The following is a 56,341-nucleotide window of genomic DNA, read 5'->3' as shown; positions in this document are numbered from 1 at the left end:
AGCTTCCTTCTTCAGCCAGCGCAGCAGGCGGTGGTCGGTGGGGGCAGAGGCGACGGCGGGGGTGTCCATACGGGCGCTCCAGTGAGTATGTGGCTGTGACCGGACGGACGGCGGGCAAGTTCCCTGCCCCGCGCTGAAAAAGCTACGCACTGTTTACGCCGGGCCGGCCCGGCCGGCATCGCGGTTTTACGGGGCGCAGCCGCATCGTGGCGACACCGCGCCGAAGAGCGCTTCGAAGAGACGTTCCATGACCATCCTGCTGATCCGGCACACACCGTCGAACGCCGTGCCGGACGCGTCGCCGCTGCCTGCGCGGGTCGCCGGGCACCGCCTGGCCTGCCGCGACTGCGACTCCCTGCCGGCGCTGGTGCGCTGCCTGCAGCGCGCCCAGCGCAGCCGCCCGGCGCTGGTCCTGATCGCCACCGCAGCGGTCGATGCACCGCAATGGGCGCGCTACGGCCAGGCACTGCGCACCGCGCTGGACGACCTGCCGGCGCCGTACATCGAAATGGCCAGCAACGACGACGACGCGCTGGACGAGCACCTGCATCCGCAGCATGCCCCGGCCGCGCGGGTCGTCTGCAGCAGCGGCCGCCAGGATGCCTGTCGCCTGTCGTTGGCGATCGCCGCCCATCGCCTGCAGGCCGTGGAGGGCTGAGCCATGTCGATCTTCATCATCCGTGGGCCGGAAGCGACCGGGCAGCTGATCCGTACCGCGCAGCCGTTGCCGGCACTGGTCCTGAAATCCCTGGTGCACCGCGCGATCGATGCGGGCACCACGGTGGCGATCCGCGCCTGTGGCTCGGAGCAGGAACTGCTGGATGCGCTGCGCGTGGCCGACCACAGCCGCGGCGAAGTCACCCTGCTTGATCCCGGTGCATGCGTGGACAGCGCGCGCCTGCAGCGGCTGCTGCCGCATCTGCACAACGCTTATGTGGAAGTGCACGACGACGATGCGCGCGCCCCGGAGGCGTGCCTGCCGGCGGATGTGGGCCAGCGCATCGGCGTGGCGCGCGGGTACTGCGCGCAGAGTTACATGCACGCGCTGGAGATCGCGCTGGATCACCTGGGGTGCAGTGAGATCGCCGAGGGCGTGCACGTGGGGACGTGATGCGCCGGGTCGGTGGGGCGGGCGCTGGGGTCCTATGCCCTTGGAGGCGAAATAAAGGGGGAGGGGGCGGCCGCAGGCCGACGCCGGAGGACATTCGCCGGAAAGGGCATAGGGGCCCAGCGCCCGCCCCAGCGGAGCAGCAACCCAAAAAAAACGGCAGGGTTTCCCCTGCCGTTTTCGTTTCAGCGTGGACCGGTGGCAGGCGTACCGACCAACGGTCGGTACCTACCGGGATGCCGCGATTACTTCAGCCCACGATTGACCAGCAGCGGTTCCACCGACGGCTCCTTGCCGCGGAACTCGCGGTACAGATCGGCCAGCTCCACGCTGTTGCCGCGCGAGAGGATCTTGTCGCGGAACACCTGACCGTTCTCCGGGGTCAGGCCGCCGTTCTCCTTGAACCACTCGAAGGCGTCATGGTCGAGCACTTCGGCCCAGAAGTAGGCGTAGTAACCGGACGAATACCCGCCACCCCAGATGTGATCGAAGTAGCTGGTGCGGTAGCGCGGCGGCACCTGCGGCAGGTCGACCTTGAACTTCTTCAGCGCGGCCGCTTCAAACGGCGCGACGTCCTGCAGCTTGGCGTCGGCCGGCTGGGTGTGCCAGGCCAGGTCGAGCAGTGCCGCCGAGAGATACTCGGTGGTCGCATAGCCCTGATTGAAGGTGCGGGCCTTGAGGATCTTGTCGACCAGCGCCTGCGGCATCGGCTCGCCGGTCTTGTAGTTCTTGGCGTAGTTGGCGAAGACCTTCGGGTCCAGCGCCCAATGCTCGTTGAACTGCGAGGGGAACTCGACGAAATCGCGCGAGGTGCTGGTGCCGGCGATGGACGGGTACTTCACCTTCGAGAACATGCCGTGCAGCGCATGGCCGAACTCATGGAACATCGTGGTCACGTCATCGAAGCTCAGCAGCGCGGGCTGGCCGGCGGCGGGCTTGGTGAAGTTGCACACGTTGTAGACCACCGGCTTGGCACCGGTCAGGCCGTCCTGTTCGACGAACACGTCCATCCAGGCGCCGCCGGACTTGCTGTCACGCTTGAAGTAGTCGGTGTAGAACAGGGCCAGCGAGGTGCCGTCCTTGTCGAACACTTCGTAGACCTTCATGTCCGGGTGGTAGGTCGGGATGTCGGTACGCGGCTTGAAGGTGATGCCGTACAGCTGCGTGGCGGCGTAGAAGACGCCGTTCTGCAGTACGTTGTCCATCTCGAAATACGGCTTGATCTGCGATTCGTCCAGGTCGTACTGCGCCTTGCGCACCTGTTCGGCGTAGAAGTCCCAATCGGAGGCAGCGAGCTTGAAACCGCCCTTCTGCGCATCGATCACCTTCTGCATTTCGCTGATCTCACCACGCGCCTTGGCGGTGGCGGCCGGCACGGTGTCGGTCAGCAGCTTGAGCGCGGCGGCCGGGGTCTTGGCCATCTGGTCGGCCAGGCTGTAGGCAGCATAGTTCTCGAAGCCGAGCAGCTTGGCCTTCTGCGCGCGCAGCTGGGCCAGGCGCTGGATGGTCTCGCGCGTGTCGTTGGCGTCGCCCTTTTCGGCACGGGTTTCCGACGCCTTCAGCACCGCAGCACGCTGCTCGCGGTCGCTCAGCGAGCCGAGCACCGGCTGCTGGGTGGTGTTCTGCAGCGGCAGCAGGTACTTGCCCTCAAGGTTGCGGGCCTTGGCGTCGGCGGCGGCGGTGTTGATCGCATCCTCGTCCAGGCCGGCCAGCTTGGCCTTGTCATCGACCACCACGGCACCGGCGGCGGTCGCAGCCACCAAGCGAGTGTGGAACTGGGTTGCCAGCGTGGTTTCTTCCACGTTGAGCTTGCGCAGCGAGGCCTTGTCGGCATCGTTCAACTGCGCACCGGCGCGCACGAACTCCTGGTAGTCACGTTCGACCAGGCGCTTCTGCACCGGGTCCAGGCCCAGTGCGTCGCGCTGGTCGTAGATGGTCTTGATGCGGGCGAACAGCTTCGGGTCGAGGTTGATCTCGTCCTGGTGCTCGGCCAGCTTCGGGGCGACGTCTTCCTGGACCTTCTGGCGTGCATCGTTGGTGTCGGCCTGGACCAGACCGAAGAAGATGCGCGACACGCGGGTCAGGGTCTCGCCGCTGCGCTCCAGCGCTTCGATGGTGTTGTCGAAGGTGGCCGGCTCGGGGTTGTCGGCGATCTTGCGGACCTCGGCCAGGTGTTGCTTCATGCCTTCGTTGAAGGCCGGCAGGTAGTCACTGTCCTTGATCTTGTCGAACGGCGGCGCCTGGAACGGCAGCGTGCTGGCGCTCAACAGCGGGTTGGCGGATGCATCGGCCGGCTGCTGGGTCGGGGCGGGCTGGGTATCGGTCACGGGGGTGGACTCCTTGCCGGAACAGGCCGCCAGCGCCAGGCTGATGGCAGCGGCCAAAACTACGGTACGCGACATGAAACGGGCTCCTTGGATGAGGGCGCGGGACGGAAAATCCCGCAGCCGATCACCCTACTCCCAAAGCCCGCAGGCGGCATGTGCCGGTCGTGGCGCGTGGCTGTGCGGGCCGTGGGGGCTGCCCCGTCCGGCCCGCCCGGCGGCGCTCAGACGGTGCCGCGGGTCTTGCCCTGCCAGGGGCGGTAGTACTCACGGATCGCGGCCATGTCGGCCACGTCGTTGCCGGTGGGATGGAACAACGGGCCGATGCCGATGGTCTTTTCCGGGTAGTGGAAGTACGCGGCCAGCACCGGCACATCGGCCATGCGCGCGATCTTGAGGAAGCCGGCCTTCCAGTGCTGCACCGCCTTGCGCGTGCCTTCCGGGGTGATCGCGTACCACAGGCGGTCCGAGCCACGGATCAGGCTGACCGCCTGCTCCACGGTGCCCTGCGGCGAGCTGCGGTCCAGCGGGATGACGCCGAGCTTGCGCAGCAGCGGGCCCAGCGGCCACCAGAACAACGAGGCCTTGCCCAGCACCTTGACCTGCATGCCCAGGGCGATCTTGGCCGCCATGCCCCAGAAGCCGTCCCAGTTGGACGAATGCGGGGCGATGATGAACACCACTTTGGGCACATCGGGCAGGGTGCCGGTCACTTTCCATCCGCCCAGGCGCAGCGTGCAGCGGGCCAGCCAGCGGAGGAAGCGGTTCGGTTTGACCTGCGGCATGTTCGGCGGAACCACCGGCAACAGCGGACTTCGGTTGTTCAAGCAATCACTCCCAATTGCGTGTGGTGCGCCCGCGCTTGATCTGCGCGCGCCCCTTTTTGGCGTCCAGACGACGCAGTTTCGACCCGTAGGTCGGCTTGGTGGCCACGCGTGCCTTGGGCACGCTCAGCCCCGCCTGGATGAAGGCGGCCAGTCGATCGCGCGCGTCCTCGCGGTTACGGTCCTGGGTGCGGAAACGCTGTGCATCGATGACCAGCACGCCTTCGCCGGTCATGCGCCGGTCGCGGCGGGCCAGCAGGCGCGCGCGCAACGGCTCGGGCAACGACGGCGAACCGGCCACATCGAAGCGCAGTTCGACGGCGGTGGAGACCTTGTTGACGTTCTGGCCACCGGCGCCGCTGGCGCGCACGAACCGCTCGACGAGTTCCGTATCCGGAATCGTCAGGTGCGCGCTGATGGTGACTGGCCCGTTGCCCATGGGCCGCATTGTAAGGGGAGGACCGCCGGCTGGGTGACTGCAACGTGCGTGGATGTCGCCGATAACGTCCGCAAATACGGTCTGATGACGCCATCGCGGGTATTCTCCGGACTCCACGCAACGCAGGATGCTTCGCAATGTCCCTGATCCGACCGATGGCCCGCCGCGGCCTGACCCGCCTCACTCTGGCCCTGGCGCTGGGCCTGGCCGCGATCGCGCCGGCCATGGCTGCACCGCCGTCGGATGCCGACATCAACCGGCTGCTGGCCGCGTCGCGGGCGCAGAGCATGCTCGATACGATGCTGCCGCAGATCGAGGCGATGCAGCGCCAGCAGTTCCAGCAGGTAGCGCAGCAGCGTCAGCTGGATGCGACGCAGCAAGCGCAGCTGCAGCGGATCGAGCAGCGGACCAGCCAGACGGTGCGCCAGGCCCTGTCCTGGAAGGAGCTGCGGCCGATGTATGTGGATCTGTACAAGCAGACCTTCAGCAAGGAAGACGTGCTGGCGATGGCGGAGTTCTACGAGAGCTCGGCCGGGCAGAGCCTGTTGGACAAGACGCCGGCGCTGATGCAGAACGTGATGGTGGCGATCCAGGCCAAGATGCAGCCGCTGTTCGTGGATCTGCAGAAGGACCTGGAGGCGATCGTCAATGAGCCGACGCCGGCGGCCGCGCCGGCGAAGAAGTAATCGGTAGAGCCGACCGCTGGTCGGCTATCGCACGTCCCAGCCGAACAGATCCATCGCTTTGCGGAATTCGCCGTCCACCGGTGCGCTGATGTCCATCGGCGTGCCATCCGGATGCGGGAAGCGCAGGCGCTCGGCGTGCAGGAGCATGCGGTGGATGCCCTGCATGCGGAAGCTGCGGTTGTGGCGGCCGTCGCCGTGGCTGGTGTCGCCGATCAGGTGATGCGAGAGGTGCTTGAGGTGCCGGCGGATCTGGCGGAACCGGCCGGTCTGCGGCTGGCAGCGCAGCAGGGCGTAGCGTGAGGTCTCGAACTCGCCCATCGGGATGGCGATCTCGCCCACGGCGACGCGCTGGAAGTGGGTGATCGCCTGCTTCTTGACCGGCTTGCCGGGGCCGCCATCGAGGTCGTGGTCGACGGTGAAGGCCTCTTCGGCCGGCCAGCCGCGGCAGATCGCCAGGTAGTCCTTGGTGACGTCCCCGCCCATCAGCGATTTGCCGAGCACGCTGGCGCTTTCGCGATCGAAGGCGAGCAGCAGGCAGCCACTGGTGGCGCGGTCCAGGCGATGGACCAGGAAGATCGGCTTGCCGAGCTGGTCGCGCAGGCGGTCGGCCAGGAAATCGTCTTCGCCCCGGGCCAGCTTGCTGTCGTGGACCATCAGCCCGGCGGGCTTGTTGACCACCGCGAGCTGGTCATCCAGATGCAGCAGCTGCAGCGGCGGAAGCGCCGCCACTGCCGCGGCCGGCGCAGCGGCGAGCAGATCGATCGCGCTCATCGGCGCCACCAGGCACTGGCCAGCGAGACCACCCCGGCCGCACCGCTCACCCAGCTCCACACCGGCGCATCGCCGAAGTACCAGCCACCGGGCTGCAGGCCATACAGCACCGCGGCGACGATCATCAGGCCGACGCCGGCGATCGCGGCCACCGCGCGCTTCTGCAGCTTCTGCAGGTTCTGGTTCAAGGCAACCAGATCCTGCGAGCGCATCGACAGCTCGTGGCCGCCCTCGACCTGCTGCTTCAGCCAGGCGTGTACCAGGCGCGGCATGTCCGGGGTGTGGGTCATGATTTCCGGCAGGCGCTTGCGCAGTTCCTTGAGCACGCGGCGCGGGCTGTAGCGCTCGCGCAGGATGCGTTCGAGCACGGGCCGCGCGACCGCCCAGATATCCAGCTGCGGATCGAGCTGGCGGCCGACGCCTTCGATGTTGAGCAGGGTCTTCTGCAGCAGGATCAGCTGCGGCTGCAGGGTGAGCTCGTATCGCTGGGCCACGCGGAACAGCTTGATCAGCACCTCGGCCAGCGAGATCTGCGACAGCGGGCGGGTGAAGTAGGGTTCGCACACCGAACGCGCGGCCGCTTCGAGTTCATCGATGCGCACGTTGTTGGGCATCCAGCCGGCTTCGACATGCAGCGCGGCCATGCGCCGGTAGTCCTTGTTGAAGATGGCCATGAAGTTCTCGGCCAGGTAGTACTGATCTTCTTCGGACAACTGGCCCATGATGCCGAAATCCAGCGCGATGAAGCGCGGGTTGTCGCGGCGCGCCGGATCGGTGTCGACCCAGATGTTGCCGGCGTGCGCATCGGCGTGGAAGAAGTTGTCGCGGAACACCTGGGTGTAGAACACCCGCACGCCCTTGGCGGCCAGCGCCTTGCGGTCGATGCCGGCCTTGTCCAGCGCGACGATGTCATCCGACGGAATGCCCCACACGCGCTCCAGGGTCAGCGCGCGCTCGGCGGTATGGCTCCAGATCACTTCCGGTACGTACAGATCGTCCGAGTCGATCCAGTTGCGACGCAGCACGCTGGCATTGGCGCCTTCGCGCTGCAGATCCAATTCGGCGGCCAGGGTGTTCTCGACTTCGGCGACCACTTCGCGCGGGCGGATCTTGTCGGCGCGCGGGTGCGCGCGTTCAATCAGCGCGGCGGCCGATTTGAGCAGCGCGATGTCCGCGTCGATCTGCTTTTCAATGTCCGGGCGCAGCACCTTGACCACCACCTGGCGGCCATCGGCGAGCGTGGCCGCGTGCACCTGCGCGATCGAGGCCGAGGCCAGCGGCTGCAGATCGAAGCTGGCGAAGGCTTCGCTGACCGGGCGGCCGAGCGCACGCTCGACGATGGCCTGCGCGGCGGCGCCGTCGAACGGCTTGACCCGGTCCTGCAGCAGGGTGAGTTCGTTGGCGACGTCGGCCGGGATCAGGTCACGGCGGGTGGAGAGGATCTGACCGAACTTGACGAAGATCGGGCCGAGGTCCTGCAGCGCCAGGCGCAGGCGCGCGCCGCGCGACTGTGCGGCGATGTCGGCCGAGGCACGGGGCACGAACGGCTTGGCCAGGCGCAGCCAGCGTTCGGCCGGGGTGCCCTGGAGCAGATCGTCGAGGCGGTAGCGCAGGATGATGCGGCCGATGCGGCTGGCCCGGAAGATCGCCTTCATGCGCCCACCTGCCGCAGGCGCTGGACGCGCACGGCCATGCGTTCAACGTCGTCGCGCATCACGTCCACATCGTCGTGGAAGGCATCCAGTTCTGCTCGGGGTACCACGTCGCGCGACTCCTCGGTGACAAATTCAGCGGCGCTGTGCGCCAGGTCGGACGCGCCGCGGCGCGCATGCTGCAGTGCCGAGCGCAGGGTGTTGGCGATCTGCACGCCCATCACCTCGCCGAACACGCGCACGAACGGCTGCTGCCAGTCCGGATCGAAACGGGTCGCCAGCTGCTGCAGGCGGCGGGCCAGCTCGGCATCGCCGGAGACCTTGACCCGCCCGGCCGGCGCATCACCGCCACGGCGTGCATTAGCCAGGAAGGGCAGCTGGGCCAGCACCCCGCCCAGCGTGCTGCGCACGGCCAGGTCCGGCTCCTGCTGCGGATCGACCGGGCCGACCGTGAGGCGCTCACCGTCCACCCCGATCCGCATCGCCAACGCAGGCGATTCCAGGGTCAGGGCGATGTGGCGGCCATCCAGCGCGGCCAGCGCGCTGCGGGTGTCCGGGTCCAGCGCCAGCGCGCGGTTGAGCGTGAGCTGCAGCGCATTGCCAGCCAGCGGCTTGAGGGAAGAGAGCAGGGAACGGGCCATCACCGCATTCTACCGTGTGCCCTTGAACGGCGGGCGTGCGCAAGCATCACGCGCCGCCACGCGGGCGGCGTCCGTCCCATCGACACCGCACACGCATTTTCCCGGACGCCGACTCGGTTCATGCTATGGCTTCCCAACACAGCGACAGGAGCGGCAACAGGCATGGGCAAGACCCGGGTAGGCATCATCTGTGGCGGCCGTTCGTCCGAGCACGAGGTCTCGCTGCAATCGGCGAAGAACATCCTCGATGCGCTGGACAAGGACCGCTTCGAGGTCACCCTGATCGGCATCGACAAGCAGGGCCAGTGGCACGTGAGCGACCCGCGCGACTTCCTGCTCAATGCCGGCGACCCGGCACGGATCGCGCTGCACCGCTCGGGCAATGCGGTGGCGGTGCGGCCGGGCCTGGAACGCCAGCAGCTGGTTCCGACCGATCCGGCCACCGCGCTGGAGCAGATCGACGTGGTGTTCCCGATCGTGCACGGCACGCTGGGCGAGGATGGATCGCTGCAGGGCCTGCTGCGCATGGCCAACCTGCCCTTCGTGGGCTCGGGCGTGCTGGGCTCGGCAGTGGCGATGGACAAGGACGTGGCCAAGCGCCTGCTCCGCGATGCCGGGCTCGCAGTGGCCCCGTTCGCCTGCTTCAATCGGGTCACTGCAGCGCGGGCCGATTACACCGCGCTGGTCGCCGCACTGGGCACGCCGCTGTTCGTGAAGCCGGCCAACCAGGGCTCCTCGGTGGGCGTGAGCAAGGTGCGCAACGCGGCGGAATTCCACACCGCCCTCGCGCTGGCGCTGTCGTTCGATCACAAGGCGCTGGTGGAATCGGCGATCGATGGCCGCGAGATCGAGTGCGCGGTGCTCGGCAACGAGCATCCCCAAGCCAGCGTCTGTGGCGAGGTGGTCGTCCACGATGATTTCTATTCCTACGACACCAAGTACATCAGCGAGACCGGTGCGGACATCGTGGTGCCGGCGGCCATTACCGATGCGCAGCAGTCCCGTATCCGGGAGATCGCCGTGCAGGCCTACCAGGCATTGGAGTGTGCGGGCCTGGCACGGGTGGATGTGTTCCTGACCGCGGCTGGCGAGGTCGTGATCAATGAGATCAACACGCTGCCCGGCTTCACCCGCATCAGCATGTACCCGAAGCTGTGGGCGGCCAGTGGGCTGGATTACACCGCGCTGATCACGCGGCTGCTGGAACTGGCGATGGACCGGCACGCGCACGAGCGCGATCTGCGCAGTGCCATCGCAACGACGGCCTGAACATCGTTGCCGATGTCAGGCCGTCATTATTTCCGCAGCGCGTCCCACGCCGGAGAGAGGTGGCGCGGGACGCGCCGGACACTAGGCCCGCTTGCGGAACATCGAAACCACAGCCAGGATCAGGAAAACGACGAACAGGATCCAGGCGACGTTGCTGGCGGCGCCGGCAATGCCCGAGAAACCAAGCACCGCCGCGATGATGGCGATGACAAAAAAGATGACGGCGTAATGCAGCATGTCGACCCTCGCGTTGATGCGTGCCGGAGTTGGCGTGGGGCCATGTTCACCAACCTGCGGTGTTCAGGGAGTGATGGAATCCTGTGCGTTCGATGAAGATGCCAGCCGGGCGAGCCCTTCTTCGATGCTGACCACGGGTACATAACCGAAGTCACGGCGGGCCGGTTCCATGCTGTACCAGTGCGGTGTGCACAGCTGCTCGGCCAGGAAGCGGGTCATCGGCGGCTCGCCGCGCAGGCGCAGCAGCGGCCACAGCCGCTCGCAGACCGCGCCGATCCGGTAGGCCGCCTTGAAGCTGATCGACTTCGTCACCGGTGGGGCATCCACCGCGGCCAGCAGCTTGTTGAGCAGTTCGCGCATTGGCAGCGGCTCGCCGTTGGAAATGAAGTACGCCTTGCCGGCGCAGGCCGCGCCCGGGGCCAGGTGTTCCAGGGCCAGGAAGTGGGCCAGCGCGGCGTTGTCGATGTAGGTGGTGTCCACCTTGTTCTGCCCATCGCCGACGAAGCGCAGGCGGCCGGCGCGGGCGCGCTCGGCCAGGCGCGGCACCAGCTGCTGGTCGCCCGGGCCCCAGATCAAGCGGGGGCGCAGCGCCACCGTGGCCAGCTGCGCATCGTTGGCCGCCAGCACGCGCTGCTCGGCGATGGCCTTGGTGGCCGCGTACGGCGCCTGGAAGTTCTCGCCATACGGCACCTCGTCCGCACCCAGGCCTTCGACGGGATGGGTGGCGCGATGGGTCACGCTGGGCGTGGAGGTGTAGACCAGCCTGCCCACGCCGTGTGCGCGGCAGGCGGCGATCACGTTGTCGGTGCCGACCACGTTGGCCTGATGATAGCTGTCATAGCTGCCCCAAGCGCCGGCCTTGGCCCCGTTGTGGAAGACCGCATCGACCCCGGCCACCGCGTGCAGCACCGCCTGCGCATCGGCCAGGTCGCCGCGGATCTGGCCCACGCCCATCGACTGCAGCGCGGGGTAGTGGCCGCGGTTGAACGCCAGCACCTGATGACCGCGCGCGATCAGCCCCTTGCACAGGGCCTGGCCGAGGAAGCCACCGCCGCCGGTAACGAGGATCTTCATGCGTGCTGCTCCAGTTGCGCGGTGGCCCAGACCGTGAGCTTCTCGCGGCCGATCTTGGCGTTGTGGCGGATGTCGACCGGGAAGCCCGGGTGCGGCAGGAACTGTTCGATGCGCGCGGTGTGCGCATGTGCGGCCGCTTCACGGCGCAGGCGCTCGACCAGGGCGGGCGACTCCACGGTGCCGGGCTGCAGTTCGTAACACAGCACCGGCCGCTGCCGGCCCGGCGCACCCACGCCGACCAGCGCGGTGCGGGCAATGCCGTCCAGCGCGTTGAACACCGGCTCCACCTGCTCGGTATACAGCGGCCCCTGCGCGGTTTCCACGCGCTGGGTCTTGCGCCCACAGAACCACAGCCGGCCCTGCGCATCGAAGTAGCCGACATCGCCCATCCGGTGCACGACCCGGGTGCTGCCATCGGCCAGAGTTTCGGTGATCTTCGCCGCCGCGGTGGCCTGCGGGCGGTTGAAGTAGCTGTCGGTGGCGGTCGGGCCGGCCACGGTGATCTCGCCCACCTCGCCGGTGACCAGCACGCGGGCCTGCGACCAACCTGGCAGCGGCGCGTCATCGATGGCGATGATGCGCACCTCGTTCGGCGCGACCACGCGGCCGACGCAGGTCCCGGCGCCGGCCTCGGTGGCCTGGCGGGTGTTCTCCAGCTCGCGGCCTTCGATCACCGCCACCGGCAGGCACTCGGTGGCGCCGTAGGGGGTCCAGAACTGGGCGTCATCAGGCAGCAGGCGGCGGATCCGCGCGACCACATCCGGCGGCACCGGTGCCCCGGCCGAGGTCACCCGGCGCACGCCGGGCAGCGGCTGGCCGTGATCGGCCAACACCCGCATCAGCGCCGGCGAGCCGAACAGCTGGGTGACGCCGAAGCGGGTGATGGCGTCGTGCAGCTTGCGCGGATCGGCCTGGGCCGGGCGGGTCGGGTCCATGTCCGGGATCACCGAGGTCAGCCCCAGTGCCGGATCGAACAGCGCGAACGGCGGGAAGGTCGGCAGGTCGACCCCGCCCGGTTCCATCCCGAAGGCAGCGCGCAGCAGCTCGACCTGGCCGACGAAATGTCGGTGACGGTAGACCACGCCCTTGGGCACGCCGGTGGAGCCGCTGGTGAACAGGATCGCCGCGACATCCTCGCCATCGGTCGGGGCCAGCGCCGGCGCCGCCGTGGCGCCCTGGGCTTCCAGCCGGGCCAGGGTGGTGCCACCCCAGCCCCAGCGGCGGCCGACGGTCACCAGCAGGCGCGCAGAGCGGCACCAGCGCAGCACCAGGCGCGCCACGTGCGCCAGGCCGATGCCGATGAAGGCCTCCGGCTGGGCCTCGTCCAGGCATTGCTTCAGCGCGCGCTTGTCGATGCCCGGGTCGACCAGCACCGGGACCGCGCCGATCTTGAACAGCGCGAACATCAGCAGGAAGAACTCCGGCGAGGGCCGCACCATCACCACCGCGCGCACGCCGCGGCCGATGCCGTGCGCGGCCAGGCCGGCCGCCATCGCGTCGCTGCGGGCGTTGAGGGTGCGGTAATCCAGGGTGATGTCATAACGCGCCATGCCGCCGGGCCCGGGCTTGCCGGGGCAGCGGATGGCGATCTGGTCGGGGCGTTCACGGGCCAGCTCGGGCAGGCGCGCGGCGATATTGATGGCGCTGTTCATCCGTTCATTGTCGCCGCTGCAGAAAAATCTTGCGCGCCGGCCGGTGGCGTGGAAAATTCGCGCCCTTCCCTCCTGCTTCGCTGCCGCCCAAGGCCGGTGCCCCATGCCCCATCCCTGCCTCACCTGCGGCGCCTGCTGCACCCAATACCGTGTGGCCTTCCATTGGATGGAATCGGACGAGGTCACCCCCGGTGGCGTCCCGCACGAGCTCACCCAGGTGCTGGACCCGCACCGGCTGTGCATGCGCGGGACCCTCTCCAAGCCGGTGTACTGCGTGGCGCTGGATGCGGAGATCGGCGTGTATTCGCGCTGCAGCATCCACCCCAACCGCCCCAGCGTGTGCCGAGAGGTGGATGCCTCGTGGGAGTATGGCAAGGCGAGCCCGCAGTGCGACAAGGCGCGCGTGGCGCACGGCATGCCGGCGTTGACCCTGGCCGACTGGCGCTGGCGGGACGAGGCGGGCAATGACGATGATCACCCCGATGACAACGGCAATTCGCCGGCACCGCCGCAGGCACCGATCGCGGCGTAACTGGCGGGCGCCCGGGGTTATGGCGCGAGGGCAGAAGCAGCCGACCAACGGTCGGCTCTACCGGTGACGGGATCGGATGCGACCCAGCGTCGATACCACACGATCAGATCGGGTTCGCGTCCAGAAACGCGCGGATCTTCGGCACCAGCACCTCGTGCTTGTCTTCCAGCACGTAGTGCCCGGCATCTTCGAAGGCATGCACCTGCGCCTGCGGCAGTGCGGCCTGGAAGCCCTTGAGGAAGTGGTGGTCGAACACGAAATCGCGCAGGCCCCAGCCGATGAAGGCGGGGCGGTCGGCGTAGCTGGGCAGGGTCTGGCCGGAACGCTCCAGCAGCGACCACGCCTTGTCGGCCGGTGACAGCGGAATGTCCTGCATGAAGCGGATGGTGCTGATGCGGTTGGCGTAGCTGTTGTACGGCGACACATAGGCGCGGCGCACCTCGGTCGGCATCTTCCGCTCCACGCCCAGCCACGAGGCACCGGACGAGAAGGCGTTGAAGGTGCGGATGATCCACTCACCCACCTTCCAGTGGCGGCCCAGCGCGATCTGCCACGGCATCTTCTTCGCGGCCGGCATCGGGAAGGCGGCGGTGTTGAGCACCACCAGCCGCTTGACCTGCGCGTGGTGCGACAGCGCCCAGCCGAAGCCGATCATGCCGCCCCAGTCGTGCACGGCCAGGGTCACCGGGCCGGTGATGCCCAAGTGCGCGAGCAGCGCGTCCAGGTCATCCACGCGCGACTGCAGGGTGTACTCGTAGTGCGCATCATCGGGCTTGTCCGACAGGCCCATGCCGATATGATCCGGCACGATGCAGCGGTATCTGTCCGACAAGCCGGCCACCAGAGTGCGCCAGTAATAGCTCCACGACGGATTGCCGTGGACCATCACCACCACCTCGCCATCGCGCGGGCCTTCGTCGAGATAGCTCATCGACAGGCCGGGGCGCACCTCGAAGCGGTGCGGATGGGCGGGGTAACCGGGCAGCTGGGGCATGCAAACGCACCTGTGAAAAGGGCCGGCAGAACCGGCCCTTGATGTTCAATTCCAACGCCGCAGCAGGCTGCGGCGACTGGTTTACCAGACCACTTCGGCCATCGAGCAGTTCAGGCCCGAGCCGATGCCGAGCAGCGCGATGCGATCGCCCTTCTTCAGCTTGCCCAGCTGCTTGAGCTTGCTCAGCACGATCGGCACCGAGGCCGGACCGATGTTGCCGTGCTCACCGAAGATCGTCATCACCTTCTTCGGGTCGATCCCGAAGTTCTTGATGAAGGCGGCGGTGTGAGGCTGGCTGACCTGGTGGATCACGAACTGGTCCAGTTCCTCCACGGCCCAGCCCAGTGCTTCACGGGCGGCGACGAAGGTCTTCTGCGCCAGCTTGATGCCTTCGATCAGCAGCATGCGGGTATCGGTGACCATGCGGTCCAGGTTGCCGCGGCACAGCTGGTTCCACTCGGTGGCCGAGCGGGTCACGCCACCACGATAACGCGGGGCATCGGGCACCAGCTCGGTGCGCGCCATGACCATCGCCGCGGCACCGCAGCCCAGGGTCAGGGCGGCCATCTCGTTGCGGAAGTCATCGGCGGTCACGCCCGGCAGGGCCATGCGCTCGAGGGTCTTCTCGTACACCAGGTTGGCGGTTTCACCGTCGACGATCAGCGCGTAGTCGATCTCGCCGCGTTCCAGCATGCGGGCGGCGATGTCCATGCCGTTGATGAAAGCCAGGCAGGCATTGGCGACGTCGAAGGTCATGCATTCGTCGCCGACCCCCAGGTTGCCCGAGACGATGCTGGCCGTGGACGGCTCCAGATAGTCGCGGCTGACCGAGGTGTTGACCAGCAGGCCGATCTTGTCGGCGCCGATCCCGGCGTCTTCCAGTGCTTTGCGGGCGGCCAGCGTGGCGGCGTCGGAGGCCAGCATGTCGGCATCCCACAGGCGGCGGGCATGGATGCCCGCGATATCGCCGAGCACATCGGTACGGATGCCAAGGCGATCCAGCGTCGGCTTCAGCCGTTCGTTGATTTCCTTGGACGTCAGCGTGTGCGGCGCGTCGATGTGCGCCAAGCCGGCGATCGAGACATTCTTGAAGAGCATCAGTTAGCGCCAAGGCTCAGGCAAAGGGGGCGCTATTGTAAGCCGGCACGGGTTTCACCGCACCTTTACGAATTCACGCCCGGGCGTATGGTCCGGGCGTGGGGTGAAGGGTTCAGCGTGGCGGGCACTGGAAGGCCAGGAAACGCTGGCTGCCATCGGCGGGCAGGCCCGAGGCCTGCACGGCATTGGCACCGGCACTGGGCGCCTCGTTGCGGGCCAGGGTTTCCAGCTCTTCCTGCACGCGCAGCGGGTTGCGGTTGTAGAAGCCGACCTTGCTCTTCACGGTGACCACCACCTCGCCCTTGCTCTGGCAGCCACTCGGCGAGGGACCGGCCGGCAGCACGCGGACCGTCTTGCCGGAGGACTCGATCGGGACCCAGGTGCAGGCGGAAACGCTGAGGATCAGGGCGGACAGAAGCAGAATGCGCATGGACAAGGCCTGGCTGGAATACGTAAGGGAGTGTGCGGGAAACAACTGAATCGCGGGTGATCAGGTGCCGGGGAATCCCCTGGCACCTGATGGCGGGCCGGCGCGATTGCCGGCCAGCGGCCGGCGTTACCGGGCCTTGGGCGCCGCGGCCGGAGCAGCCGGCGTCTCGACCGCCTTGCCTTCGGCATCGATCACCTGCACCTGGCCGAGGTTGAGCGCACGCACCGGTGCCTCGGTCTGCTTGAGGTCACCCACCACCACCCAGGTCAGGGTCTTCGGGTCCAGCGTGGCCGCGGCCTGCTGCACCTGCGCCGGGGTCATCGCCTCGATCTCGGCCTTGCGCTTGAACACATAGTCGTCCGGGCGCTGGTACCGCACGATGCCGCTGATGGTGCCCATCACCGCGCTGGCGGTCTCGTAGGCGCCGGGCAGGCTCAGGTTCTGGATGTTGCGGATGCGGGTGACTTCCGCAGCGGTTGCCGGCTCGGTGCCGTCGGCAAATGCCGCGATTTCCTTGCCCATCTCCTTCATCGCCTCGGCGGTCTTGTCGATCTGCACCGGCGCCACGGCCATCCACGGGCGTTGGCCCAGGGTGCTGCTGGCGGTGGTGCGGGCGCCGTAGGACCAGTGCTTGTCCTCACGCAGGTTCATGTTCAGGCGCGAGGTGAAGTCACCGCCCAGCACGCCGTTGGCGATATCGAAGCGGGTCGCGCCGGGGTCCATGGTCGAGGGCACCACCTGACTGGCGAACAGGTTGGCCTGCACCGCGCCCGGCTGGTCGATCAGATACACGCGGGCCTGCGCCGGCCGTGCCACGGCGACCGGGGCCTTGACCTGCGGCGCCGGGCCCTCGGCCTTCCAGTTGCCGAGCTGGCGCTCCAGCAGGGGCACGATCTCCTTCAGCGTGGTGTCGCCGACCACGATCAACGTGCCCTGCTCCGGGCGCAGCCACTCACGGTGGAAATCGACCAGGTCTTCGCGGGTCATGGACTGGATGTCCACTTCATTGCCGCTGCCGGTGAACGGGATGGCATAGGGATGGCCGGCGCCGTACAGCAGCGTCGGCATCACCCGCATCGCGACCGCGCTGGGGTTGACCTTTTCCTGCTGGATGCCGGCGATCCAGGTCGCCTTGATGCGATCGATCTCGCTCTGGTCGAAGCGAGGCTGGCGCAGCATGTCGGCGTACAGGGCCAGCGACGGAGCCAGGTTTTCCTTCAGTGCGGACAGATACACGCTGGTGCTGTCCAGCGAGGCGGAAGCATCCAGTTTGGCGCCCAGTGCGTCGGCCGCATCGGCGAACGGCAGTGCGCCGAGCTTGCCGGCACCTTCGGTGAGCAGGCCCATGGTGAAGTTGGCGGTGCCGGACTTGCGGCCCTGGTCGGCGGTGAAGCCACCCGGGAATTCATAGCTGAACTGCACGACCGGAATGTCATGACGCTCGGCCAGGATCACCTGGGTGCCGTTCTTCAGCGTGGCCCGGTGCAGTTCCGGGAACTTCAGGTCCGGGAAGGTTTTGGTCTGCGGCACGCCGGTGCTGCGGTCGACCTGCTTGGCCAGGGTCGTGAACGCGGGATCCACCGCGGGCACGGTGAACGGCTTGGGCGTTTCCGACGGCAGTTCGGCCAAGGCAACGCGCGCGCCCGGTTCCACCACGATGGTGTGGTCGCCCACGCCCAGCCACTTGGCGCCGACATCACGCACCTGCGCAGCGGTGGCCGCATCGATGGTGGCCAACGACTTGCGGAAGCAGCCCGGGTCGCCTTCGTACACGGTGCACTCGGCCAGTGCGTCGGCCTTGCCGCCGAACCCGCCGATGCGCTCGATGCCGCGGATGAAACCGGCGCGGAAGGCGGTCTTGCCACGGCTCAGCTCATCGGCGGTCGGACCGTCCTTGGCCAGGCGCTTCACTTCCTCATCGATGATCGCCTCGACCTTGGCCGGGTCCACGCCCTGCTTGACGCTGGCCATGATCACGAAGTTCGAGCCCAGCTGCGAGCTGTAGGCGCCGGCGCTGATGTTGTCCACCAGCTTGTCCTGGTGCAGCAGGCGCTGATCCAGACGCGAGGACTTCGCGCCGCCGAGGACCTGCGCGAACAACTGCAGCTGATCGATGTCGGTGGTGCCGACCTGGGCGACGTTCCAGGCACGGTAGATGCGCGCCTGCGGCACCTTGTCGGTCATCACCTCACGCGTGCTCTTCTCACGCTTGGCCACGTCCACCTTCGGCTGGGCCATGCTCGGGCCGGCCGGGATGTCGCCGAAGTACCTGGCGACCTTTTCCTTCGCCGTGGCCACGTCGATGTCGCCGGCCAGCACCAGCACCGCGTTGTTCGGGCCGTACCAGGTGCGGAACCAGGTCTTCACGTCATCCAGCGAGGCGGCGTTGAGATCGTTCATCGAGCCGATCACGCTGTGGTGATACGGGTGCCCTGCCGGGTACATCGCGCGGGTCAGCTTTTCCCAGACCTGGCCATAGGGCTGGTTCTCGCCCTGGCGCTTCTCGTTCTGGACCACACCGCGCTGTTCGTCCAGCGCCGCCTGGTCGATCGCTCCGAGCAGATGGCCCATGCGGTCGGACTCCATCCACAGCGCCATGTCCAGCGCGGTGGTGGGCACGTTCTCGAAGTAGTTGGTGCGGTCGGTATTGGTGGTGCCGTTCTGGCCGGTCACGCCGACCTGCTTGAAGGGCTCGAAATACTCGCCATCGTGGTTTTCGCTGCCCTGGAACATGAGGTGTTCGAACAGGTGCGCAAAGCCGGTGCGGCCAGCGGGCTCGTCCTTGCTGCCCACGTGGTACCAGATGTTGACCGCCACGATCGGCGCCTTGCGGTCGGTGTGCACCACCACGCGCAGGCCGTTGGGCAGGGTGAACTGCTCGAACGGAATGTCGACCTTGGCCACCGTGGCCGGCTTGGCCAGGACCGGTGCGGGCGCGAGCGAGCCCAGTGCGGCGGAGAGCGCGACAGCCAGCAGCGCAGCACGCGGTCGAAGTTGGACGGTCATTCCGGTTCCTTGGTCATGAAAGTGAAGCCGGATGCTAGCGCGCCGCCCGGACAAAAGGCATCGGCCAACAGTCATTGGGGCCGTAACCAACCGCCGCGACGCGATCCCCGCGGACATCTGTCCGGACAGCGGACACCCGAATATCGACAAAAACCCTTTTAAATCAGCACCTAAAAGTTGGCACGCGACCTGCGTGGTACTGGCCAAGGGAAGCAAGGATCAAACCGAAACTGACTGGGTGCTGAACACAAACAAGAAAGTTCAAATTGTTCTTGCAAGCCCCGAATCGGTGTACTACCTTACTACCACACCACTGCTCACCAACACTAAACAGGACCTCACCATGAACACCAAGACGCTCGCCATCGCCATCGCCTTTGCCGCCGGTTTCGCATTTGCTTCGTCGGTGCAGGCCGCCCCCGCCATCGTCACCCTGGACACCGTGCAGGTCCGCCCGTCGGCCGACCAGATCGCCCAGGCCGAGGTTGAGCGCACCAGCAGCATCCCGACCCTGGCCGTCGTGGAAGTCCGCCCGACCGCTGGCCTGATCGCCGATTACCGCGCCGAACTGACCGCCAACCGCCGCGTCACCACCCTGGCCGCCATCGACGTGCGCCCGACCGCCGAACAGCGCCAGGCCCTGGCTGCCGAACAGACCACCGCCCGCGGCTACGTCGCCACCTTCACCGCTGCCGCCACCGCGGTGGCCAACGAAGTGATCATCAACCTGCCGACCCTGCAGGTGCGTCCGTCACCGGCCGATCTGCAGGCGCTGGCCCTGGAAACCGCTGCGGCCGCCGCCTCGACCGCTGCCTCGACCCTGATCCGCCAGTAAGCCGTCGCTGCAGCCTCCTGCAGCCACGGCGTACACTTTGCCGATGACTGCCACGCCCACGTTCCACGTCGTCCTGTTCCAACCCGAAATCCCGCCGAACACCGGCAATGTGATCCGCCTCTGCGCCAACACCGGCGCGCGGCTGCACCTGATCGAGCCGCTCGGTTTCGACCTGAGCGACAAGCAGCTCAAGCGCGCCGGCCTGGACTATCACGAATACGCCCGACTGCAGGTCCATCCAGATCTGGAGACCGCCCTGCAGGTGATTGCGCCCAAGCGCCTGTTCGCGCTGAGTACCCGCGGCAGCGTGCGTTATGACACCCCGCAGTTTGAAGATGGCGATGCCTTCCTGTTCGGCCCGGAAACCCGTGGCCTGCCCCAGGATCTGCTCGACAGCCTGCCCCACGGCCGCCGCCTGCGCCTGCCGATGCGACCGGACAACCGCAGCCTCAACCTGTCCAACACCGTTGCGGTGGTGATGTACGAGGCGTGGCGCCAGAACGGGTTTGCCGGCGGGGAATGACTCAGAAAGCGTTGATGCCCGTGAGCTCGCGCCCGATCACCAGCTGGTGCACGGTCTCGGTGCCCTCGTAGGTGATGACCGATTCCAGATTGAGCGCATGCCGGATCGCCACGTGCTCGGTGGTGATGCCCGCCCCGCCGAGCAGATCGCGGCACTCGCGCGCGATATCGATCGCCATGCGGCAGTTGTTCCACTTGGCCAGGCTCACCTGCTGCGGCTGCAGCTGGCCAGCATCCTTCAGACGCCCCAGCTGCAACGCCAGCAACTGCGCGGTGGTGATCCGGCGCGCCATATCGGCCAGTTTGATCTGCGCACTCTGCGTGGCGGCCACCGGCCGGCCGAACAGCACGCGCTGCTTGGTGTAATCCAGTGCTTCATCCAGACACGCCACTGCGGCACCGATCGGCCCCCAGCTGATGCCGTAGCGCGCCTGGTTCAAACAGCCCAGCGGGCCTTTGAGGCCCTGCACGTTGGGCAGGCGGTTACGGTCGGGCACGCGCACGTTGTCGAAGAACAACGCACCGGTGAGCGAGGCGCGCAGGCTCATCTTGTGCTTGATCTCCTGCGTGGTGAAGCCGGCCATGCCCTTCTCCAGCACGAAGCCCTGGATGCCATCGTCGGTATGCGCCCACACGATCGCGATGTCGGCCACCGGCCCGCTGGTGATCCACATCTTGCTGCCGTTGATCAGCCAGTCGCTGCCATCGCGGACGGCGCGGGTCTTCATCGCCGCCGGATCGGAACCACCATGCGCCTCGGTCAGGCCGAAACAGCCGATCACCTTGCCGGTGGCCATGTCCGGCAACCAGCGCAGCCGCTGCTCTTCGCTGCCGTAGGCGTAGATGGGGTACATGCACAGCGAGCTCTGCACCGAGACGAAGCTACGCAGGCCCGAATCACCACGCTCCAGTTCCTGGCAGATCAAGCCGTAGCTCACCGCGTTCAGTCCGCCGCCGCCGTACTGCTCGGGCAGGCTGGAGCCGAGCAGCCCGAGCGCGGCGATTTCCGGGATCAGCTCGTCCGGGAATCGCCCCTCGTCGAAGGCATCACCGATGATCGGCAGCACCCGCGTGTCGGTGAAGCGCGCCACCGTCGCCTGCACCGCGCGTTCCTCCTCGCTGAGCAGCGAACGGGTATCGAACAGATCGAACGGATTCAGTGACATGGCATCCCGGCAGGTGGCGGTGGAACAGAGCCCCATTGTGGTCGCTGCGCGGGTAGGGGCCAAGGGACGGGAGGCGGCGCTCATTGCTGCGTCGCACCATATTGGCATCGATCGCGCACCAACACCGCTGTCATCGTCGGCGATCTAGGCTTAAATGCGTCGTGCCGGTACTCTGGCGCACTGATCCACCGTTTCGCCGTGGTGTGACACGCGCGATTCCCAGGCAACCGCCGCCGTTCAACCCGCGGCACTACCCAAGAGTTACGCAGCCCCATGAGCGAAGCAATCAACGTCCTGCCCCCGCGTGAAGTGATGGAATTCGATGTGGTGATCGTCGGTGGCGGCCCCGCTGGCCTGGCCACGGCGATCCGGCTGCGCCAGCGCGCCATCGAGGCCGGCCGCGAGCTGTCGGTCTGCATCCTGGAGAAAGGCTCCGAACCCGGCGCGCACATTCTGTCCGGTGCGGTGATGGACCCGCGCGCGTTGACCGAACTGTTCCCGGACTGGGCCGAGCGCGGCGCACCGCTGAAGCAGAAGGTCACCCGCGACGAGTTCCTGTTCCTCAATGAGACGGGGTCGCGCAGCACGCCCAACGCGCTGCTGCCGGAGTGCTTCCACAACGAAGGCAACTACATCGTCAGCCTGGGCGAAGTGACCCGCTGGCTGGCGCAGCAGGCCGAGGCGCTGGAGGTAGCGATCTTCCCCGGCTTCCCGGCGGCGGAAGTGCTGTACAGCGACGACGGTGCGGTGATCGGCGTGGCCACCGGCGACATGGGCATCGAGAAGAACGGTCAACCCGGCCCCGCGTTCGAGCGCGGCATGGCGCTGCACGCCAAGTACACGATCTTCGCCGAAGGCTCGCGTGGCCACCTCGGCCGCCAGCTGATCGCGCGCTTCCAGCTCGATGCCGGCAAGGATCCGCAGGCCTACGGCATCGGCATCAAGGAACTGTGGCAGATCGATCCGGCCAAGCACGAGCCGGGCCTGGTGGTGCATGCCGCCGGCTGGCCGCTGGACAATGACACCTACGGTGGCGCGTTCCTGTATCACGCCGAGGGCGGCAAGGTCTCGATCGGCTATGTGGTCGGGCTGGACTACAAGAACCCGTGGCTGAGCCCGTTCGAAGAGTTCCAGCGCTTCAAGACCCACCCGGACATCCGCAAGCACCTGGAAGGGGGCAAGCGCATCGGCTACGGCGCGCGCGCGATCACCGCCGGTGGTTTGATGTCGCTGCCCAAGACGGTGTTCCCGGGTGGCGCGCTGGTCGGCTGCGAGGCTGGCTACCTCAACGTCAGCCGGATCAAGGGCAGCCATGCCGCGATCAAGACCGGCATGCTCGCCGCCGATGCCGCCTTCGATGCGCTGGTCGCCGATCGCCAGCACGATGAGCTGAGCGCCTATCCGCAGGCGTTCGAGAGCAGCTGGCTGCATGCCGAGCTGCAGCAGGCCAAGAACTTCAAGCAGTGGTTCAAGAAAGGCCAGACCGTGGCCACGCTGATGACCGGCATCGAGCAGTGGCTGCTGCCCAAGCTGGGCATCCGCAATCCGCCGTGGACGCTGCGCCACAGCACGCCGGACCACGCCTGCCTGGAGCCGGCGTCCAAGCACGCGAAGATCCATTATCCCAAGCCCGATGGCGTGCTCACCTTCGACCGCCTCAGCTCGGTGTTCCTGAGCAGCACCAACCACGCCGAAGACCAGCCAAGTCATCTCACGCTCAAGGACGCCAGCGTGCCGGTACGGATCAACCTGGCCGAGTACGCCGGGCCGGAAGCACGCTACTGCCCGGCCGGCGTGTACGAGTTCGTCGGCAGCGACGGGCACGAGCAGCTGCAGATCAACGCGCAGAACTGCGTGCACTGCAAGACCTGCGACATCAAAGACCCGACCCAGAACATCGTCTGGGTCACCCCGCAGGGTGGCGGCGGCCCGAACTACTCAGGCATGTGATTGCAACGGCCTGCGACCACGCGTCGCAGGCCTCCGGCGCGGCAGTCGGCGCCGCGCTCGCTATCCTGAGCGTCCTGTTGGACGTGACCGCTGCGCCATGGCCCCTGCTTTCCGATCGATAGTGCCGTTACTGGCCTGCCTGCTGCTGGCGGCGTGTTCGCGCGCCCCGCAGACGCCGGAGCAGGCCCATCAGCAGGATCTGCAGCGCGCGTTCGCGATCTGCGCCGGCTGCCACACGGTCAGCCCCGGCGGCGTCCACCGCTTCGGCCCGAACCTGCACGGGGTGATCGGCCGGCGCGCCGGCAGTATCACCGGCTACCCGTACTCCAACGCCATGCGCGAGGCCGGGCTGACCTGGAACGAGCAGACCCTGGATGCGTTCCTGCGCTCGCCGACCCGCGTGGTGCCGGGCACCCGCATGGTCAACACCACCGCCGACCCGGAGCGCCGCCGGCAGGTGATCGAGTACCTGCAGCAGCAGCGCTGACCTCGCCGCCGGTAGAGCACCTCAGGACGCCTGCAACTGCGGCAGGTAGGCACGCAGGCCAGCGGCGAAGTCGGCGATGGCCCCGGCCTGCGGGGCGACCCCGCCCTGCTCCACCTGCTCCAGCAGGGTGCGCGCCCGGGTAGCCAGTGCATCGGCGCCCAGCGTCGCCAGGGCGCCGACCAGACGATGCAGCACATCGATCGTGGCTTGCCGCGCGTCATCGCGTACCGCGGCATCCAGGCGCGCCAGATCCGCTTCCGAGGTGCTGCACAGGCTGTCGATCAGCACGGTGGCGACATGCGCCGATCCGAACCGGCGCACCACCGCTGCACGATCCGGCAGTGCGTCGCCAGCCGCATTGTCGGGATCGGTGGTCAGCACGTGCCCGCGCTGATCGCTGCTCGGCAACCAGCGCAGCAACGCCTGCCGCAGCAGTGCGAGCGGCACCGGCTTGCCCAGCAGATCGTCCATGCCCGCCTCACGGCACCGCTGCAGGTCATCCTCCAGCGCACTGGCGGTCAATGCGAGTACCGGCAACCGTGGCCTGCCGTGGTCGCGCTCCTGCTCGCGGATGCGCCGCGTCATGGCATACCCGTCCATCACCGGCATGCGGCAATCGGTGATGACCAGGTCGAAGTGGGCGCGGGCCAGCAGCGCCAGTGCCTGCTCGCCGTTCTCGGCCAACACGTGTGGCAGGCCCAGCTGCTGCATGCGCCAGCCCATCAGCGCCTGGTTGGTGGGATGGTCTTCCACGATCAGCACGCGCCGCTGCAGCAGCTCGGCCGGCATCGGCAGTGTGTTGGCCTGTTCTTCGGCGGCGCCGGGCAGGTCTTCCGCTGTGACGGCAGGCAGGGTCAACCGCACCTCCACGCGGGTACCTTCGCCCAGCGCGCTGTGCAGCGTCAGCGAGCCGTGCATCAACGCCACCAGCCGCTGGCAGATGCTCAGGCCCAGTCCGGTGCCACCGTACTGGTGGCTGGTGGTGGCCTGGGCCTGCGCGAAGGGCGCGAACAGGCGCTCGCGCTGCTCGGCGGAGATACCGATGCCGGTATCACGCACGGTCAGGCTCAGCGTCTGCGCGCCGTCTGCATCGGTGTCGATCACCGCCAGTGCAACGCTGACCTCACCATGGTGGGTGAACTTGAGCGCGTTGCTGAGCAGATTGAAGGCAATCTGGCGCAGGCGCATGCCATCGGCCAGATGCATCGCCGCCACGTCATCGTCGACCTGCATCCGCAACGCCAGATCCTTGGCCACCGCCTGCGGGGCAAGCAGCTGCTGCACATTGCCGAGCAGTGCGCGCAGTGCCACCGGATGCGGCTGCAGCGCCAACGCACCGGCTTCGATCTTGGAGTAGTCCAGCAGATCGTCCAGAATCTGCCGCAGCATCTGTGCCGAGTCTTCGATCACGCCGATGACGCGGCGCTGCTCGGTATCCAGGGTGGTGTGCGACAACACCTCCACCATGCCGAGCACGCCGGACATCGGCGTGCGGATCTCGTGGCTCATCGTGGCCAGGAACTCGGACTTGGCCGCGGTGGCGCGCTCGGCCGCCGCCTTGGCCAATGCCAGCGCATCGGCCTGTGCACGCGCCTCGGTGACATCGACCCAGTAGCCGCTCCACAGCAGCGCACCGTCTTCAGCATCGTAGGGCAGCGCGCGCGAGCGTACCCAGCGCAGCGTGCCACGTGGCGACGTACGGAACTCCATGTCCAGCGGAGTAAAGTCACGCGCGGCGCGATCCATGGCCTGGCGAACAGCGGCGCGGTCGCGTTCGTCGATCCGGTCCATCAACGCGCTCTCGTCGGCCATCGCATCGGCCGCGCTGAGCCCGAACAGGGCTTCGGTATCGCCAGCGATGTACGGTATCGACAGGCGCCCATCGCGCTCGCGCCGCCCTTGGTAAACGATCGCCGGCAGGTTGTCGGTGACCTCGGCCAGGCGCTGCTCGGCACGTCGGCGCATCGCCACTTCACTGCGCAGCCGCCAGTGGCCCCAGCCATGCACCAGCAGGGCCGTCAGCAGCACCAGCGCCAATGGGACCGCCCAGCGGGCGATCGCGCGCCAATCCAGATCACTGCGGTACTCGGCCGACAGCCAGTCGCTGCGGATCGCTTCGTGCTCACGCGCGCTCATGTTGACCAGCATGCGGTCGAAGGTGGTGGCCAGCGGTGCGTACTGGCGTTTGACCGCCAGCGACAACCGATCACTGAAGCCGGCGGGCGCCGCCACGTGCAGTTGCGCGGGGTAGCGTTCGCGGACGATCCGGTCGACGATCGCCAGATTCCCGATGTAGGCATCGGCATCGCCATGGGCCAGCCGTGCCAGGGCGAGCTCGGCACTGCGCGCCGGTACGATGCGCGCGTTCGGTGCCTGCTGCAGGATGTAGCCGCGCAGTCGCTCCGGGTCGGTGAGCAGGATGCTGCGCCCGTCCAGGTCGCGCACACCCAGCACCGACGCGCTGCCGGCCGCAGTAACGATCACGTTCGGTACGGTGATGAAGGGCTGGCTGAAAACCCAGCCATCGCCGAGGTAGGTCGAATCGTTGGGGATGCCCATGATCACGTCGACGTCGCCGCGGCGCAGTTGTTCGCGCACCTCGAACCAGTCATGCGCCGGCACACCGGTGAGTTGTGCGCCCACGGTGCGCAGCAGGCGCAGGTACTCGGCCGATACGCCGCTGGGCTGGCCGTTGGCGTCGGTGAAGGCCAACGGCGCCGCATTCGGTGCGAACGCCAGGCGCAGCGGCGTGGACAGCACGCGCTTCTCGGCATTGCCCAGGATCATCTGCGATTGCACCGACCATTCCGGTGTCTGCAACCACTGATGCTGCAGCCGGTCGCGATCACCGTCCGCCAGCGCCGCCAGCCCCATGTCCAGTGCTTCGGCCAGCGGCTGCTTGGCGTTGGGCACGCCGAAGTGCAGCCGCTCGGGAGGGAGATCACTGGGTCGCAACAGCGCCACCCCGGTCAAGCGACGCTCGGCGATCAAGGTCGCCGCGACGTAGGCATTGCCGATGTACACATCGGCGTCGCCTCTGGCGACCATCCCCAGTGCTTCCGTCGTGTTGCCCGCGATCACGCGGCGCGCGGCCGGGAAGCGCGCGCGCACTTCCTCACTTGTGACGAACTCGCGCTCGGTGACCACGCGCAGTCCGCGCAGGTCCGGATCGGCCGAGGCGCGGGTATCGCCGGGGCGGCCGACCAGTGCCAGCGGGGCATTCGCATAGGGCCGGGTATAGACCATGCACCGCGTGCGGTCGGCGGTGAGGGTGATGTTCATCACCACGTCGACTTCGCCGCGGCAGGCGGCATCCAGGACATCGCTCCAGTCGCGGTACATCCGCACCTTCACCTGGACGCCCAGTTGCCGCGTGAGCAGGCTCAGGTAGTCGTACCCCAGACCGACCGGCTTGCCATCACGCATGGATTCGAACGGCGGCCAGCCGCTGTCGTACATGCCCAGGATGATGGTAGGGTGCCTGCCAAGCCACTCGCTCTGCCGGGGCGACAAGGTGGGCGGCGGAGCGGCGGATGCCGACACGCTCCATGCCGTTGCGAGCACGAACAGCACCAGCCAGCGGACGACATGGATACGCATGCTGCCTGATCTCCGTAGAATGATATCCCCATCCCGGCACGGCCCGACGGCTGCCTTACAGGCAATACTAGTCCATGACCCTGCGCATTATCATTGCCGATGACCATCCGGTCGTACGGATCGGCACGAAGGCCGTGATCGAATCCAGCGGCATTGGCCAGGTCGTGGCCGAGGCCAGCAGCGTTGCCGAACTGATGGCCGCGCTGTCCGATCACCCCTGCGATGTCCTGGTTACCGATTACTCCATGCCGGGCGGCCAGCAGGCCGACGGCTTTGCGATGATCGCCATGATCCGCCGGCGTTTCCCTGAGCTGCCGGTGCTGATGCTCAGCGTCTCCAACAACCTGGCCATCCTGCGCCTGGTGGTGGCCACCGGCGTGCTGGGCCTGGTCGACAAGACCTCGTCGATGGACGAGTTGCCGCTGGCGATCCAGACCGTGCAGCGCGGCGTGCCCTACGTCAGCCTCACGCTGAAAGAGCGCATTGACGCGATCGGCACGAACAGCGTGGAGGAAGGCGAAGCCAAACCGCTCTCGCCACGCGAACTGGAAGTGCTGCGTCTGCTGGGCAGTGGCATGACGGTCAAGGAGATCGCCCTCCATCTGCACAAGAGCGTGAGTACCATCAGCCGCCAGAAGGGCGACGCGATGCTGAAGCTCGGTCTCAAGGGCGACGCCGAGCTGTTCGATTACCTGCGCGACGGCGAACGCTGATCGCCGCCGTCCTGCGGACGGCACCCCTACACGCTTCGATGCACGCGCGATGCACCGTCATCGCGATGGCGATCCGTCGTGCGTGATGTGTTGCGCGCGTACCTAACAGATCGCACACAAAGAGTTCCCTGTCATGCGGCTGCATTTATGTACTGCTCAGTCTGATATTCAGGGCTAATTCGGGTGACTAACGGATAATTCACACCTGTCGCCAGCAGCGATTTCCCCCTCCACTGCTGGCGGACAAAACCAAAAAATAAAAAGGTGTCCCCGAAAATGAAGACTTCCCTGCTTGCTCTGGGTCTGCTCGCTGCACTGCCGTTCGCTGCGTCGGCAACCGACGGTCTGTCGTACAACTATGTTGAAGGCGGCTACGTGAACACCGATGCCAAGGGCGGCGACGCTGATGGCTGGGCGGTGAAGGGCTCGGTCGCCGTGGCGCCGAACTTCCACATCTTCGGTGACTACAACGCGCAGGAAACCAAGCGCGGCAGCAACGATGTGGACCAGTGGAAGGTCGGTGTCGGCTACAACTACGGCATCGCCCCGACCACCGATCTGGTGGCCCGCGTTGCTTACCAGAAGTTCGATCCGAAGCGCGGCCTGGACTTCAACGGTTACTCGACCGAAGTCGGCGTGCGCAGCGCGTTCACCCCGAACTTCGAAGGCTACGTGATGGCCGGTTACGAGGATTACAGCAAGAAGCACGGCGTCAATCCGGACGGCGAGTTCTACGGCCGTGTCGGCGCCCAGGCCAAGCTCAACCAGAACTGGGGCCTGGCCGGCGAAGTGAAGCTGGCCAAGGGCGGCGACAAGGAATGGTTCGTCGGTCCGCGCTTCACCTGGTAATACGCTTTACGCACTACCGCGGTACGTTGTTGGATGGCGCGGTCTCTCTCCCCTGCGCCATGAAGCCCGGCTCACGCCGGGCTTCACTTATCTGCAGCACCTGGCGACACCCTCGTCGGTACGCCACGAAACAACCCGGCCCTGTGCCGGGTTGTTTCGTTCTGGCGGAGACTGCGCCAAAAAAAAACCCCGGCGCTTGCCGGGGTTTTTCGTGCATCACTTGAACAGCGTGTCCGGATACTCCGGCTTCTGCTCGCGTGCCAACAGCGCACGCAATCCTTCTTCGGGTGTCTGCTCACCGTGCAGGACCGCGCGCACGCGGTCGGAGATGGGCAGGTCGATCCCATGACGGCGCGCCTGGCGCATCACTTCATCGGCGGTCTGCACCGATTCCACCACCTGGCCGATCTCACGGACCGCGTCGGTCAACGTCTGGCCACGGCCCAGGGCCAGGCCCAGGCGCCGGTTGCGCGAAAGATCGCCGGTGCAGGTCAGCACCAGATCACCCAGACCGGCCAACCCCATCAGGGTCTCCGGCTTGGCACCGATCGCCGCGGCCAGCCGCAGCATTTCGTTGAGGCCACGGGTGATCAGCCCGGCACGGGCGTTGAGGCCCAGCTGCATGCCATCGGCAACGCCGGTGGCCACGGCCAGCACGTTCTTCATCGCACCGCCGAGCTCGGCACCGACCATGTCATCGCCGGTGTAGGCGCGGAACGCCGGACCGTGCATCGCATCGGCCACCTGCTGGGCGAAGTCCGGCGCGTCACCGTGCACGGTGATCGCGGTCGGCAGGCCCTGGGTGACTTCCTTGGCGAACGACGGACCGGTCACTACCGCCAGCGGCACGTCCGGCCCGAGGACCTCACGCGCCACTTCGTGCAGGAACCGACCGGAGCCGGGTTCGAAGCCCTTGGTCGCCCACGCCACGCCGGCCTCGGCCGGCCGTAGTGGCGCCAGCGCACGCACGGTTTCACCGAAGGCGTGCGAGGGCACCACCACCAGGATCCAGGCAGCGTCCTTGACGGCAGCGGCCAGATCGGTGGTCGCGCGCAGCGACTCGGGCAGCGGAATGCCCGGCAGATAACGGGTGTTCTCGTGGCGCTGGTCGATGGCCTCGACCATCGCCGCATCGCGCCCCCACAACACGGTCGGATGACCGTGCCGCGCGAGCAGGCTCGCCAGGGCGGTGCCCCACGAGCCGGCGCCGAGAACCGCGATTTTGTCTGCGTGGTTGCTCATCCGTACTGCAGCGCCGATCAGGCGTTGCCGGCCGGCTCGGAATCAGCGAGCGAGGTCTCGCCCTGTTCCTGACGCTGGCGCAGGGTTTCGGCGTACAGGCCTTCGAAGTTGATCGGCTGCAGGAAGAACGGCGGGAAGCCGCCAGCCTGGATCAGTTCGCTCACCAGCGAACGCACGTACGGGAACAGGATGTTCGGGCACTGGGTGCCGAGCAGCACGTCGATCGACTGCGGGTCCAGGCCGACCAGGCCGAACACGCCAGCCTGCTGCACTTCGGCCACGTAGGCGGTCTTCTCGCCGGCCTTGCAGGTCAGGGTCACAGCCAGCACGACTTCGAAGGCGCTCTCGCCCAGACGCTGCACGCGCTGGTTCAGGTTGAGCTGCAGTTCCGGCTGCACGGCGTCATTGAAGACGGCCGGAGCGTTCGGCGATTCGAACGAAACGTCCTTGACGTAGATCTTCTCGACGGTGAACGAGGGACCGGTGGCGGCGTCGACCGGCGCGACCGCGCCGTTGGTGTTCTCTTCGGACATTTCCTGTTGCTCCAAAAATGAATGCTGTAAAAACGGATTGTTACATGCCCTGCGATGGGGGCGCTGTGCGCCCCGCACAAGGCGTGCGCTGCAATCCGAGGCGGATCAGTTGCGGCCCTTGACCAGCGGCAACTCGGCCTGCTGCCACGCCGGGATACCCCCGTCGAGCACGTTGACCTGTGTGAAACCGGCCTTCTTCAGCGCCTTGGCAGCGGTCTCGGAGGCATTGCCGGTACGGCACACCAGAACGACGGGGCTCTGCTGGGCCTTGGCGACCAGCTTGTGCTCCGGACCGAACTGGCTTGGCTGCACGTTGCGGCTGCCGGCGATATGGCCCTTCTCGAAATCGCTGCTCGAGGACAGATCGACCACGATGGCGCCACCGGCATTCATCAGCTGGGTCAGTTCAGCCGGCTTGAGCGACTTGAAGCCGCGGAACAGTCGGCGGACTTCGGTCACGATGATGGCCACGGTCAGGCCGACCAGGGCCATCGACAACATCGGGTTTCGGCCGGCAAAGGCCAGCAACTCTTCGTAATTCACTAAGATCACGGGTCGATAAGCGGGCGCCGATTGTCGCACATGCGGGCGAATCGGCGTCCAGCCCCGTGCGGGCGGGCCTCAGCGGTCCTGCCAGAGGTCCGGCAGCCCGTTGGCCTGGAGCCAGCGCTTGTCCTCGGCGTCCCAGCGCCAGATCTCCCGCACCCGCACCGTCCGCTCTGCCTGGGTGTTGTTGTTGATCACCCGCACCTCGGCCGTGCGCCCCACCCGGCCGTCGGGCATGGGCACGTTGTCGCTGGCGCGATAGCTGGAGATTTTCACCTGCTCAAAGCGGCGCAGCTCCAGGTCGCTCAGCGGGTGAACCTTGGTGTATTCCGGATCCAGGTACGGCAAAGCGTCCTCGACGCTGCCCCAGCGCATCGTGGCGTCGTACTTGATCTGGGTTTCCTCCAGCGCCTTGCGCTGCTTCCTGGTGGTCTTCTGCTCGGCGGCGAGCGCGGTCACGCTGGTCAGCGCGAACAAGGCGATCAGCAGGATCTGGAGCGTACGGCGCATGCGAATTCCCCACTAGGCAAGGCGCCCATCCTACCGCCTGGCGAACGCCACGAAGCGCCCGCTCAGCTCTGCGGCGGCCTTATCGCCCTCGCCCGGCTGGCGGGCGGTGAGGCTGATGCGGGCCTTGCCACGCTGGGCGAAGGTGGCCAGGAAGCTGTCCCAATCGACCTCCGCGTCGGCCTGGGCCTGCGCATCCAGGTCGCCATAAACCGGGGCCAGGTAGCGGATGTGGCTGTCGGCCACGTAGACATCCGCATCGAACCCGGCCAGACGCAGGCGCAGGGTCACCAGCGCCCAACCAGACAGGGTCAGCGCCGAGGCGAGGCTGCCGCCGAACGCATTGCCCTTGTCGTTGACGTTGGCCGCCAGCGGGGCGCGAATATGCAGGACGCCGTCGCGATAGTCGTGGACCCGGATCTGCATGGCCGCCACCGGCGGCATGGTATCCAGGACATGCTGCAGCGCGGACAACTGCGCCGGCAGGGAATCGGTTGCGGACATCTGGCTGATCACGTCACATCGAAGGGCTCGCATAATGCCCGCAATGAACACCGAAACGAAAGTCGCGCCCTGGACCCTGATCTCGCTGCGCCCGCGTGGCCAGCATGCGCCTGTGCGGCGTGCGGCCAAGGGCACCGGCGCCACCGTCATCGCGCTGTCACCGTGGGCGCTGCGGGCGCGCAGGGATGCGGCCACCTGCGCCGACCTCGCCGCTGCGCTGGCGGCCGAGCGGGTCGTCTTCAGCAGCCCGGCCGCCGTCCATGCCGCCGCGCGGTTGGCCCCCCTGGATGCCCCGCACGCCGGCCAGTGGCTGGCGGTCGGCGCAGGGACGGCTGCCGCCCTGGCGCAGCAGGGCGCCCGTGATGTGCTTGCCCCGGGGCGGATGGACAGCGAAGGTCTGCTGGCGCTGCCCGCGCTGGCGGACCTGCGCGGCCTGCGTGCCGGGCTGGTGACGGCACCCGGCGGTCGTGGCGTGATCGCCGACACCCTCCAGCAACGCGGCGCCCAGCTGCTGCGGGCCAACGTGTATGTGCGCCTGCCACTGCCGTTGGCACCGCGCACGCTGCAACGGCTGCGTCAGGCGACGGCGCCTTGGGCGGTGGCACTCAGCAGCGGCGAGGCCTTGTCGCTGCTGTTGGCGCAGCTTCCTGCGGATCTGCAGGCCCGCCTGCGCACCGCGACTGTGGCCGCTGCCAGCGAGCGCCTGGTGGCCCAGGCACTCGCCGCCGGCTTCGCCAACGTGACCTTGGCTGCGGGTCCACTGCCGGCTCAACTGGTGCGTGCTGCACACGCCGCGCTCATGCACCCCGCATCTTCCTGAACAGGGAAGGCCTGCGGCCTTGCAGGGGGCTCGGGCGGCAGGCGATGCTGTGCGCCACGTCGCTCGCCAGCCAAGCGGACTGCCCGGCGCGCGCGACAAGGATGCCTGTATGAACGACGCTGATTCACCCCCCTCTTCGAGCCGCCCCCTGCGCTGGATCGTGCCGATCGCGGCGCTGGCCGTGTTGGTCGGGGCCGGTGCCTGGGGCTGGATGCAATGGCAATCGCGACAGGCGCAGGAGCAGCTGCGCGCCGAGAATGCCCAACTCCAGATGCAGGGCCTGCTGGACAGCGTTGAAGCGCTGCGCCGCGACCAGCGCTCCACCTCCCAGCGCGTGCAGGACGCCGCCGCGACCAACCGCGTGCTGCGCGATGAAATGCTGGGCCTGAGTCAACGCAATGCGCTGCTGGAAGAGAATCTGGCCAAGTTGGCAGACAGCACCCGCCATGGCGCGCAGGCGCTGCAGTTGGAAGAGGCCGAGCTGCTGCTGAGCCAGGCCGGGCAGCGGCTGGCCTATGCCGATGACGTGGAAGGAGCCAAGCGCTTGTACGCGTTGGCGGCGACCTCGCTGGACGACGTGCAGGGTAGTGAGTATCTGAACCTGCGGCAGGCGCTGATGCAGGAGCGCAACGCCGTGGATGCGCTCGGCCCGGGCGCACGCGCCCAGGCACAGGCTGCGCTGGCACAGTTCGCCGCGGCGTTGACCGGGCTGCCCGAGCAGATCGACGCACCGGTCGACGCGACGGCGGTGACGCCGTGGTGGCACCAGGTACTGGCCCCGTTCGTGACTATCACCCCCACCCGCCTGCAGGGCCCCTTGACCGAGGCCGAGCGTGTGGCTGCGTGGGATTCGCTGCAGCTGGAGCTGACCCTGGCGCGCGCCGCCGTGGAACGCGGCGACCAGGCCGGCTACGCCCAGGCGCTGGATCGGGTGGCGCTGTGGCTGCCGCGGCTGTGGCCGGATTCACCTGCTCTGCGCGAGCGTCGTGCTGAACTGCACCGACTACGCGCCCGTGAGCTGCGTCCATCGTTGCCCGAACTGGGCAGCACCCTGCAGCAACTGCGCACGATGCGTACTGGGAGTTAATCGATGAAGCCGTTTCAATCTCTAGTGGTTCTGCTGCTGGCCGTGGCCCTGGGCGTAATCGCCTCGCAATGGCTCGGCACCGAACAGCTGCGCCAGTTTGGTGAAGTGATCTATCGCTATGGTGGCACCGACTACCGCTCCACCGTGCCCCAGGTCGCGCTGATGGCGCTGGTCGGGCTGCTGGTGCTGTGGCTGCTGTGGAGCCTGTTGGCCTCGCCATTCCGTGCGTGGGGCCGCTATCGCCGCAAGCAGGGCCGCGCGCGCCTCACCGAAGGCCTGCAGGCCCATGAACACGGCCACTGGCAGCGTGCGGAAAAGCTGCTGACCAGCGCCGCTGAAGACAAGGAAGTGAGTGCGGTTGCCATGGTGACCGCGGTGCGCAGTGCGCAGGCGCGTGACGACGATGCAGCGGTCAATCAGTACCTGCAGCGCCTGGCCACCGAAGATGCCACCAGCCATGCCCTGCTGCTGGCCGAGCGTCTGCTGGCACAGGAACGTCCGGTCGATGCGATCAATGTGCTGGACGTTGCCGCGATCCAGCCACTGCCGCCGCGCGGCCTGTGGCTGCGTACCGAAGCGCTGGCCCGTGCCGATCGCGCGCATGAGGCCTATGGCCAGCTGGGCGCGCTGCGCAAGCAGAAGGTTCTGCCGGATGCCGCCGTGGCCGAGCTGGAAATCCGCCTGGCCGCGCAGTCGCTGCTGGAGGCGGCCGACGTCAATGCACTGGCGGCCCAGTGGGAAGCCACCCCGAAGGCCCTGCGCAGCGATCCGGATGTTGTCTCCGCCTATGCACTTCGTGCGGTTGCACTGGACTGGGACGAACCGGCCCTGCTCAACCTCGAGCAGGCACTGGACACGCGTTGGGACGAATCGGTGGTGACGCTCTACGGCCAGATGCCGGTCGAAAAGCTGGCCACGCGCCAAGCCAACCTGCAGCGCTGGTTGACCACGCAGCCTTCCAGCCCTGCATTGCTGCTGGCGCTGGGTCGCATTGCCGCGCGTCAGCGCCAGCACACCCTGGCCGAGGACTATCTGCACCGCGCGATTGCGGCCGGCGCCGGCCCGGCCGCGTGGGAAGCCTTGGGCGAGGTGTTCCTGGATAGCGGCGAGACCGCACTGGCCTCGCAGTGCTTCGCCAATGCCCTGCGCCAGCAGCGTGGCGATGACAGCGTGGCGCTGGCCCGTGCATCGGCCACCACTCCGCTGGATCCGATCGTGCCCGAGCGCGCCACCGTCGAAGAGCAATCGCTGATGGGCGAACCGGCCCCGGTGCAGGATCGCCTGCATGTGGAACAGGGTCGCCTGCACGTCGAAGAAGACCGCCTGCACGTGGAACGCGACGAGTTCTGTAATCCGCCCGTGCCGTATTGGGCTGCGGGGCACCCGGTAGTGCCGGCCGCTGGCCGGCATTGCGGAGTCCCGGAGAGGGTTTGAGGAGCCGGCCAGCGGCCGGCACTACCAGAGCGGGATGGTGTACACCTCCGCCACATGCAAAAAAAGAAGGCCGCCCTTGGGCGGCCTTCTTCGTTAAATGCAGCGCAGGGGCGATCAGCGCTCTACGATCGCCACCACGCCCATGCCGCCGGCGGTGCAGATCGAGACCAGCGCGCGGCCACCGCCGCGTTCGGCCAGCTGCTTGGCCGCCGTGGCGATCACGCGGGCGCCGGTGGCGGCGAACGGATGGCCGGTGGCCAGCGAGGAACCCAGCGGATTGATCTTGGCCGGGTCGATCTTGCCCAGCGGCGCATCCAGGCCGAGGCGGTTGCGGCAGTAATCTTCACTTTCCCACGCGCGCAGCGTGCACAGCACCTGGGCGGCGAAGGCTTCATGGATCTCGTAGATGTCGAAATCCTGCAGGGTCAGGCCGTTGCGCTTGAGCATCTCCGGCACGGCGATGGTCGGTGCCATCAGCAGGCCTTCGCCGTGCACGAAATCAACGGCCGCCACCTGCGAATCACGCAGGTACGACAGCGGCTCGTGGCCGTGCGCGCGCGCCCATTCTTCGCTGGCCAGCAGCACCGCCGAAGCACCATCGGTGAGCGGGGTGGAGTTGGCAGCGGTGAGCGTGCCGCGGCCGGAGACCTTGTCGAACGCCGGCTTCAGCGTGGCCAGCTTTTCCAGCGAGGTATCGGCGCGCAGGATGTTGTCGCGCTCCACGCCACGGAACGGCGCGATCAGATCGGTGAAGAAGCCGCGCTCATAGGCGGCGGCCAGCTTCTTGTGCGAGGACACTGCCCACTCGTCCTGCGAGTCGCGGGAGATGTTCCACTCCTTGGCCATGTCTTCGCAGTGGTCGCCCATGCTCTTGCCGGTGCGCGGCTCGGCCACGCCGGGGAACTCCGGCTTGAGTTCGCTCAGCTTGAAGCCGCGGGTCAGTGCCTTGAGCTTGTCGCCGGTGCTCTTGGCCCGGTTGGCCGCGAGCAGGCGTGCACGCAGCTTCTTGCCGTACACGATCGGCACATCGGAGGTGGTATCCGAGCCGCCGCCGATGCCCGAGTCGATCTGGCCCAGCGCGATCTTGTTGGCCACCGCGATGATCGTGTCCAGCGAGGTGCCGCAGGCGCGCTGCATCGTGATGCCCGGGGTCAGCGGGGACAGGCCCGAGGACAGCGTGGCTTCGCGGCCGAGGTTCCAGTCGCTGGAGTGCTTGATCACCGCGCCCATCGCCACTTCGCCCAACTGCTGGCCGTGCAGGCCGAAGCGTTCGACCAGCGCACCGAGTGTGCGCACCGACATACCGAGGTTGCCGACGTCCGAATAAGCCGTGTTCTGGCGACAGAACGGAATGCGGACGCCGCCGAGGATGGCGACGGGACGGGCGTTGGGCATGGAGATACCTGGCATGGGAGGGGTGTCTGCAACATGGCCTGCACGAAGGAGCAGGCATAATGGTCCCAAGTGTAGCTGCCGCCCTGTGATGGGCCAACCGTGAAACCATGAGCAAACCCGACCACGGCATGAATGCCATTGGCGTACTGGCATTGGAACTGGCCGGCGGCGACGCCCCGCGCCATGCCGCGCTGTCCTATGAACAGGCTGGTGAACTGGCCGAACGCGTTGGGCGCGATCTGGCCAAGCTGGTGCCCGGCGTCAGCGGGCTGGACTTCGTGTTCGCCGGCGCCCATTTCGATCCGGCCGAGATCCTGCGCCCGGGCTGGCCGGTGCACCGGCGCCTGGAAGAACTGCAGATGCGCGCCCCGGGCCGCAACCAGGGCCCGCGCGTGCTGGCCTTTGGTGCCGGCGCCGACGGCGATGTCCCGCTGCCGTTCCAGGCCGATGCCAGCCTGACCGGCGGCGGCCTGCGGGTCGTCCCGTTCCTGCTGACCGGCACCGAAGTCGTCCAGACCCAGGCCGTGGCCGAAGCACTGGAAGAGGTGCTGCTGGCCCAGGGCATGGCGCAGGCCGATACCGCGCTGCAGGCGCAGAACGCCTTCGGCGCGCAGATCGAGCACGCCCGCTATTTCACGGTGAATGACCTCGCCGCGATGATGTCGATGCAGTACGACAACCAGGGCCTGGCGATTCTGTGGCCGCTGATCGAAACCGCGCTGATGGCACCGCACGTGGAAGAGTGGCTGGATGCCGCGCCGGAGCCGCTGCTTCGATACGCTGATGGCGAAGTGCGTATGGCGCTGTTCGACCCCGCCGGCTGGTGTGCGTACTACAACCACGGCACCGGCGACTGCGATCGCCTGCAGGGCATCTACGATCAGTACCTGATCCGCCAGCGGCAGATGGCCGCGGTGCTCGAAGCGCACGGCCTGCCGGTGCTGTTCGTGCACTGCGAGGCCGGACAGGACGCGCGCGAACTGCTGGCGCGTTAAGAGGGACGGAGGTAGTTAAGCCGCAGGCTTAACTACCTCCGTCCCCGTTATTCAAAAAAAAACGCCGGCGAATGCCGGCGTTTTTCGTCACACACGGCCTGGATTACGGGGCCGCTTTGATCACCGCGCACGCCAGGCGTGCACCGGCATTGCCGGTCGGCTGGGTCTTGTAGTCATCCGCGTCGGCATGGACGATCAGGCCGCGGCCGATGATGTCGAAGCCATCGCCCTTGCCGATGTTGACGTTGGTCGAGACCGGGGCGTCGACCACGGCGTTGCCCTGGGCATCAGCCTTGATGTTGGGCATGTCGCCGCCGTGATGCGGTTCGCTGGCCACGTTGCCGTGGTCCTGCTGGCCCGGATTGAAGTGGCCGCCAGCGCTGGCGCCGTCCGGCGCACTGCAGTCGCCCTTCTCATGAATGTGGAAGCCGTGCTCGCTGTTCGGCTTGAGGCCGCTGACCTGGCCTTTTACGTGGACCTTGCCGTCAACGACGCTGAAGGTCACGTTGCCCTTGACGTCGTTGCCCTGGGTGGCAGCGAGATCGGCAATGGCAGTGTGGTTGGCATGGGCTTCGCTGGTCATTGCCGGCGGAGCCTCAGGGGTCGTTTCAGCCGTCGGCTGGGACGCCGTGGCTTCGGCAGCCGGAGTGGCTTCCGGGGTGGTGTCGGCCGGCTTGTTGCAGGCGGTCAGGCCGAGCGCGGCGATGGCAGCGAACAGCGTGGTGTGGATCAGGCGCATGTGGATCTCCTTGCGGGTAGCGTTGGAAGAAACGACGTCGAAGGACTGCGCGATCAGCGCACGACCCGGATGACGCCGCAGGCAATTCGGGCGCCGGCGTTGCCGGCCGGCTGGCTGCGGTAATCGTCGGCGTTGGCGTGCACGATCAGGGCACGTCCGGCGATATCGGTGGCTGCGCCGCCGCCAAGGGTAACCGCTGGCAGGCGGATGTCGACGTTGACGCGGCCCTGCGCATCGGCGCGCAGGTTGTCCATGTCACCGACGTGATGCGTACCGGCACTGTTGCGGCCATGCGGCTGGCCGGCAGGATTGAAATGCGCACCGGCGCTGCTGGCATCGACCGCACTGCAGTCGCCGCGCTCATGCACATGGAACCCGGCCACCTGCAGCGGCTGCAGGCCACCGATGACACCGGTGATGTGCACGCCACGGGCGTCCGGCACCAGCGCCAGGCGTCCACTGACCAGACTGGCCGAGGCCGGCGACAGATTGGATTCGGCCATCTGCGCGGTGCTGACCACCGGTACGACGGGGGCGACGGGGCGCGGCGGCGGTGTGGTGCCGCAGGCGGCCAGACCGACCGCGATCACCGCAGCGAGGACGACTTGGGAACTGCGCATGGGAAGACTCCTTGGTTGCAAACTAACCGTGTGCTCGTCCACGGGCCATGAAAGCGGCCCGGACATCGCGCACACGCGGTGTGGACATGCGGTTCATCCGCCGCGACGGCGGCCGGCGCCGAGCTTGCGGGTGAGGGTGTTGCGGCCCATGCCCAGCCGCGCGGCGGCCTCGGCACGGCGGCCATGGGTGATCTGCAGGGCCGCTTCGAGCAGCGCCTGGTCGACCCGGTCGCGCACCTGCGCGTGCAGACCTTCAGCCCCTTCGGCCAGACGCTGGCGCGCCCATGCCGAAAGCAGCGTTTCCCACTGCCCCGGATCGCCGGCACTGCGCGAGCGCGCTGCGCCGGCACCGCGGTGCAGTGCGCTGTCCACATCGGCCACGCCGATGCTGTCGGCCGCGGCCAGCGCCGCCATGCGCCAGCACACGTTCTCCAGCTCACGTACGTTGCCGGGCCAATCGTGTTCGCGCAGCGCCTGCAGTGCTGCTGCGGTCAGCCGCTTGGGCGGTGTATCGAGTTTATGCGCGGCCGCAACAAGGAAGGTTTCGGCCAGCTGCGCGACATCATCACGACGCTCACGCAGCGGTGGCAGGCGCAGCCGCACGACATCCAACCTATGCAGCAGATCGGCGCGGAAGCGCCCCTGCGCGACCAGCGTTTCCAGATCCTGATGGGTCGCAGCGATCACACGCACATCAACGCGGATCAGCTCACGCCCGCCCACGCGGAAGAACTCACCCTCGGCCAGCACGCGCAGCAGGCGCGTCTGCAACGGCAACGGCATGTCGCCGATTTCATCGAGGAACAAGGTGCCGCCGTTGGCCTGCTCGAAGCGGCCGATGTGGCGACGCTGCGCGCCGGTGAACGCGCCCGCCTCGTGGCCGAACAACTCGCTTTCCAGCAGTTCGGACGGAATGGCCGCGGTATTGAGGGCGACGAACGGCCCCTGCACGCGCGGCGACTCGTGGTGCAGCGCATGCGCGACCAGCTCCTTGCCGGTGCCGGTCTCGCCATTGATCAGCACCGACAGCGGCGCCTGCGCCAAGCGGCCGATCGCGCGGAACAGCGCGCGCATCGCCGGGGTATCGCCGACCAGCTGCGGACGCTGATCGGGCGGGGTCGTGCTGGCGGTCTCGCTCGGCTCGGCCAGGGTGACATCCGGCGCCGGCAGCACGCGCTGCGCCAGCGCGACCGCATCATCCAGATCGAACGGCTTGGACAGGAACTCCTGTGCACCGCCGCGGAAGGCACCGGCCGTGCTCGCCACATCGGTATAGGCCGACATCACGATCACCGGCAGCTGCGGATGCGCCGCCTTGAGCTTGTCCAGCAACACCAGCCCATCATCGCCGGGCATCCGGACATCGGTGAACAGCAGGTCCGGGGGCGCCTGCTCGGCCAGCATCGCCAACGCGGCAGCCGCACCGTCGAAGCCTTCGACGCGGTAGCCGGCCTCGCGCAGCGCGGTGCACAGCACGAAGCGCACCGCGCGGTCATCGTCGACCACCCAGACGCGCTGGGCGGTGGTGTCGACCTGGTCAGCCATGGGCGGCAGTGTCCTCGGCGGGGGTGCCCTGCCCGATCGGCAGCAGCACGGTGAATACGGTATGGCCCGGGCGCGAGCGGTAGGTCAGGGTGCCGCGGTGCTCGCGTGCGACCTGCTGGGCCAGCGCCAGGCCCAGCCCGGTGCCCTCGGCGCGCCCACTGACCAGCGGCAGGAACAGATGCTCTGCCAGGTCTTCGGGCACGCCACGGCCGTCATCGGCGATTTCCAGCCGCAGCGCCAGCGGATGCAGTTGATCGGTGATGCGCACGCCGTGCTCCACGCGCGTGCGCAGGGTGACGGTGCCCGCACCGGCCTGGATCGCATTGCGGACCAGGTTCCACACCGCCTGGGTGAGCCGGTCCGCATCGCCATCGAACTCGGGAATGCTGGGGTCGTAATCGCGCTGGATCCGGACCGCCCAGCCGCCTTCGCTCTCGGCCAGGCGCAGGACACGCTCCAATGAGGCGTGGATGTTGAGCGACGCATGCGGCGCGGCCGGTGCGGGCGACAGCAGCTGCTCGAGCAGACCGTTGAGGCGTTCGATTTCCGAGCCGATCAGCTCGATCAGCTCACGCTCGTCCGGATCGCGCTGTGCGTTGCGGCGTGCCAACAGCTGGGCCGCGCCCTTCAATCCCGCCAGCGGGTTGCGCAGCTCATGCGCCAGGCCCTTGAGCGCGGCACTGAGCGCGCTGGGCAGCGCCTGGGTGGGGTCCAGCCCCGGGAATTCATCGACCGGATGCGCCTCCAGCAGCCAGCCGCCCTCGTCCCAGCGGCTCAGCCAACCCTCGGCAAAACGCGGGGCATCGCCCGGTAGCGCCAAGGCCAGCCGGTGCAGGCGCAGCGTGTCGCGCTCATCTCTGGCCAGGAAGTGGGCCAAGGCGTCGCCCTGGGCCTCCAGCGACGCCAGCGGCTGGCCCAGCAGGCGGCGCACGCTCACGCCCAGCCAGCGGGCGAAGGCCGGATTGCAGCCCACCACACGGCCGCTGGCGTCGGCCCAGGCGACCGGAGTGCCGAGGGCGTCGAGGGCGGGGGGCAGGAGTGCGGTGGTCATTGCACCAATGTAGTGCAAAACGGCAGGCGTGTTGATCTTGTGCTGCGCGCAGCCGAGAGCTGGCAAACGCGCGGGCAGCGTGCACCCGCCGTCAGTTGGCGGGGTCCGTCGCCTTCGGCAAGGCCACACCCTTCGGCCACAGCATCCAGATCGTGCCCTTCTGCTTCATGTGTCCGGCCAGCTCACCCGCCGCATCGCCAGTGCCCCAGAACAGGTCCGCGCGCACTTCGCCGGTGATGGCACCGCCGGTGTCCTGCGCGGCGACCGGGCGCACCAGCGCGGTACCGTCCGGCCGCGTGGTGGACAGCCACAGCAGGCTGCCCAGTGGCACGACGTTGCGGTCCACCGCGACGCTGTAGCCGGCAGTCAGCGGCACGTTCAATGAGCCGCGCGGGCCGTCATCGCTGTCCGGGCCACGGGTGAAGAACACATAGCTGGGGTTGCTGGCCAGCAGCTCGGGCACGCGTGCGGGATGGGCATCGGCCCAGGCTCGGATGGCGGCCATGCTCACGTCGGCCTGCTTCAACTCACCCTGCTCCACCAGCCAGCGGCCGATCGGGCGGTAGGGATGGCCATTCTGGTCGGCGTAGGCGATCCGCAGTTGACGACCATCGGCCAGCTGGACGCGACCGGATCCCTGGATCTGCAGGAACTGCAGGTCCATCGGGCTGGTCAGCCAGGCCAATACGGGGGCTTTGACGCCGTTCGCGGCGATCCGCGCGGCATCGTCATACGGCTTGAGCACGCGCCCCTCCCCGCGGCCGCGCAGGCGCTTGCCCTTGAGTTCGGGGTAAAGGCTGTCGAGCTGGACGCTGACCATGTCGTCGGGCACGCCGTACACCGGTACCGATGCCTTCGCGGTGCGGGTGAGGCTGCCGGCATAGATCGGCTCGTAGTAGCCGGTGATCAGGCCGTCGGCGCGGTTGTTGGCGGCGCGCAATGCGTAGACATCCAGATTCGCCTGCAGGAACTGGCGGACGGCGGACGGCGTAGTGGCGATGTTGGCCGCCGCTGCGCAGGTGGGCGCCCAGGTGGCGTCGCTTTTCAGGCGCGGGCAGGCGCTGCGCCAAGCCGCGAAGCCGGCTTGCAGATCGCTGTCGCTCACGGCGGGGAGCGCTTTCCAATTAGCCTTGGCGTAGGTACCGGGGGTGGTCGATGGCGGTGCATCGGGCTTGGGCGTGCTGACGCTGCAGGCGGCGAGCAGGGCCAGGCCCAGAAGGGTCAAGGCGACGTGCTTGAATGCGGCGGTGATGCGCTTGGCCTTCATGGGTGCTCGTTTGTGCGGTGTAAGCGTTTGATTGTAAGTGGCTGCTGCCCACGCAGCGGATCAACAGTCCGCGCTGGCCGTCCGCTCTACCGCTGCAGGAGCAGCGAATGCAGGATGCGGGCGTCTTCGAGGTCGAGATCAGGCGGCAGGTCGTCACGGCCACGGAAGCGGCGATGGAAGGCGCCGGCTGCGGCGGCGCGGTCGTCCAGCGGGTAGCCGAAGGCCTGCAGGGCCAACCACGGGTCGAAGCCTTCCGGCGCAGCGCCATCGCTGGCGCGCGGCCATACCCCGAAACCCGCCTCGGCCAACTGCTGCCAAGGGAAGAAGCGGCTAGGGTCCTGCTTGCGGACCGGTGCCAGGTCCGCATGGGCGATGATCTGCGTGCGCGGGATGTTTAGGCGCGTGCACAGATCGTCCAGCAGGCGGATCAGCGCGGCAATCTGGTCAGCGGCAAACGGACTGTCGCCGTCGTTGTCGATCTCGATGCCGATGGAAGCAGAGTTGAGGTCAGTGATGGTGCCCCAGCGGCCACCGCCGGCATGCCAGGCACGGCGGCTATCGGCGACCAGTTGGTAGATATGGCCATCCGCGCCCACCAGATAATGCGCGCTGACTTTGCCACCGCTGTTGGCGGTGCGCAGAGTGTGCAGGCTCTGCTGGACGTTGTCCTGGTCGGTGTGGTGCAACACGATGATGACCGGGTTGCGACTGTTGTAGTTCGGCGAAGGCACCCAGGTTGCAAGCGGGCTGCGCACATCGGTGCTGGCGCAGGCGGCGAGCAGAAAGGTGGCAAGCAGCACGAGCGGGAGGCGGAATCTGGGCATGGCCTGATTGTGCGTCATTCGGCCTTGCCCTGCGTAGAGCCACGCAGGGCGAAGCCTACCTGCGCTCCCGGGTTATGGTTCCAGCTCTCGCACGACTGGAGCCCGCGAGCACGTTGCGGGAGGGCAGTCCGCTGACAAAGCCTATAACGCACTGACCCGATGCAGTGTCTTCGACGCTACGGGTGCGACCTCTCCATCACAGGTTCTGCCTATAGCTTGAACCTCTTGCTCAGCACCTCAACTCCGTCGAGCAACACCGTGCAGCGCTTGGCATCGGCGGCAGGCATGAGCTGGCCGAGCAACGGATTGAGCGAGGCATAGAATGTCTTGCTGCAGGCAGCGTCCTTTTCAAACGGTAGGGAATGACCCTCCGCGTCAAACGTGATACGGCACTCAGACACCAAGCTCTCAGGCAGGACTGCGATTGGCGCGCCCTTCATCGTGCCCATGTCCATCACGGTGACCATTTCGTTGCAACCACCACCCACCACCTGCCCCTCGTACCGGCCATCGAACACCACATCCTCGTGGTCGGTACCACTGAACACGGGCTTTCCATTGATGCTGGCAGTCACACTATTGGGTTTGAACATCCCCGCCGACACGATGCACACCTCAGCCCTGGCGGGGGTGCCCTCCATATCCCGTGTTTCCGACTGGCACTCAGCAAACGCCACCGAAGCTCCAGACAGCGAAAGGATCACGATGGCGATTGAGGCGTAGGTGCCTTGTTTCATAGAAAATCCTTCATTTATAGGACACAACAGGGCCGAAGCTCTGGAACAATCGACACTTCGGACGTTCACGCAACATCCTTGTAGTGATCACCATTGGTACCCGTAAGCCCAAGCCGCATTACCCAGGGCGAGAGCCAGGAACAGGCAACCACCTGATAGGGCGGCGCCTGGCGACCGAAGAAATTCCACACGTTCAATCAAGCGCTTCTGTGCCTCGCTCAACGCGTCGCGCTTCAGGCCAGCCCAGAGCATGAACATGTAGATCGATAGCACTACAAACACGATTGAATGCAACCACGCTGGAAGAACCGTTCCATTCATTACCAGACAGCTCCAAAGTTAAAAAATCAGCACGCGCTCGCGGATCTGGACCCACTGACCAGAGAGCGGCCTGCGAGCGCGGAAGTTTAGACGAAAGAACCATGAGCACCGGCGACCAGGCCGAGCAGGATTGCCGCGGCTATCCGTCTGGGCGCCCAGTCGTCCAGACGCTACCGAACGTCCCACCCAGCAAGGCGCTGAAGATCCCGCCCTCCGCGAAAGCTTCGCCCACCTCAGCGCGAGCATTGCTGCTCTTTCTTTTGTCCTGCCGATGCGCCTGACCGACTTCCAGCAGGATGTCGCTTCCGGAGTCCAGGCCCAGTGTGGTGGATGCCGTCAGGGCGCCCTGGACCACGTGGATGTCGACACGTAGACGGTGCAGACAGATGCTGTTTGATTACGTGCCGGAATTCCCGCTGGCTACATGACAGAGAAGACGCGGAACGACGCTACTGTTCAATCCCCTCTCGTTCCATGAGATGCATCAGTTCATCACCAAGTGCGCTTCCAACGTCCATTGTTACGCCAATTCTCGTTTGATAAGAACTCCTACCCAATGTTGCGAACGACTCGCGCAGACAGGAGAAAAGAACGTTCAGCTCATCCTTGGTCAAATGCAGTTCAATCCTTTCGTCGCCAAAGTTTTTCAGGTCCATCCTTTACCCCCCTCATACTCGCTCGGCGTGGCGCGGAAAGCGATCTTTACGTAATGCATCATCTGACCACGCTAGTTCTCCAAGAGAGAGCGAGTCAAGCATTTAGAGATTACTACTGACCTTGGAGCAGGCAGCGCATCGGTGCCCGCAAGTTGCATGAAGTAGCGTTCAACCATCGAGCCCAGGAAATCAGGCCTCAAGGGTACCGTTGGTCAACCAATGCTCCACGCTAATCCGCGACGAACCAATTTCTAGCCGAATAAAGCCCTAGCGATTTCGGCCTTACACTCCACTCGCTGGTTAGCATTCGAAACCACATTTCCCCATTCAATCCAGACTGGACACTCAGGACGTGAGATTCCGCCCCAAGCGTTAACCAAGCGACAGTTCAGCTGACGCGCCATACGAGGTGGCTATGCACTTTACCTTCATGGAATCCCCTGTACTCCAGATGCCGTTGAAGTACCGAAACATCTCATCAGAGAAACCATTTGCTCCAAGGTTCGCCGGATTAAATATCCTCTCTCACTCAAAGATTGTTGCCGACTCCACCTCCATCACTCATTGCTTCGACAATCCGCAGTCCGTTCTCGTCCCTCACTGCATAGATAGTTTCATAATGAAATGAAAGTATAAATCTATGCGAATGATAACTTGAGTAGGCACGCATGAATCGAACGATGTCCTGCCAGCTCGAATGCAGATTGTCGGCTCGATAGTGAAAACCGCCTCGCACACCTACAGTCCAGCTTACCTCAGCCCCTTCGACCACGATATCTTTCGGCGCCGAATCGTAGTTAAAAACAAAATAACAATTGGAATCTTGAAAAAAGCCAGAAAACCCCTTCTCTCGTTCTTCAAAATTTGCGGAAAGGAAAGCCAAAACTGACCCAACTTCACCCAGGATAGCACCAGCCTCTATTTCGATGAACATTGAAAGACTCATTTCTCGACCTTTATCACTTTGATTTCGGCATTCTTCATTATATAAACAGCCTTCAACCCTTTAACGGGACTTGCGCCTAGAGCCGCCTCAAGCTGTGAAATGGCGATAGCTGAATCTTCCAAATTCACCACAATAGTCGCAGCCTGCTTTTCAACTTTCGTGCCAATCGTTTTGATTACCGAAGTGGCACTGTTAGTCACTGGAAAAAATACACCCGCAATTTCTCCATTAACCTTAAGATCGGGATTTGGCTTGTTCTTCGCAGTGTTTGGGAGTTGCTCTACATCGCGCCCTGACTTTGCAAGAGCATTTGCAGCTTCGTTCTGGCGCTCGATGGATCGCACCTGGTCAGCAGCCGCGTTCCTCGGAGGAAGCTCGGGTTGCCCTTTCAGTTCTCCGTGCGGAACTCGAACGGTGTCACCCTCGGCCTTGAGCGAGATGTTCTGGCCGGTGAGCGTGGTGTTCTGCCAGGTGGTGCTGTTCGCGTTGGACTTGCTGCTGCCCACGCTGGCTTCGGCGTACACGTACACGCCGGTCTGCGCGCCTACCGCGACACCCACGCCCACTTCCGCGCCCGCATTGCTGCTCTTGCTCTTGTCCTGCAGCTGCGCTTTACCGGCTTTCAGCAGGATGTCGCGCGCCGAATCCAGCGCCGGCGTGTTGTCGGCGCTGAGGTTGCCCTGCACGAGGTGAATGTTGCCGCTGTTGAGCTTAAATATCAGCGGTGCTAGAAGCCGCCAACGTTAACGAGGCTTCCTGTCCCATCGCGATCGCAACCCGTTCAACTCGATAGACAGATCACCATCCCGGAATAGATTTTGAAACAATCTCAACGCATGCGAAACTTCTGAGGTTACTGTCCTCGCGCCCCATTCATCATCACCGAACTTTTCCTTCCCCCTGAAGGGCAGGTCTTCAGGCTCCCACCATTCGAGCAAATCCAACTTTGGGTCCGCTGATCGCGTGAGTGCAACAAGTCTGCACTTCCCACCGATGGACTTCATCGTAAGTTCCTTGACCAGTCCACTGGCAGGCGCAATGACGCGCAGGTCTACGAATCCACCATTCTCGAACACTCGATGTACTGCTGAATCAACGCGGCTCCACACCGGCCTCTCAGTCAAAGTAGCGCCGGCGCCTGTGGACCTGTCGAAGTCACATAACTCGACTACTACACTGGCCTCATCTGCGTCATTAATCATTCGATCCAACCTCTTCGTCGAATCCACAGGGATACCCGGCCACGTACCGTATCAACAACCTGGAGGCTGTTCAATCCAGAGCGTTCCGCAGCCGTTGTGAGGTTGCCTCGGCAGTAGGAACAGACCTCCTCACCCCGCACGACGATGCTCATGTTTTGTCCCCGCGTCAGGCCTGCATCGAAGGCCTGTTGGATGAGCCCGATCTCCGCGTGTGCATTTGCCATGGTTGAGTTGGGGTGGGAATCCTGCGCTTCCAGCGCGAGAGCGCGCTGTTCGTTGCACAGGGCGCTCTCCGGAACTTGGCACGCGATGATCAAAGCGTTGTCCCGGGCTTCAGAGAGTGCCTTTAACTCATTCTTGACGTCACAGTTGGTACCAGACTCGGCACAGCTCAGCAGTGCGTCGAGATACTCCATGCGCTCGCTATGGCTGAGATAGTTGTTCTCAACGGAGTTTTTCGCGAGGCCTGAAGCCATGGCGACTCCTGCCATCCCCTCGCCAGCAGAGCTACCCGCCAATGCCCCCACCGCCTGCGACAACGCCAGAATCGTCTGCTTCTGTTGATCGTCCAACTCGCCGGTGTAACCGGGATACAACGCCTCGGTCAGCAGCTTCGCCGCAAGTTCGCCACCAGCCGCTGCTGCCGCACCACCCGCGGCGTTACCGCCATTGACCTCGGCCAGCAGCGCGCCCAGCAGCGCATGTGACAGCAACTGCAACGCGGCGTTCGGGTCACTGCCTTGTTTTGTATCGAACTTGTCACCGATCAGGTTTGCCGCATACGGCGCCAGGGCATTGGCCACCACTTGGCCGCCGCCCTGCCCGGAGGTGGCACCTACCAGCAACGTGGTAACTGCCTCGAGCGCGCGGCTGTTGTCACCACCGATATCCTACTGCTTCGAGTCCCGGTAGGCCTGGCTGTATCGGGTGTGCACCGCATCACGCGCCGCTGGATCCATGGCATTGAAATTCGCTTTTTCCTGAGGCGTCAGGTCGGCATGGGCAATCCCTCCGGAGCTGAACAGCTCTAGTTTGGTCAGCTCCAGACTTCCTTGCCATCAGGCGTAATCCAGACAATTCCCGCTGGCGACTCTACAAGAAACCACAGGCCCATCTCAGATTCTAACTTTTCTCTGCTGCTCGGCCATGCACGCCGCAGGACATCAAGCTGATCATCCATACTGCCTTCAAGGCACCTTCCATCTAGGGCCAAACGGATTTCGCCGCGAATCATTAGCGTCTTGAGAAGCGAAAAGAACATTTCTGTCTGCCTATCGAAGCTAACCTCCGTGCCTGCAAGCTCAACAGTCAACGACTGCCAAACCGCACCCATAGAATAGCCCCACGAGTGGCTCATAATTGAGTTAAAAACCAGACTATCGTTCATTTGAATTTCATTTCCACCGCACGCCCACCATTAATAGAACTATGTACGATATCGATCGTCCACTTCGCACCAGTCGCTTCGCCGGATGAAGAAAAATTGCGAAGTCGCAGCGTTGCACCTTCTGGAGTGGATACTACATACAGCTGCCCTTTGCCGGGAATCGTACGAGCAGCGGGCATCGCGTTGACTCCGCCGAGTGTTTGGAAGTATGTCATCACGTCCGCTGTGGACGCACCCATGAAGACTGGACTGCCCTTGCTAACCAAGGGATCGGTCCTCAGCTCTGATCCGCCTAGGTTCAGCGTAAAGTCTTTAGGCATCAATGATGATTTGTTGTACATTTCCGCAAGCCTAGCTACTTCTACTTTTGACTGAGCTAGCATGACTACATGGGGCGGCGGCGCACCAGAGAAGTCCAGCGCATTAGGTCCTGGACCTTCCAATCCAGGCATTCGACTTGTCTGCGGCAACGATTCGGTCTGCACCACCTTGGTGCTGCCGCCATCGACCTTGCCCATCCCGCGGGTACTCTTGGGCCTGAGAACAAACCCTGACCCCGCGATATCCCACGCAAGCATCCCAAGCTGATTGGTCATCGCTACGGTTTGCGGGTCAACCCCAATTGCAGTGAGAGTCGCGCTGGGCATGCCGAAAATGGGCCCGAGCAACGCCATTTCAATCCGGTTTCTGTCGGTTAGCGACATGCCGGGAGCCAACGGACCAAACAATGCGCCATCCCAATCCGTTTCGCGCAGCAGTCCGATCTCTCTGTTGAGCAGCGTTCCCAGATGAGCAGGCTGGTTGGAGGCCTCCCGAGCAATGGCGCTCGCCAGGAGCTGGTCGTATTCCCTGGTTCCAGGCTTCAGACTGAAGAGTACATATTGTTCCTCGGGCGTGAGATAGGACGCGTAACGCTCCATGACGTCACGACTCTGCTCCTGGCTGACCTCCGCCCAGCGTGCGTCCGTGGCCTGCAGACACGCTGAGTCGTTGCCACATGCTGCACGGTCAGCATCCTTCGCTTTCCGCTGCGGGGCACTAAGGTAATTGTTCTCCACGACATTCTTCGCGATTCCAGCGGCCAGTGCAGTGCCTGCAAGCCCATCACCAGCGCTGCTTCCAGCCACCGCCCCCACCGCCTGCGACAACGCCAGAATCGTCTGCTTCTGCTGATCATTGAGCTCGCCGGTATACCCGGGATACAGCGCCTCGGTCAGCAGCTTCGCCGCCAGTTCGCCGCCGGCCGCTGCGCCCGCACCGCCGGCAGCGTTGCCACCGTTGACCTCGGCCAACAGCGCACCCAACAGCGCATGTGACAGCAGCTGCAACGCGGCGTTCGGATCACTGCCGTGGTTCGTATCGAACTTGTCACCGATCAGGTTCGCCGCATATGGAGCCAGTGCGTTGGTCACCATTTGGCCGCCGCCTTGCCCGGAGGTGGCACCGACCAGCAACGTGGTAACCGCCTCAAGCGCGCGGCTGTTGTCACCACCGATGCCCCACTGCTTCGAGTCCCGGTAGGCCTGGCTGTCTCGGGTGAGCACCGCATCACGCGCCGCTGCATCCATGGCATTGAAATTCGCCTTTTCCTGTGGCGTCAGGTCGGCAAAGTAGGCTTCAACTGCCTTGTTGGCCTTATAGGCCTGCACATCATTGGCAATCTGCTTACTGGTGGCCACCACCGTGCCCATCGCATTGGCCATCGCCTGCTGATTGGCCAGCTGCAACTCGGCATTGGGCATCGCCTCAATCGCGCGGTGCGCCGTGGCGGCATCAGTGTTCACGCCCAGCTCGGCGGCAGTCACCTTCTTGCCGCCGATCACGATGTTTCCTTCGGTCAGCGTGGCGTAAGTGGTGCTGCTGTCGCCGCCCTTTTCGTTCATCGGCACGCCACCACCGAAGTTCGGCGTAGCACCTTCCGTGGTCGGCTTCCAGTTCTCTGCCCGCCCGCCGTAGCCACCGCTGATGCCGCCCGAGCTGGTGCTGTGCTGCATCTGGTTCTGCAGGTCGCTGAAGGTCAGCGTCTGCGCGGCCAGCTCGCTGTTGGTGGCGTTGGTGCTGGCAATCGCACCGCCGACCAGGTTCACGTGGCCGGCATCGACGTGGTAGCCGCCATCACCGGCGAACAGGCCGGACTGCTGGCCCACGCCCTGATAGCTGCCGTTGGATTTGCCTCCGCTGGCGTAGCCGTCGGCGCTCCAGGCGGTGCCGAACGACACCTGCACCCGGCCGCCTACCTGGCTGTTCTTGGACATGCTTTCGGACACGTCCTGCAGCGACTCGATGGTGAGCGTGCCGCCGGTCTTTACATCTATGCGGTCGGCCGTGGCGGTGGCACCGCGCAGGGTGGTGTCACCCTCGGCCTTGAGCGAGATGTTCTGGCCGGTGAGCGTGGTGTTCTGCCAGGTGGTGCTATCCGCGTTGGACTTGCTGCTGCCCACGCTGGCTTCGGCGTACACGTACACGCCGGTCTGTGCGCCGACCGCGACACCCACGCCCACTTCCGCGCCAGCGTTGCTGCTCTTGCTGCGGTCGGCAAGCTGCGCTTTACCGGCTTCCAGCAGGATGTCGCGCGCCGAATCCAGGCTCACCGTGTTGCCCGCGCTCAGGTTGCCCTGCACCACATGGATGTCACCGCTGGTGCTGGTCAGGTTGAGGTTGCCACCTGCCTGAAGCGTGGAGCCCTGCGAGACCACGCTGCTGCTGTCCGCACTGCTGTTGGCGGTCTTGAAGCCGATACCGGCTTCGGCATTGAACAATGCACCGCTGCCACCGGCACCGGTCGCGTTGGCGATCGCGCTGGCCGACTGGTAGGCATTGGCGGCCGCTGCCATGTTCTGCATGGACGACAGGCGACCGTCGGACTGTCTGGCCGCATCCACGTTGTTGATGAGGTCGATGAAGGGCGACTTCACCCGCGCGAACACGCCGATCTTCAGATCGTCATCGCGCTGCGAGGAGTGCCCGACCTCGTCGGCGGTGAGCAGCTCGATCTGCGCGGCGGTGATGTTGATGTCCTTGGCGGACACCACGTTGCTGGCAATCTGGCTGTAGGTGCCGCCGGCGCTCAGGTTGACGTTGCCGCCCAGGCTGCCGACATTGCTGGCCACCTGCGACACCTGCGCACTGTCATCGTCATGCTCCTGACGGTGCCAGCCAGAGAACTTCTCGGTGTCGGAGATCTGCACCGTGCCGATCGCCTTGCTCTGCGAGGTGTTGGTGTTGCTCACCATGTCCTGGCCACTGCGGATGGTCAGGTCACCTGCGGCGTGGATGTTCACGTCCTTCTCGGCCACGATGTTGGCGGCAGTGAGACTGATATCCCCCTCACTGGTCGCCATGCGCACCCCACCGCCCACGGACAGCTGGGTACCGGTGATGGTGTCGCTGCTGCCGCTGCCTTCGCTGCGCGAATTGTTGGTGCCGAACGGCAGGCCGCTGGTGTTGTTGGCGATGCCCCAGCCCTTGCCACTGCTCTGGCTGGTGCTGGATTCGGTGTTGTGGGCGACATCGAACACGATGTCCTTGGTGGCCAGCAGCAGGGCATCGCCCTCGGCCGCCATCTGCGCGCCCTGGCTGTAGATCGAGCCGCCGTTGGCGATCAGGGTCAGGTCGCCGCCCGCACTGAGCTGGCTTACCCGCGCATCACTGCTGGAGTGGCTCTCGTTGCTGTTGGAGCGCTGGCTGCCCGCGGTGATCACCGTGGAGGTGGTGGCCGCCCGCAGGCCGGAGGCGGCGCCTTCGGCATTGCGGGTGATCTTGCCCATGGTGGAACCACTGTCGGCCATGCCGTCGGTGGTGGAATCGCGGGCGCTGCGATAGGCCTTGGTGGGATCGTAGGTCACGCCCACCGAGAGGCCACTGGATTTGCTGGAGGCGCTGCTCTGCGTCTCCAGCGTGTCCTGCCGCGCGATCAGGTTGATGTCCTTGCCGGCCAGGGTCAGGTTGTTGCCGGCGGCGACATCAGAGGCGGCGATGGTCAGCTGGTTACCGGCATTGATCAGCACGTTGCCGTCCATCGAGCCCACGGCCGAGGCCACCTGGGTGATGGACTGGCTGGCGCTCTGGTTGTTCGACTTGGCGCTGCTGTACCCCACCGACGCCACGCCATTGCCGAAGCCGCCGGTGATGCCGGATTTCTTCTGGCTGAAGCTGCTGGCCTCGCTGTAGGTGTCCTGCGCCGATTCGATGGTGATGTTGTTGGCCGCGGCGATGCGCAGGTCGTTGTCGGCCAGCACGGTCGAGCCGGTGATGGTCACATCGTTGCCGGCGATCATGTCCACCGTCTTGCCACCGATGGTGCTGCCCACCGCATAGCTGGCCGAGCTCTGGTCATGGGTAGTGGTGGTGGTGCTGGACAGCGTCTTCTTCTTGCGGGTGGTTTCGTCCACCACCAGATCGTGGGTTTCCTGCGCGGTGGTCAGCGCCAGGTTGCGCCCGGCCGAGAGCAGCACGCCGCCGTCGCTGCTGTCCACCGTGGTGGCCTGCAGGGTGAGGTCGCGGCCGGCCTGCAGGGCAATGCCTTCGCCACCGGTGAGCTGGTTGCCCAGCACCCAGCCATCGGCGGCACTGACCTCGTGCGAGCCGTTCTTGCTCTTGGCACCGCTGTCGAACGTGCGCGTGTCCACCACGGCAACGCTGTTGATGTCGCGCCCTGCCTGGGCCACGAGTGCGTTGGCGGCCGAGACGTTGGCGGCGGTCAGGTTCAGATCGTTGCCGGCCTTGAGCACCACATCGCCGGCACCGCTGATGGTGGTGCCGATGTTGATCGACTGGCTCTGGCTGTTGAAGTTGCGGGCGTCATGGGTGAGCGAAACGCTGCTCTGCTCGGCCACCGAGGTGAGGCTGAGGTTGCCACCGGCCACGATGGCGGTCAGGCCGTCGGTACCGGCGTTGGCCAGCTGCGCGGCCCGCAGCTCCACGTTGCCACCCGCATTGACGCTGAGCACGCCAGCGCCGTCCTTGTTGGTCACATACAGGCCAGCCACGCGATCCAGCGTGGTGGTCTGCTGCACCAGCAGGTCGCCGTTGTCGCGCCACTCGCGCGTGGTCGAGGCGACGGTGATGTTGCCACCGGCCTTGAGCCCCAGTGCATCGGTGGCGGTGACGGTGCTGCCGATGATGTCGATGTCGTGGGTGGCCTGCAGGCCGACCTGCTGGCCGCTGATCTGCCCGCCGCTGACGTTGCGGATGTTGCCGGCGTCGATGCTCACCAGCTGACGCCCGGCGATGGCACCGCTGTTGACCAGGTCGCCGCGCAGCTTGATGTCGATGTCGGCACCGGCCAGCAGCGCACCATTGGTATCCAGATCGCCCGGCATCACCCGCAGGTACACCTGCGGGACCAGCGCGCGCACGGTGGAGCCGTCGGCCAGGGTGACGTCCTGCTCCACCAGCCAGACGATGTCGCTGGTGAGACGGGCCATCTGCTCGGCGGTCAGCGCCACGCCGGGGCGCAGGCCCCACGCACTGGCGACGGTGGCACCGGCCTCCAGCAGCGCGCGGTACTGGTCTTCATCGCTGGCATGGCCATCGAGGAAGCGTCGGCCGGTGAGTTCGCCGATCTGTTCGCGCACCAGCTTCTGTTCGTAGAAGCCGTCGCCCAGGCGCTTCTGGGTCTGCGAGGGCTCATAGCCGGCGCGCTGCAGCAGGTAGTCCGAGCTGAGCCAACTGCGGTAGCTGGCAAAGCGCGGGTCGGTTTCCACCAGGTAGCTGCCACGGTTGGCATCCACGTTGAACAGGCTGGCGCTGGGTGCACTGGCATTGGGCGTGGTGGTGACCACCACGTGCGGGTCATTGCCGGCGGCGGCGACGGCCTGCTTGTTGGCCAGCGCGGCATTGCCACCGCTGCCGGCGTGGCCACCGGCCTGCACAGCCCCCGGGCCGGTGGCCGTGGCCTGTGCTGCCTGCCCGGCCACGATGTCCTGCACGGTGCCCGTGCCCGGGCCCGCCGAGCCAACCTGGCCCGGTCCCTGGGCGCTGGCGGCGTCGGCCAGCTGGCCGCTGGTGCGGTCGGCACCCTGCAGGCCTTGGCCTGCCGCGCCCTGTGCGGCACCGGCCGCAGACGGTCCCTGGGCGTGCGCGCCATCGGCGATGTGGCCACCGGCCTGACCCGGCCCCTGTACCGCACTACCGGTTTGACCGTGTGCTGCGCCGGCCGCCGTCGGCCCCTGTGCGTTCACCGGGCCGGCGCCCTGGCCGCTGCTCTGCCCCGGTCCCTGCACCGCGCCTGCGCCCGGGCCGACCGAGCCTGCGCCCGGCCCACCGGTGTTGAGGTTGGCCATGCTGTCGCCATCGCGCACGTTCGGCGCGTCGCGGCCGGTGTTCTCGTTGCGCAGGTTGCCGACATCGATGCTCAACTTGCCGCCGGCGGTGATGCCCGCACCCAGCACGCCGATCTGCTCGGAGATCGGCGCGGCGCTCCATTGGCTGCGCGAGCCGCCATAGGTGATGGAGACATTGCTGAAGCTATGGGTGCGGAACAGCGTCTTGGCGGTATTTACGATCGAGGATTCACCCACGTTCAATCCGACCACGGCCAGGTTGCCACCGGCGGCGATGCTGGCGTACTCGTTGCGCAACGCATCGGTGGCGATGCGCATGTGGCCACCGGCATTGATCACGGCGTCAGCACCGGCCGACACCAGCACGTCTTCGGTGGTGGTACGGGTGGCGACGCGGGTCTTCTCGTTGCCATTGGTGCTGGTGGTGTGGCGCTGCATGTTGATCAGCATCGCCTCCGGATTGTCGTAGTCCGGGTAGGTGATCAACCGCACGCAGGTGGTGGTGCAGGTGCCGTAGGCGTTGTTGTAGGCCAGGGTATCCGAGTCGTAGCGGAACTGCCGGTTTCCCGGCGGCATCATCGAGAGATCGCGGAACGGATCTTCGGCCCCGGCGCCCAGCTGGTCCGGATTGTTGCGGCTGTCTGCACGGCCCACGTAGTAGATGACCACCGTGCCGTCCTGCGCGGGCAGGCGCGAGCGCTCGCCGCGCTCGCCGTCCAGGCCACCGCGTGCGAAGTAGTAGGCGCTGGTGTTGGCAGTCAGCCGGACCACCGCCCGGCGGATCTGCTGGCCGTCGGGCGTGATGTACGCGGTGTCTTCCAGGATGTCATCCGGATTGAG

Annotated in this window: 49 protein-coding genes (2 of these 49 only partly in view); 15 read left to right on the top strand and 34 right to left on the bottom strand. The window is 66.2% G+C overall.

Going from position 1 to position 56,341, the window contains the following annotated elements; all coding sequences use genetic code 11:
• Nucleotides 1–69 carry the start of a signal peptidase I gene (lepB, locus tag AC13F7_RS14255; protein ID WP_481467855.1) on the bottom strand. Its footprint begins 564 nt before the window's first position, so only the first 69 of its 633 coding nucleotides appear in the window; the start codon lies at nucleotides 67–69; the stop codon falls past the left edge of the window.
• Between the two features lie 178 nt (nucleotides 70–247).
• Between lepB and AC13F7_RS14250 the strand changes: the two genes are divergently transcribed.
• Both AC13F7_RS14250 and AC13F7_RS14245 read left to right on the top strand, forming a co-directional pair.
• On the top strand, nucleotides 248–658 hold the full coding sequence (locus tag AC13F7_RS14250) for a hypothetical protein (protein WP_353085181.1): 411 nt from the start codon (nucleotides 248–250) through the stop codon (nucleotides 656–658).
• Nucleotides 659–661: 3 nt separating this feature from the next.
• The gene (locus tag AC13F7_RS14245; protein WP_353085183.1) at nucleotides 662–1,111 is read left to right on the top strand and encodes a 3-dehydroquinate dehydratase; all 450 of its coding nucleotides are present in this window, start codon (nucleotides 662–664) and stop codon (nucleotides 1,109–1,111) included.
• Between the two features lie 242 nt (nucleotides 1,112–1,353).
• On the opposite strand, the gene dcp is transcribed toward AC13F7_RS14245, so the two are convergent.
• From dcp to arfB, 3 genes are all read right to left on the bottom strand, one after another.
• Nucleotides 1,354–3,510 carry a peptidyl-dipeptidase Dcp gene (dcp, locus tag AC13F7_RS14240; RefSeq protein ID WP_483001543.1) on the bottom strand — a complete coding sequence of 719 codons (2,157 nt, stop codon included), beginning with the start codon at nucleotides 3,508–3,510 and terminating at the stop codon, nucleotides 1,354–1,356.
• 146 nt (nucleotides 3,511–3,656) lie between these two features.
• Complete coding sequence (locus AC13F7_RS14235) at nucleotides 3,657–4,217, bottom strand: lysophospholipid acyltransferase family protein (RefSeq protein WP_259260783.1); 561 nt, start codon at nucleotides 4,215–4,217, stop codon at nucleotides 3,657–3,659.
• A 46-nt stretch (nucleotides 4,218–4,263) separates the two neighbouring features.
• Nucleotides 4,264–4,695 (bottom strand): alternative ribosome rescue aminoacyl-tRNA hydrolase ArfB, encoded by a 432-nt coding sequence (gene arfB / locus AC13F7_RS14230; protein ID WP_121044396.1) that lies wholly within the window; start codon nucleotides 4,693–4,695, stop codon nucleotides 4,264–4,266.
• A 137-nt stretch (nucleotides 4,696–4,832) separates the two neighbouring features.
• Here arfB and AC13F7_RS14225 point away from each other — a divergent pair, with 137 nt between their 5' ends.
• Nucleotides 4,833–5,381, top strand: a complete 549-nt coding sequence (locus AC13F7_RS14225; RefSeq protein WP_481467850.1) for a DUF2059 domain-containing protein — start codon at nucleotides 4,833–4,835, stop codon at nucleotides 5,379–5,381.
• Between the two features lie 24 nt (nucleotides 5,382–5,405).
• Here AC13F7_RS14225 and AC13F7_RS14220 read toward each other — a convergent pair whose 3' ends face one another.
• From AC13F7_RS14220 to AC13F7_RS14210, 3 genes are read right to left on the bottom strand one after another with little or no spacing between them, the layout of a single operon-like run.
• Nucleotides 5,406–6,152 carry a pseudouridine synthase gene (locus AC13F7_RS14220; RefSeq protein ID WP_483001537.1) on the bottom strand — a complete coding sequence of 249 codons (747 nt, stop codon included), beginning with the start codon at nucleotides 6,150–6,152 and terminating at the stop codon, nucleotides 5,406–5,408.
• The gene (ubiB, locus tag AC13F7_RS14215) at nucleotides 6,149–7,807 is read right to left on the bottom strand and encodes a ubiquinone biosynthesis regulatory protein kinase UbiB (protein ID WP_483001533.1); all 1,659 of its coding nucleotides are present in this window, start codon (nucleotides 7,805–7,807) and stop codon (nucleotides 6,149–6,151) included. The genes AC13F7_RS14220 and ubiB overlap by 4 nt, the downstream gene beginning before the upstream one ends.
• Nucleotides 7,804–8,445 (bottom strand): ubiquinone biosynthesis accessory factor UbiJ, encoded by a 642-nt coding sequence (locus AC13F7_RS14210; protein WP_019184871.1) that lies wholly within the window; start codon nucleotides 8,443–8,445, stop codon nucleotides 7,804–7,806. The genes ubiB and AC13F7_RS14210 overlap by 4 nt, the downstream gene beginning before the upstream one ends.
• Before the next feature lie 162 nt (nucleotides 8,446–8,607).
• Between AC13F7_RS14210 and ddlA the strand changes: the two genes are divergently transcribed.
• Entirely contained in the window at nucleotides 8,608–9,714 is a 1,107-nt protein-coding gene (gene ddlA / locus AC13F7_RS14205; protein WP_483001529.1) for a D-alanine--D-alanine ligase, read from the top strand.
• A gap of 81 nt (nucleotides 9,715–9,795) precedes the next feature.
• On the opposite strand, the gene AC13F7_RS14200 is transcribed toward ddlA, so the two are convergent.
• From AC13F7_RS14200 to oleC, 3 genes are all read right to left on the bottom strand, one after another.
• Nucleotides 9,796–9,951 (bottom strand): DUF1328 domain-containing protein, encoded by a 156-nt coding sequence (locus AC13F7_RS14200; protein WP_481467841.1) that lies wholly within the window; start codon nucleotides 9,949–9,951, stop codon nucleotides 9,796–9,798.
• A gap of 63 nt (nucleotides 9,952–10,014) precedes the next feature.
• A complete protein-coding gene (gene oleD / locus AC13F7_RS14195) occupies nucleotides 10,015–11,025 on the bottom strand; it encodes a 2-alkyl-3-oxoalkanoate reductase (RefSeq protein WP_481467839.1) in 1,011 nt (336 codons plus the stop codon).
• Nucleotides 11,022–12,677: an olefin beta-lactone synthetase gene (oleC, locus tag AC13F7_RS14190; protein WP_483001524.1), complete on the bottom strand. Its 1,656-nt coding sequence runs from the start codon at nucleotides 12,675–12,677 to the stop codon at nucleotides 11,022–11,024. The genes oleD and oleC overlap by 4 nt, the downstream gene beginning before the upstream one ends.
• A gap of 103 nt (nucleotides 12,678–12,780) precedes the next feature.
• Here oleC and AC13F7_RS14185 point away from each other — a divergent pair, with 103 nt between their 5' ends.
• Nucleotides 12,781–13,209: a YkgJ family cysteine cluster protein gene (locus AC13F7_RS14185; protein WP_121044414.1), complete on the top strand. Its 429-nt coding sequence runs from the start codon at nucleotides 12,781–12,783 to the stop codon at nucleotides 13,207–13,209.
• A 103-nt stretch (nucleotides 13,210–13,312) separates the two neighbouring features.
• Here the strand turns inward: AC13F7_RS14185 and AC13F7_RS14180 are convergent, their stop codons facing one another.
• From AC13F7_RS14180 to AC13F7_RS14165, 4 genes are all read right to left on the bottom strand, one after another.
• Complete coding sequence (locus tag AC13F7_RS14180) at nucleotides 13,313–14,203, bottom strand: alpha/beta fold hydrolase (RefSeq protein WP_483001517.1); 891 nt, start codon at nucleotides 14,201–14,203, stop codon at nucleotides 13,313–13,315.
• Nucleotides 14,204–14,284: 81 nt separating this feature from the next.
• Complete coding sequence (locus AC13F7_RS14175) at nucleotides 14,285–15,301, bottom strand: 3-oxoacyl-ACP synthase III (RefSeq protein WP_019184878.1); 1,017 nt, start codon at nucleotides 15,299–15,301, stop codon at nucleotides 14,285–14,287.
• A gap of 112 nt (nucleotides 15,302–15,413) precedes the next feature.
• Nucleotides 15,414–15,731 (bottom strand): DUF4156 domain-containing protein, encoded by a 318-nt coding sequence (locus AC13F7_RS14170; RefSeq protein WP_483001512.1) that lies wholly within the window; start codon nucleotides 15,729–15,731, stop codon nucleotides 15,414–15,416.
• 126 nt (nucleotides 15,732–15,857) lie between these two features.
• Nucleotides 15,858–18,737 (bottom strand): M16 family metallopeptidase, encoded by a 2,880-nt coding sequence (locus AC13F7_RS14165; protein ID WP_483001509.1) that lies wholly within the window; start codon nucleotides 18,735–18,737, stop codon nucleotides 15,858–15,860.
• Between the two features lie 343 nt (nucleotides 18,738–19,080).
• Between AC13F7_RS14165 and AC13F7_RS14160 the strand changes: the two genes are divergently transcribed.
• Both AC13F7_RS14160 and trmL read left to right on the top strand, forming a co-directional pair.
• Nucleotides 19,081–19,572, top strand: a complete 492-nt coding sequence (locus tag AC13F7_RS14160) for an XAC0231 family protein (RefSeq protein ID WP_483001505.1) — start codon at nucleotides 19,081–19,083, stop codon at nucleotides 19,570–19,572.
• Nucleotides 19,573–19,615: 43 nt separating this feature from the next.
• Nucleotides 19,616–20,095, top strand: coding sequence for a tRNA (uridine(34)/cytosine(34)/5-carboxymethylaminomethyluridine(34)-2'-O)-methyltransferase TrmL (gene trmL, locus AC13F7_RS14155; protein WP_483001503.1), 480 nt, complete (start codon nucleotides 19,616–19,618; stop codon nucleotides 20,093–20,095).
• A 1-nt stretch (nucleotide 20,096) separates the two neighbouring features.
• Here trmL and AC13F7_RS14150 read toward each other — a convergent pair whose 3' ends face one another.
• Entirely contained in the window at nucleotides 20,097–21,260 is a 1,164-nt protein-coding gene (locus tag AC13F7_RS14150; protein WP_481467829.1) for an acyl-CoA dehydrogenase family protein, read from the bottom strand.
• 273 nt (nucleotides 21,261–21,533) lie between these two features.
• Between AC13F7_RS14150 and AC13F7_RS14145 the strand changes: the two genes are divergently transcribed.
• A complete protein-coding gene (locus AC13F7_RS14145; RefSeq protein ID WP_483001500.1) occupies nucleotides 21,534–23,210 on the top strand; it encodes an electron transfer flavoprotein-ubiquinone oxidoreductase in 1,677 nt (558 codons plus the stop codon).
• Between the two features lie 97 nt (nucleotides 23,211–23,307).
• Nucleotides 23,308–23,697, top strand: coding sequence for a c-type cytochrome (locus AC13F7_RS14140; protein WP_481467825.1), 390 nt, complete (start codon nucleotides 23,308–23,310; stop codon nucleotides 23,695–23,697).
• A gap of 21 nt (nucleotides 23,698–23,718) precedes the next feature.
• Here AC13F7_RS14140 and AC13F7_RS14135 read toward each other — a convergent pair whose 3' ends face one another.
• Nucleotides 23,719–27,297, bottom strand: coding sequence for an ATP-binding protein (locus tag AC13F7_RS14135; RefSeq protein ID WP_483001496.1), 3,579 nt, complete (start codon nucleotides 27,295–27,297; stop codon nucleotides 23,719–23,721).
• Nucleotides 27,298–27,371: 74 nt separating this feature from the next.
• On the opposite strand from AC13F7_RS14135, the gene AC13F7_RS14130 reads away from it, so the two are divergent.
• Complete coding sequence (locus tag AC13F7_RS14130) at nucleotides 27,372–28,010, top strand: response regulator (protein ID WP_481467823.1); 639 nt, start codon at nucleotides 27,372–27,374, stop codon at nucleotides 28,008–28,010.
• A gap of 276 nt (nucleotides 28,011–28,286) precedes the next feature.
• Nucleotides 28,287–28,859: an OmpO family porin gene (locus AC13F7_RS14125; protein WP_483001491.1), complete on the top strand. Its 573-nt coding sequence runs from the start codon at nucleotides 28,287–28,289 to the stop codon at nucleotides 28,857–28,859.
• Between the two features lie 216 nt (nucleotides 28,860–29,075).
• Here the strand turns inward: AC13F7_RS14125 and AC13F7_RS14120 are convergent, their stop codons facing one another.
• The 5 genes from AC13F7_RS14120 to AC13F7_RS14100 form a co-directional block, all read right to left on the bottom strand.
• On the bottom strand, nucleotides 29,076–30,101 hold the full coding sequence (locus tag AC13F7_RS14120; protein ID WP_123731059.1) for an NAD(P)H-dependent glycerol-3-phosphate dehydrogenase: 1,026 nt from the start codon (nucleotides 30,099–30,101) through the stop codon (nucleotides 29,076–29,078).
• Between the two features lie 17 nt (nucleotides 30,102–30,118).
• Nucleotides 30,119–30,634, bottom strand: coding sequence for a protein-export chaperone SecB (secB, locus tag AC13F7_RS14115; RefSeq protein WP_019184891.1), 516 nt, complete (start codon nucleotides 30,632–30,634; stop codon nucleotides 30,119–30,121).
• A gap of 105 nt (nucleotides 30,635–30,739) precedes the next feature.
• Entirely contained in the window at nucleotides 30,740–31,177 is a 438-nt protein-coding gene (locus AC13F7_RS14110; protein WP_088434820.1) for a rhodanese-like domain-containing protein, read from the bottom strand.
• Between the two features lie 78 nt (nucleotides 31,178–31,255).
• A complete protein-coding gene (locus AC13F7_RS14105; RefSeq protein ID WP_483001484.1) occupies nucleotides 31,256–31,690 on the bottom strand; it encodes a hypothetical protein in 435 nt (144 codons plus the stop codon).
• Between the two features lie 30 nt (nucleotides 31,691–31,720).
• Nucleotides 31,721–32,191 carry a YiiD C-terminal domain-containing protein gene (locus tag AC13F7_RS14100; protein ID WP_123731206.1) on the bottom strand — a complete coding sequence of 157 codons (471 nt, stop codon included), beginning with the start codon at nucleotides 32,189–32,191 and terminating at the stop codon, nucleotides 31,721–31,723.
• Nucleotides 32,192–32,234: 43 nt separating this feature from the next.
• On the opposite strand from AC13F7_RS14100, the gene AC13F7_RS14095 reads away from it, so the two are divergent.
• The 3 genes from AC13F7_RS14095 (at nucleotide 32,235) to AC13F7_RS14085 (ending at nucleotide 35,532) form a co-directional block, all read left to right on the top strand.
• A complete protein-coding gene (locus tag AC13F7_RS14095) occupies nucleotides 32,235–33,011 on the top strand; it encodes a uroporphyrinogen-III synthase (RefSeq protein ID WP_483001481.1) in 777 nt (258 codons plus the stop codon).
• A gap of 109 nt (nucleotides 33,012–33,120) precedes the next feature.
• On the top strand, nucleotides 33,121–34,098 hold the full coding sequence (locus tag AC13F7_RS14090) for a uroporphyrinogen-III C-methyltransferase (protein ID WP_483001478.1): 978 nt from the start codon (nucleotides 33,121–33,123) through the stop codon (nucleotides 34,096–34,098).
• 3 nt (nucleotides 34,099–34,101) lie between these two features.
• On the top strand, nucleotides 34,102–35,532 hold the full coding sequence (locus AC13F7_RS14085) for a heme biosynthesis HemY N-terminal domain-containing protein (protein WP_483001475.1): 1,431 nt from the start codon (nucleotides 34,102–34,104) through the stop codon (nucleotides 35,530–35,532).
• Between the two features lie 114 nt (nucleotides 35,533–35,646).
• Here the strand turns inward: AC13F7_RS14085 and AC13F7_RS14080 are convergent, their stop codons facing one another.
• On the bottom strand, nucleotides 35,647–36,942 hold the full coding sequence (locus AC13F7_RS14080) for an acetyl-CoA C-acetyltransferase (RefSeq protein ID WP_483001472.1): 1,296 nt from the start codon (nucleotides 36,940–36,942) through the stop codon (nucleotides 35,647–35,649).
• A gap of 92 nt (nucleotides 36,943–37,034) precedes the next feature.
• On the opposite strand from AC13F7_RS14080, the gene AC13F7_RS14075 reads away from it, so the two are divergent.
• Nucleotides 37,035–37,922 carry a hypothetical protein gene (locus AC13F7_RS14075; protein WP_483001469.1) on the top strand — a complete coding sequence of 296 codons (888 nt, stop codon included), beginning with the start codon at nucleotides 37,035–37,037 and terminating at the stop codon, nucleotides 37,920–37,922.
• 103 nt (nucleotides 37,923–38,025) lie between these two features.
• On the opposite strand, the gene AC13F7_RS14070 is transcribed toward AC13F7_RS14075, so the two are convergent.
• The 12 genes from AC13F7_RS14070 to AC13F7_RS14015 all read right to left on the bottom strand — a co-directional run.
• Nucleotides 38,026–38,661 carry a superoxide dismutase family protein gene (locus tag AC13F7_RS14070; RefSeq protein WP_123731051.1) on the bottom strand — a complete coding sequence of 212 codons (636 nt, stop codon included), beginning with the start codon at nucleotides 38,659–38,661 and terminating at the stop codon, nucleotides 38,026–38,028.
• Nucleotides 38,662–38,714: 53 nt separating this feature from the next.
• Nucleotides 38,715–39,281, bottom strand: a complete 567-nt coding sequence (locus tag AC13F7_RS14065) for a superoxide dismutase family protein (RefSeq protein ID WP_265309925.1) — start codon at nucleotides 39,279–39,281, stop codon at nucleotides 38,715–38,717.
• Nucleotides 39,282–39,374: 93 nt separating this feature from the next.
• A complete protein-coding gene (ntrC, locus tag AC13F7_RS14060; RefSeq protein ID WP_483001461.1) occupies nucleotides 39,375–40,826 on the bottom strand; it encodes a nitrogen regulation protein NR(I) in 1,452 nt (483 codons plus the stop codon).
• On the bottom strand, nucleotides 40,819–41,877 hold the full coding sequence (locus AC13F7_RS14055; protein WP_483001458.1) for a two-component system sensor histidine kinase NtrB: 1,059 nt from the start codon (nucleotides 41,875–41,877) through the stop codon (nucleotides 40,819–40,821). Before AC13F7_RS14055 ends, ntrC begins: the two co-directional genes overlap by 8 nt.
• A gap of 91 nt (nucleotides 41,878–41,968) precedes the next feature.
• Nucleotides 41,969–43,144 (bottom strand): murein transglycosylase A, encoded by a 1,176-nt coding sequence (gene mltA, locus AC13F7_RS14050; protein ID WP_483001456.1) that lies wholly within the window; start codon nucleotides 43,142–43,144, stop codon nucleotides 41,969–41,971.
• An 86-nt stretch (nucleotides 43,145–43,230) separates the two neighbouring features.
• A complete protein-coding gene (locus AC13F7_RS14045) occupies nucleotides 43,231–43,968 on the bottom strand; it encodes an N-acetylmuramoyl-L-alanine amidase (RefSeq protein WP_483001454.1) in 738 nt (245 codons plus the stop codon).
• Between the two features lie 209 nt (nucleotides 43,969–44,177).
• Nucleotides 44,178–44,705 (bottom strand): hypothetical protein, encoded by a 528-nt coding sequence (locus tag AC13F7_RS14040; protein WP_483001452.1) that lies wholly within the window; start codon nucleotides 44,703–44,705, stop codon nucleotides 44,178–44,180.
• 1,506 nt (nucleotides 44,706–46,211) lie between these two features.
• Nucleotides 46,212–46,616, bottom strand: coding sequence for a hypothetical protein (locus AC13F7_RS14035; protein ID WP_483001450.1), 405 nt, complete (start codon nucleotides 46,614–46,616; stop codon nucleotides 46,212–46,214).
• Nucleotides 46,617–46,624: 8 nt separating this feature from the next.
• A complete protein-coding gene (locus AC13F7_RS14030) occupies nucleotides 46,625–47,314 on the bottom strand; it encodes a hemagglutinin repeat-containing protein (RefSeq protein WP_483001448.1) in 690 nt (229 codons plus the stop codon).
• A gap of 512 nt (nucleotides 47,315–47,826) precedes the next feature.
• On the bottom strand, nucleotides 47,827–48,633 hold the full coding sequence (locus tag AC13F7_RS14025) for a VENN motif pre-toxin domain-containing protein (protein ID WP_483001446.1): 807 nt from the start codon (nucleotides 48,631–48,633) through the stop codon (nucleotides 47,827–47,829).
• 233 nt (nucleotides 48,634–48,866) lie between these two features.
• Nucleotides 48,867–49,217 carry a DUF596 domain-containing protein gene (locus tag AC13F7_RS14020; protein ID WP_483001445.1) on the bottom strand — a complete coding sequence of 117 codons (351 nt, stop codon included), beginning with the start codon at nucleotides 49,215–49,217 and terminating at the stop codon, nucleotides 48,867–48,869.
• Nucleotides 49,214–56,341 carry the final stretch of a hemagglutinin repeat-containing protein gene (locus AC13F7_RS14015; RefSeq protein WP_483001443.1) on the bottom strand. The gene runs 9,333 nt beyond the window's last position, so only the last 7,128 of its 16,461 coding nucleotides appear in the window; its start codon lies off the right edge, out of view; the stop codon is at nucleotides 49,214–49,216. Before AC13F7_RS14015 ends, AC13F7_RS14020 begins: the two co-directional genes overlap by 4 nt.

The organism is Stenotrophomonas sp. K-6 (genome assembly GCF_056861555.1).
The sequence above is the reverse complement of the archived record's forward strand: the minus strand, read 5'-3'. Positions and strand labels throughout refer to the sequence as shown.

What these genes read in the sequence shown, in the direction of transcription:
- arfB (WP_121044396.1), bottom strand. Translation starts at nt 4,695, where the DNA reads ATGGGCAACGGGCCAGTCACCATCAGCGCGCACCTGACGATTCCGGAT.
- AC13F7_RS14045 (WP_483001454.1), bottom strand. Translation starts at nt 43,968, where the DNA reads ATGCCCAGATTCCGCCTCCCGCTCGTGCTGCTTGCCACCTTTCTGCTC.
- AC13F7_RS14130 (WP_481467823.1), top strand. Translation starts at nt 27,372, where the DNA reads ATGACCCTGCGCATTATCATTGCCGATGACCATCCGGTCGTACGGATC.
- secB (WP_019184891.1), bottom strand. Translation starts at nt 30,634, where the DNA reads ATGTCCGAAGAGAACACCAACGGCGCGGTCGCGCCGGTCGACGCCGCC.
- AC13F7_RS14100 (WP_123731206.1), bottom strand. Translation starts at nt 32,191, where the DNA reads ATGTCCGCAACCGATTCCCTGCCGGCGCAGTTGTCCGCGCTGCAGCAT.
- AC13F7_RS14065 (WP_265309925.1), bottom strand. Translation starts at nt 39,281, where the DNA reads ATGCGCAGTTCCCAAGTCGTCCTCGCTGCGGTGATCGCGGTCGGTCTG.
- AC13F7_RS14075 (WP_483001469.1), top strand. Translation starts at nt 37,035, where the DNA reads ATGAGCAAACCCGACCACGGCATGAATGCCATTGGCGTACTGGCATTG.
- AC13F7_RS14220 (WP_483001537.1), bottom strand. Translation starts at nt 6,152, where the DNA reads ATGAGCGCGATCGATCTGCTCGCCGCTGCGCCGGCCGCGGCAGTGGCG.
- oleD (WP_481467839.1), bottom strand. Translation starts at nt 11,025, where the DNA reads ATGAAGATCCTCGTTACCGGCGGCGGTGGCTTCCTCGGCCAGGCCCTG.
- AC13F7_RS14200 (WP_481467841.1), bottom strand. Translation starts at nt 9,951, where the DNA reads ATGCTGCATTACGCCGTCATCTTTTTTGTCATCGCCATCATCGCGGCG.
- AC13F7_RS14235 (WP_259260783.1), bottom strand. Translation starts at nt 4,217, where the DNA reads ATGCCGCAGGTCAAACCGAACCGCTTCCTCCGCTGGCTGGCCCGCTGC.
- AC13F7_RS14080 (WP_483001472.1), bottom strand. Translation starts at nt 36,942, where the DNA reads ATGCCAGGTATCTCCATGCCCAACGCCCGTCCCGTCGCCATCCTCGGC.
- AC13F7_RS14250 (WP_353085181.1), top strand. Translation starts at nt 248, where the DNA reads ATGACCATCCTGCTGATCCGGCACACACCGTCGAACGCCGTGCCGGAC.
- ntrC (WP_483001461.1), bottom strand. Translation starts at nt 40,826, where the DNA reads ATGGCTGACCAGGTCGACACCACCGCCCAGCGCGTCTGGGTGGTCGAC.
- ubiB (WP_483001533.1), bottom strand. Translation starts at nt 7,807, where the DNA reads ATGAAGGCGATCTTCCGGGCCAGCCGCATCGGCCGCATCATCCTGCGC.
- AC13F7_RS14210 (WP_019184871.1), bottom strand. Translation starts at nt 8,445, where the DNA reads ATGGCCCGTTCCCTGCTCTCTTCCCTCAAGCCGCTGGCTGGCAATGCG.
- AC13F7_RS14120 (WP_123731059.1), bottom strand. Translation starts at nt 30,101, where the DNA reads ATGAGCAACCACGCAGACAAAATCGCGGTTCTCGGCGCCGGCTCGTGG.
- AC13F7_RS14175 (WP_019184878.1), bottom strand. Translation starts at nt 15,301, where the DNA reads ATGCTCTTCAAGAATGTCTCGATCGCCGGCTTGGCGCACATCGACGCG.
- AC13F7_RS14040 (WP_483001452.1), bottom strand. Translation starts at nt 44,705, where the DNA reads ATGAAACAAGGCACCTACGCCTCAATCGCCATCGTGATCCTTTCGCTG.
- AC13F7_RS14245 (WP_353085183.1), top strand. Translation starts at nt 662, where the DNA reads ATGTCGATCTTCATCATCCGTGGGCCGGAAGCGACCGGGCAGCTGATC.
- AC13F7_RS14085 (WP_483001475.1), top strand. Translation starts at nt 34,102, where the DNA reads ATGAAGCCGTTTCAATCTCTAGTGGTTCTGCTGCTGGCCGTGGCCCTG.
- AC13F7_RS14135 (WP_483001496.1), bottom strand. Translation starts at nt 27,297, where the DNA reads ATGCGTATCCATGTCGTCCGCTGGCTGGTGCTGTTCGTGCTCGCAACG.
- AC13F7_RS14105 (WP_483001484.1), bottom strand. Translation starts at nt 31,690, where the DNA reads ATGCGCCGTACGCTCCAGATCCTGCTGATCGCCTTGTTCGCGCTGACC.
- oleC (WP_483001524.1), bottom strand. Translation starts at nt 12,677, where the DNA reads ATGAACAGCGCCATCAATATCGCCGCGCGCCTGCCCGAGCTGGCCCGT.
- AC13F7_RS14140 (WP_481467825.1), top strand. Translation starts at nt 23,308, where the DNA reads ATGGCCCCTGCTTTCCGATCGATAGTGCCGTTACTGGCCTGCCTGCTG.
- AC13F7_RS14095 (WP_483001481.1), top strand. Translation starts at nt 32,235, where the DNA reads ATGAACACCGAAACGAAAGTCGCGCCCTGGACCCTGATCTCGCTGCGC.
- AC13F7_RS14225 (WP_481467850.1), top strand. Translation starts at nt 4,833, where the DNA reads ATGTCCCTGATCCGACCGATGGCCCGCCGCGGCCTGACCCGCCTCACT.
- AC13F7_RS14165 (WP_483001509.1), bottom strand. Translation starts at nt 18,737, where the DNA reads ATGACCGTCCAACTTCGACCGCGTGCTGCGCTGCTGGCTGTCGCGCTC.
- AC13F7_RS14090 (WP_483001478.1), top strand. Translation starts at nt 33,121, where the DNA reads ATGAACGACGCTGATTCACCCCCCTCTTCGAGCCGCCCCCTGCGCTGG.
- ddlA (WP_483001529.1), top strand. Translation starts at nt 8,608, where the DNA reads ATGGGCAAGACCCGGGTAGGCATCATCTGTGGCGGCCGTTCGTCCGAG.
- AC13F7_RS14070 (WP_123731051.1), bottom strand. Translation starts at nt 38,661, where the DNA reads ATGCGCCTGATCCACACCACGCTGTTCGCTGCCATCGCCGCGCTCGGC.
- trmL (WP_483001503.1), top strand. Translation starts at nt 19,616, where the DNA reads ATGACTGCCACGCCCACGTTCCACGTCGTCCTGTTCCAACCCGAAATC.
- AC13F7_RS14020 (WP_483001445.1), bottom strand. Translation starts at nt 49,217, where the DNA reads ATGAACGATAGTCTGGTTTTTAACTCAATTATGAGCCACTCGTGGGGC.
- AC13F7_RS14160 (WP_483001505.1), top strand. Translation starts at nt 19,081, where the DNA reads ATGAACACCAAGACGCTCGCCATCGCCATCGCCTTTGCCGCCGGTTTC.
- AC13F7_RS14150 (WP_481467829.1), bottom strand. Translation starts at nt 21,260, where the DNA reads ATGTCACTGAATCCGTTCGATCTGTTCGATACCCGTTCGCTGCTCAGC.
- dcp (WP_483001543.1), bottom strand. Translation starts at nt 3,510, where the DNA reads ATGTCGCGTACCGTAGTTTTGGCCGCTGCCATCAGCCTGGCGCTGGCG.
- AC13F7_RS14185 (WP_121044414.1), top strand. Translation starts at nt 12,781, where the DNA reads ATGCCCCATCCCTGCCTCACCTGCGGCGCCTGCTGCACCCAATACCGT.
- AC13F7_RS14035 (WP_483001450.1), bottom strand. Translation starts at nt 46,616, where the DNA reads ATGTTCATCGAAATAGAGGCTGGTGCTATCCTGGGTGAAGTTGGGTCA.
- AC13F7_RS14125 (WP_483001491.1), top strand. Translation starts at nt 28,287, where the DNA reads ATGAAGACTTCCCTGCTTGCTCTGGGTCTGCTCGCTGCACTGCCGTTC.
- mltA (WP_483001456.1), bottom strand. Translation starts at nt 43,144, where the DNA reads ATGAAGGCCAAGCGCATCACCGCCGCATTCAAGCACGTCGCCTTGACC.
- AC13F7_RS14180 (WP_483001517.1), bottom strand. Translation starts at nt 14,203, where the DNA reads ATGCCCCAGCTGCCCGGTTACCCCGCCCATCCGCACCGCTTCGAGGTG.
- AC13F7_RS14055 (WP_483001458.1), bottom strand. Translation starts at nt 41,877, where the DNA reads ATGACCACCGCACTCCTGCCCCCCGCCCTCGACGCCCTCGGCACTCCG.
- AC13F7_RS14145 (WP_483001500.1), top strand. Translation starts at nt 21,534, where the DNA reads ATGAGCGAAGCAATCAACGTCCTGCCCCCGCGTGAAGTGATGGAATTC.
- AC13F7_RS14170 (WP_483001512.1), bottom strand. Translation starts at nt 15,731, where the DNA reads ATGCGCATTCTGCTTCTGTCCGCCCTGATCCTCAGCGTTTCCGCCTGC.